This window comes from Streptomyces sp. ISL-1, from assembly GCF_018614585.1.
Classification (GTDB): Bacteria; Actinomycetota; Actinomycetes; order Streptomycetales; family Streptomycetaceae; genus Streptomyces; species Streptomyces maoxianensis.
The window spans coordinates 1-56,008 of record NZ_JAGGOI010000064.1 but is presented as its reverse complement, the minus strand read 5'-3'; the positions used below and the strand labels follow the sequence as shown (position 1 = coordinate 56,008).

Annotated in this window: 51 protein-coding genes, 2 pseudogenes and 1 riboswitch (1 of these 54 cut by a window edge); of the genes and pseudogenes, 18 read left to right on the top strand and 35 right to left on the bottom strand. The window is 70.9% G+C overall.

Annotated elements, in window-relative coordinates; translation table 11 throughout:
- Positions 1 to 592 carry the 5' portion of a GntR family transcriptional regulator gene (locus J7E87_RS33295; RefSeq protein ID WP_308313185.1) on the bottom strand. The gene continues 137 nt to the left of window position 1, outside the view, so only the first 592 of its 729 coding nucleotides appear in the window; the start codon lies at positions 590 to 592; its stop codon lies off the left edge, out of view.
- Positions 593 to 759: 167 nt separating this feature from the next.
- On the opposite strand from J7E87_RS33295, the gene J7E87_RS33290 reads away from it, so the two are divergent.
- The 5 genes from J7E87_RS33290 to J7E87_RS33270 all read left to right on the top strand — a co-directional run bounded on the left by J7E87_RS33290 (position 760) and on the right by J7E87_RS33270 (position 5,231).
- Positions 760 to 2,037 carry an MFS transporter gene (locus tag J7E87_RS33290; protein ID WP_215098385.1) on the top strand — a complete coding sequence of 426 codons (1,278 nt, stop codon included), beginning with the start codon at positions 760 to 762 and terminating at the stop codon, positions 2,035 to 2,037.
- Positions 2,038 to 2,126: 89 nt separating this feature from the next.
- The gene (locus tag J7E87_RS33285) at positions 2,127 to 2,918 is read left to right on the top strand and encodes a putative hydro-lyase (protein WP_251018374.1); all 792 of its coding nucleotides are present in this window, start codon (positions 2,127 to 2,129) and stop codon (positions 2,916 to 2,918) included.
- Positions 2,919 to 2,941: 23 nt separating this feature from the next.
- On the top strand, positions 2,942 to 3,706 hold the full coding sequence (locus J7E87_RS33280; protein ID WP_215098384.1) for a LamB/YcsF family protein: 765 nt from the start codon (positions 2,942 to 2,944) through the stop codon (positions 3,704 to 3,706).
- A complete protein-coding gene (gene pxpB / locus J7E87_RS33275; protein ID WP_215098383.1) occupies positions 3,703 to 4,332 on the top strand; it encodes a 5-oxoprolinase subunit PxpB in 630 nt (209 codons plus the stop codon). Before J7E87_RS33280 ends, pxpB begins: the two co-directional genes overlap by 4 nt.
- Positions 4,329 to 5,231 (top strand): biotin-dependent carboxyltransferase family protein, encoded by a 903-nt coding sequence (locus tag J7E87_RS33270; protein WP_215098382.1) that lies wholly within the window; start codon positions 4,329 to 4,331, stop codon positions 5,229 to 5,231. Before pxpB ends, J7E87_RS33270 begins: the two co-directional genes overlap by 4 nt.
- Here J7E87_RS33270 and J7E87_RS33265 read toward each other — a convergent pair.
- From J7E87_RS33265 to J7E87_RS33240, 6 genes are all read right to left on the bottom strand, one after another.
- The gene (locus tag J7E87_RS33265; RefSeq protein WP_215098381.1) at positions 5,210 to 8,806 is read right to left on the bottom strand and encodes a hydantoinase B/oxoprolinase family protein; all 3,597 of its coding nucleotides are present in this window, start codon (positions 8,804 to 8,806) and stop codon (positions 5,210 to 5,212) included. The two genes, J7E87_RS33270 and J7E87_RS33265, sit on opposite strands and share 22 nt — an antisense overlap.
- Positions 8,803 to 9,765, bottom strand: coding sequence for an SGNH/GDSL hydrolase family protein (locus J7E87_RS33260; RefSeq protein ID WP_215098393.1), 963 nt, complete (start codon positions 9,763 to 9,765; stop codon positions 8,803 to 8,805). Before J7E87_RS33260 ends, J7E87_RS33265 begins: the two co-directional genes overlap by 4 nt.
- A gap of 635 nt (positions 9,766 to 10,400) precedes the next feature.
- Positions 10,401 to 11,561 carry a glycosyltransferase gene (locus J7E87_RS33255; protein WP_215098380.1) on the bottom strand — a complete coding sequence of 387 codons (1,161 nt, stop codon included), beginning with the start codon at positions 11,559 to 11,561 and terminating at the stop codon, positions 10,401 to 10,403.
- A complete protein-coding gene (locus J7E87_RS33250; RefSeq protein ID WP_215098379.1) occupies positions 11,558 to 12,682 on the bottom strand; it encodes a glycosyltransferase family 1 protein in 1,125 nt (374 codons plus the stop codon). The genes J7E87_RS33255 and J7E87_RS33250 overlap by 4 nt, the downstream gene beginning before the upstream one ends.
- 105 nt (positions 12,683 to 12,787) lie before the next feature.
- Positions 12,788 to 14,206, bottom strand: a complete 1,419-nt coding sequence (locus tag J7E87_RS33245; protein ID WP_215098378.1) for a HEAT repeat domain-containing protein — start codon at positions 14,204 to 14,206, stop codon at positions 12,788 to 12,790.
- A 245-nt stretch (positions 14,207 to 14,451) separates the two neighbouring features.
- Entirely contained in the window at positions 14,452 to 14,844 is a 393-nt protein-coding gene (locus J7E87_RS33240; protein WP_215098377.1) for an ankyrin repeat domain-containing protein, read from the bottom strand.
- 298 nt (positions 14,845 to 15,142) lie between these two features.
- Here J7E87_RS33240 and J7E87_RS33235 point away from each other — a divergent pair, with 298 nt between their 5' ends.
- A complete protein-coding gene (locus J7E87_RS33235; protein ID WP_215098376.1) occupies positions 15,143 to 15,337 on the top strand; it encodes a hypothetical protein in 195 nt (64 codons plus the stop codon).
- 54 nt (positions 15,338 to 15,391) lie between these two features.
- Positions 15,392 to 16,975, top strand: coding sequence for a hypothetical protein (locus tag J7E87_RS33230; protein ID WP_215098375.1), 1,584 nt, complete (start codon positions 15,392 to 15,394; stop codon positions 16,973 to 16,975).
- A 13-nt stretch (positions 16,976 to 16,988) separates the two neighbouring features.
- On the opposite strand, the gene J7E87_RS33225 is transcribed toward J7E87_RS33230, so the two are convergent.
- Positions 16,989 to 18,485, bottom strand: coding sequence for a PLP-dependent aminotransferase family protein (locus J7E87_RS33225; protein WP_215098374.1), 1,497 nt, complete (start codon positions 18,483 to 18,485; stop codon positions 16,989 to 16,991).
- Between the two features lie 101 nt (positions 18,486 to 18,586).
- Here J7E87_RS33225 and J7E87_RS33220 point away from each other — a divergent pair, with 101 nt between their 5' ends.
- The 4 genes from J7E87_RS33220 (at position 18,587) to J7E87_RS33205 (ending at position 22,030) form a co-directional block, all read left to right on the top strand.
- Positions 18,587 to 19,243: a hypothetical protein gene (locus J7E87_RS33220; RefSeq protein WP_215098373.1), complete on the top strand. Its 657-nt coding sequence runs from the start codon at positions 18,587 to 18,589 to the stop codon at positions 19,241 to 19,243.
- Positions 19,240 to 20,004 carry a glycerophosphodiester phosphodiesterase family protein gene (locus J7E87_RS33215; protein ID WP_215098372.1) on the top strand — a complete coding sequence of 255 codons (765 nt, stop codon included), beginning with the start codon at positions 19,240 to 19,242 and terminating at the stop codon, positions 20,002 to 20,004. Before J7E87_RS33220 ends, J7E87_RS33215 begins: the two co-directional genes overlap by 4 nt.
- A gap of 41 nt (positions 20,005 to 20,045) precedes the next feature.
- Positions 20,046 to 21,389, top strand: a complete 1,344-nt coding sequence (locus J7E87_RS33210) for an MFS transporter (RefSeq protein ID WP_215098371.1) — start codon at positions 20,046 to 20,048, stop codon at positions 21,387 to 21,389.
- Between the two features lie 266 nt (positions 21,390 to 21,655).
- Positions 21,656 to 22,030: an RNA polymerase-binding protein RbpA gene (locus tag J7E87_RS33205; protein ID WP_215098369.1), complete on the top strand. Its 375-nt coding sequence runs from the start codon at positions 21,656 to 21,658 to the stop codon at positions 22,028 to 22,030.
- A gap of 117 nt (positions 22,031 to 22,147) precedes the next feature.
- Here J7E87_RS33205 and fxsA read toward each other — a convergent pair whose 3' ends face one another.
- The 4 genes from fxsA to J7E87_RS33185 all read right to left on the bottom strand — a co-directional run bounded on the left by fxsA (position 22,148) and on the right by J7E87_RS33185 (position 26,393).
- Positions 22,148 to 22,753 (bottom strand): FxsA family membrane protein, encoded by a 606-nt coding sequence (fxsA, locus tag J7E87_RS33200; protein ID WP_215098368.1) that lies wholly within the window; start codon positions 22,751 to 22,753, stop codon positions 22,148 to 22,150.
- A 244-nt stretch (positions 22,754 to 22,997) separates the two neighbouring features.
- Positions 22,998 to 23,789, bottom strand: coding sequence for a polyprenol monophosphomannose synthase (locus J7E87_RS33195; protein ID WP_215098366.1), 792 nt, complete (start codon positions 23,787 to 23,789; stop codon positions 22,998 to 23,000).
- Positions 23,790 to 24,302: 513 nt separating this feature from the next.
- A complete protein-coding gene (locus tag J7E87_RS33190) occupies positions 24,303 to 25,943 on the bottom strand; it encodes an amidohydrolase (protein WP_215098364.1) in 1,641 nt (546 codons plus the stop codon).
- A gap of 9 nt (positions 25,944 to 25,952) precedes the next feature.
- A complete protein-coding gene (locus tag J7E87_RS33185) occupies positions 25,953 to 26,393 on the bottom strand; it encodes an Lrp/AsnC family transcriptional regulator (RefSeq protein WP_215098363.1) in 441 nt (146 codons plus the stop codon).
- 204 nt (positions 26,394 to 26,597) lie between these two features.
- On the opposite strand from J7E87_RS33185, the gene J7E87_RS33180 reads away from it, so the two are divergent.
- Positions 26,598 to 26,996 carry a hypothetical protein gene (locus J7E87_RS33180; RefSeq protein ID WP_215098362.1) on the top strand — a complete coding sequence of 133 codons (399 nt, stop codon included), beginning with the start codon at positions 26,598 to 26,600 and terminating at the stop codon, positions 26,994 to 26,996.
- 561 nt (positions 26,997 to 27,557) lie between these two features.
- Here J7E87_RS33180 and J7E87_RS33175 read toward each other — a convergent pair.
- Positions 27,558 to 28,730: an acyl-CoA dehydrogenase family protein gene (locus tag J7E87_RS33175; RefSeq protein ID WP_215098361.1), complete on the bottom strand. Its 1,173-nt coding sequence runs from the start codon at positions 28,728 to 28,730 to the stop codon at positions 27,558 to 27,560.
- 344 nt (positions 28,731 to 29,074) lie between these two features.
- Between J7E87_RS33175 and J7E87_RS33170 the strand changes: the two genes are divergently transcribed.
- Complete coding sequence (locus tag J7E87_RS33170) at positions 29,075 to 30,340, top strand: glycoside hydrolase family 18 protein (RefSeq protein WP_215098354.1); 1,266 nt, start codon at positions 29,075 to 29,077, stop codon at positions 30,338 to 30,340.
- Between the two features lie 51 nt (positions 30,341 to 30,391).
- On the opposite strand, the gene J7E87_RS33165 is transcribed toward J7E87_RS33170, so the two are convergent.
- From J7E87_RS33165 to J7E87_RS33155, 3 genes are all read right to left on the bottom strand, one after another.
- Positions 30,392 to 31,066, bottom strand: a complete 675-nt coding sequence (locus tag J7E87_RS33165; protein WP_215098352.1) for a TetR/AcrR family transcriptional regulator — start codon at positions 31,064 to 31,066, stop codon at positions 30,392 to 30,394.
- Positions 31,067 to 31,118: 52 nt separating this feature from the next.
- A complete protein-coding gene (locus tag J7E87_RS33160; RefSeq protein ID WP_215098351.1) occupies positions 31,119 to 31,268 on the bottom strand; it encodes an SCO1431 family membrane protein in 150 nt (49 codons plus the stop codon).
- A gap of 119 nt (positions 31,269 to 31,387) precedes the next feature.
- Positions 31,388 to 32,776: a peptidase C39 family protein gene (locus J7E87_RS33155; protein WP_215098349.1), complete on the bottom strand. Its 1,389-nt coding sequence runs from the start codon at positions 32,774 to 32,776 to the stop codon at positions 31,388 to 31,390.
- 184 nt (positions 32,777 to 32,960) lie between these two features.
- Here J7E87_RS33155 and J7E87_RS33150 point away from each other — a divergent pair, with 184 nt between their 5' ends.
- Both J7E87_RS33150 and J7E87_RS33145 read left to right on the top strand, forming a co-directional pair.
- Positions 32,961 to 33,593, top strand: coding sequence for a uridine kinase (locus tag J7E87_RS33150; protein ID WP_215098348.1), 633 nt, complete (start codon positions 32,961 to 32,963; stop codon positions 33,591 to 33,593).
- A 387-nt stretch (positions 33,594 to 33,980) separates the two neighbouring features.
- Positions 33,981 to 35,882, top strand: a complete 1,902-nt coding sequence (locus J7E87_RS33145) for an AAA family ATPase (protein ID WP_215098392.1) — start codon at positions 33,981 to 33,983, stop codon at positions 35,880 to 35,882.
- Positions 35,883 to 35,903: 21 nt separating this feature from the next.
- On the opposite strand, the gene J7E87_RS33140 is transcribed toward J7E87_RS33145, so the two are convergent.
- From J7E87_RS33140 to ribD, 10 genes are all read right to left on the bottom strand, one after another.
- Entirely contained in the window at positions 35,904 to 36,995 is a 1,092-nt protein-coding gene (locus J7E87_RS33140; protein ID WP_215098347.1) for a hemolysin family protein, read from the bottom strand.
- Positions 36,992 to 38,332, bottom strand: coding sequence for a hemolysin family protein (locus J7E87_RS33135; RefSeq protein ID WP_215098346.1), 1,341 nt, complete (start codon positions 38,330 to 38,332; stop codon positions 36,992 to 36,994). The genes J7E87_RS33140 and J7E87_RS33135 overlap by 4 nt, the downstream gene beginning before the upstream one ends.
- A gap of 283 nt (positions 38,333 to 38,615) precedes the next feature.
- Entirely contained in the window at positions 38,616 to 39,074 is a 459-nt protein-coding gene (locus tag J7E87_RS33130; RefSeq protein ID WP_215098344.1) for a PH domain-containing protein, read from the bottom strand.
- Positions 39,075 to 39,089: 15 nt separating this feature from the next.
- A complete protein-coding gene (gene hisG / locus J7E87_RS33125) occupies positions 39,090 to 39,938 on the bottom strand; it encodes an ATP phosphoribosyltransferase (protein WP_215098343.1) in 849 nt (282 codons plus the stop codon).
- Positions 39,939 to 39,981: 43 nt separating this feature from the next.
- Positions 39,982 to 40,254 carry a phosphoribosyl-ATP diphosphatase gene (locus J7E87_RS33120; RefSeq protein WP_142215995.1) on the bottom strand — a complete coding sequence of 91 codons (273 nt, stop codon included), beginning with the start codon at positions 40,252 to 40,254 and terminating at the stop codon, positions 39,982 to 39,984.
- 35 nt (positions 40,255 to 40,289) lie between these two features.
- The gene (gene ribH / locus J7E87_RS33115; protein WP_215098341.1) at positions 40,290 to 40,775 is read right to left on the bottom strand and encodes a 6,7-dimethyl-8-ribityllumazine synthase; all 486 of its coding nucleotides are present in this window, start codon (positions 40,773 to 40,775) and stop codon (positions 40,290 to 40,292) included.
- Between the two features lie 24 nt (positions 40,776 to 40,799).
- Positions 40,800 to 42,089 carry a bifunctional 3,4-dihydroxy-2-butanone-4-phosphate synthase/GTP cyclohydrolase II gene (locus J7E87_RS33110; protein WP_215098340.1) on the bottom strand — a complete coding sequence of 430 codons (1,290 nt, stop codon included), beginning with the start codon at positions 42,087 to 42,089 and terminating at the stop codon, positions 40,800 to 40,802.
- On the bottom strand, positions 42,086 to 42,739 hold the full coding sequence (locus J7E87_RS33105; RefSeq protein WP_215098339.1) for a nicotinamide mononucleotide transporter family protein: 654 nt from the start codon (positions 42,737 to 42,739) through the stop codon (positions 42,086 to 42,088). The genes J7E87_RS33110 and J7E87_RS33105 overlap by 4 nt, the downstream gene beginning before the upstream one ends.
- Positions 42,736 to 43,344 (bottom strand): riboflavin synthase, encoded by a 609-nt coding sequence (locus tag J7E87_RS33100; RefSeq protein WP_215098337.1) that lies wholly within the window; start codon positions 43,342 to 43,344, stop codon positions 42,736 to 42,738. The genes J7E87_RS33105 and J7E87_RS33100 overlap by 4 nt, the downstream gene beginning before the upstream one ends.
- Positions 43,345 to 44,427, bottom strand: a complete 1,083-nt coding sequence (ribD, locus tag J7E87_RS33095) for a bifunctional diaminohydroxyphosphoribosylaminopyrimidine deaminase/5-amino-6-(5-phosphoribosylamino)uracil reductase RibD (RefSeq protein WP_215098335.1) — start codon at positions 44,425 to 44,427, stop codon at positions 43,345 to 43,347.
- Positions 44,428 to 44,581: 154 nt separating this feature from the next.
- Positions 44,582 to 44,712, bottom strand: a riboswitch (FMN riboswitch).
- A 262-nt stretch (positions 44,713 to 44,974) separates the two neighbouring features.
- Here ribD and J7E87_RS33090 point away from each other — a divergent pair.
- Positions 44,975 to 45,721: an SDR family oxidoreductase gene (locus tag J7E87_RS33090; RefSeq protein WP_215098333.1), complete on the top strand. Its 747-nt coding sequence runs from the start codon at positions 44,975 to 44,977 to the stop codon at positions 45,719 to 45,721.
- Between the two features lie 133 nt (positions 45,722 to 45,854).
- Here J7E87_RS33090 and J7E87_RS33085 read toward each other — a convergent pair whose 3' ends face one another.
- A complete protein-coding gene (locus J7E87_RS33085; RefSeq protein WP_215098326.1) occupies positions 45,855 to 47,018 on the bottom strand; it encodes an ROK family transcriptional regulator in 1,164 nt (387 codons plus the stop codon).
- Between the two features lie 90 nt (positions 47,019 to 47,108).
- Between J7E87_RS33085 and J7E87_RS33080 the strand changes: the two genes are divergently transcribed.
- The gene (locus J7E87_RS33080) at positions 47,109 to 48,347 is read left to right on the top strand and encodes an MFS transporter (RefSeq protein WP_215098325.1); all 1,239 of its coding nucleotides are present in this window, start codon (positions 47,109 to 47,111) and stop codon (positions 48,345 to 48,347) included.
- 14 nt (positions 48,348 to 48,361) lie between these two features.
- Here the strand turns inward: J7E87_RS33080 and J7E87_RS35710 are convergent.
- Positions 48,362 to 48,780: pseudogene (locus J7E87_RS35710) on the bottom strand (alginate lyase family protein); the annotation flags it as partial.
- 109 nt (positions 48,781 to 48,889) lie between these two features.
- Between J7E87_RS35710 and J7E87_RS33070 the strand changes: the two are divergent.
- On the top strand, positions 48,890 to 49,567 hold the full coding sequence (locus tag J7E87_RS33070; protein ID WP_215098322.1) for a DUF5995 family protein: 678 nt from the start codon (positions 48,890 to 48,892) through the stop codon (positions 49,565 to 49,567).
- A gap of 80 nt (positions 49,568 to 49,647) precedes the next feature.
- Here J7E87_RS33070 and J7E87_RS33065 read toward each other — a convergent pair whose 3' ends face one another.
- The 7 genes and pseudogenes from J7E87_RS33065 to J7E87_RS33035 form a co-directional block, all read right to left on the bottom strand.
- A complete protein-coding gene (locus tag J7E87_RS33065) occupies positions 49,648 to 51,369 on the bottom strand; it encodes an NAD(P)/FAD-dependent oxidoreductase (protein ID WP_215098321.1) in 1,722 nt (573 codons plus the stop codon).
- 69 nt (positions 51,370 to 51,438) lie between these two features.
- Complete coding sequence (locus tag J7E87_RS33060) at positions 51,439 to 52,320, bottom strand: carbon-nitrogen hydrolase family protein (protein WP_215098319.1); 882 nt, start codon at positions 52,318 to 52,320, stop codon at positions 51,439 to 51,441.
- 387 nt (positions 52,321 to 52,707) lie between these two features.
- Entirely contained in the window at positions 52,708 to 53,163 is a 456-nt protein-coding gene (locus J7E87_RS33055; RefSeq protein ID WP_215098317.1) for an Lrp/AsnC family transcriptional regulator, read from the bottom strand.
- Between the two features lie 10 nt (positions 53,164 to 53,173).
- Positions 53,174 to 54,637, bottom strand: a complete 1,464-nt coding sequence (locus tag J7E87_RS33050) for an amino acid permease (RefSeq protein WP_308313178.1) — start codon at positions 54,635 to 54,637, stop codon at positions 53,174 to 53,176.
- A 250-nt stretch (positions 54,638 to 54,887) separates the two neighbouring features.
- Positions 54,888 to 55,256 (bottom strand): DUF742 domain-containing protein, encoded by a 369-nt coding sequence (locus J7E87_RS33045; protein WP_215098315.1) that lies wholly within the window; start codon positions 55,254 to 55,256, stop codon positions 54,888 to 54,890.
- A gap of 3 nt (positions 55,257 to 55,259) precedes the next feature.
- Positions 55,260 to 55,697, bottom strand: a complete 438-nt coding sequence (locus J7E87_RS33040; protein ID WP_215098314.1) for a roadblock/LC7 domain-containing protein — start codon at positions 55,695 to 55,697, stop codon at positions 55,260 to 55,262.
- Positions 55,690 to 56,008: pseudogene (locus J7E87_RS33035) on the bottom strand (hypothetical protein); the annotation flags it as partial. The gene J7E87_RS33040 and the pseudogene J7E87_RS33035, both read right to left, overlap by 8 nt.

Genomic DNA, 56,008 nt, shown 5'->3' with positions numbered 1-56,008 from the left:
CTTCCAGAATCGCCCGGTTACGTACGAGATAGGGCTGGTGCAGCCGCCGCGGGTCGTCCACCACATGGAATGCCAGCCGCAGCTCGGCCAGCACGCTGCGCATCAGCTCATCCGTGCGGGCGCTGCCGGCCAGGGCGACGAGTTCGCGGTGGAAGTGAATGTTGGCCGTGGAGACGCCCTTCCAGTCACGCTCGCGCTCCGACCGCTCGCCGCCCGCCACGGCCGCGTCCAGTTGCTCCAGCGCGTACGGCGGCTCTCCGAGCCCGTGCACGACGGCGCATTCGACCAACTGCCGGGTGCGGTAGATGTCCACGACGTCCTGAACGGCGAGCATCCGCACGAACACCCCGCGGTTGAGCTCGTGTACGAGCAGCCGTTCGTGTGTCAACAGCCGGAACGCCTCCCGCAGAGTGTTGCGCGAGACGCCGAGCGCCCTGCCGATGCTGTCCTCCGACAGGCGTTCCCCCGGCGGGAAGTAGCCCTCCGCGATGCGGGTGCGCAGGATGTCCGCGACTCGTTCCGCAGTGCTGGTGCGGCCCAACAGCGGGCGGTCGTCCGCCAGTCCGCCGATCTCGGGCTCCGTCGTCCCCACAACGCCCTCTCTCCCTCGCCGGCCGCTCTCGCCGACGCGCGAACTCCATCGTAGAAGCCAGAAGCAAGAAAGACCCGACATGACTCTTGTCGGATCGTTCAACAATCCCCTAGCTTGGCGTCACCGCACAGTCTCGACAGCACCCCTCCCCCCTCTGCGAGGTGCAGATGAGTACGACCCAGGCACAGTCGAAGCAGGGCGAACTCCCCGAGGACACCGGCGCGTTCGCATGGCTGAAGGCGCTCGGTCCCCGCGGCCGCCGCGCCTTCGGCGGTGCGTTCGGCGGCTATGCCCTCGACTCCTACGACTACTTCACGCTGCCGCTCAGCATGGTGGCGATAGCCGCGTACTTCAGTCTCGACAACGGACAGACCGGACTTCTCACCACCGTCACCCTGGTCGTCTCCGCGGTGGGCGGCGCCGGCGCCGGCATCCTCGCCGACCGGATCGGCCGGGTGAAGGCGCTGATGCTCACGGTGATCACCTATGCGGTGTTCACCGTCCTGTGCGGCTTCGCCCCCAACTACGAGACGCTGCTTGTCTTCCGGGCCCTTCAGGGCCTGGGCTTCGGCGGCGAGTGGGCCGTCGGCGCGATCCTGGTCGCGGAGTACGCCAGTGCCAAGCACCGCGGCCGCACCCTCGGTGCCGTGCAGAGCGCGTGGGCGGCCGGCTGGGCGCTCGCCGTCATCGTCTACACCCTGGTCTTCCAGTTCCTCGACGCCGACACCGCCTGGCGCGTGATGTTCTGGACCGGTGCGCTGCCCGCCCTGCTGGTGATCTACGTACGGCGGAATGTCAGCGACGCGCCTGAGGCGGCCGCGCGTCGCACCGCGAGCACCGAACGCGGCTCCTTCCTCGCGATCTTCAAGAAGGACCTGCTGCGCACAACGTTCTTCGCGACGCTGCTCTCCACGGGCGTCCAGGGCGGCTACTACACGCTCGCGACCTGGGTGCCGACGTATCTCAAGACCGAGCGGGGGCTCACCGTCGTCGGCACCGGCGGCTATCTGACCTTCCTGATTTCCGGCGCCTTCATCGGCTACCTCACCGGGGGCTATCTGTCGGACCGGATCGGCCGGAAGAAGAACATCGTTCTCTTCGCCGTGCTGTCCGCGATCGGGATTCTCGCCTACACCAACATCCCCTCGGGGGCCAACGGTCTGCTGCTGGTCCTGGGCTTCCCGCTCGGCTTCTGCATGTCCGCGATCTTCAGCGGCTTCGGATCATTCCTCAGCGAGCTCTACCCGACCGCCGTTCGCGGCACCGGCCAGGGCTTCACATACAACTGCGGCCGTGGCGTGGGCGCGTTCCTGCCCACCCTCGTCGGCTTCCTGTCCGACAGCTGGGGAGTCGGCGGCGCGCTCGTCCTTGGTGCCGTCGGCTACGGGCTCGCAGTGGTGGCGCTGCTCGGCCTGCCCGAGACGCGTGGCAAGGAGCTGCTGTGAACCGGACGAAGGACGGGACGAAGGACGGGACGGAGTACCGGATGAAGGACGGGACGAGGAACCGGGCGGAGTACCGGCCAGGGACCCCCATGGCGCGCGTCGACGGGCACACCTGGACGCCCGGCGAGGCCCGCAAGCAGTTCCGTTCCGGGGTGACCGGGCCGACCGCCGGCCTGGCTCCCGGCCACACACAGGCGAACCTGATCTCGGTCCCCGCCGACTGGGCGTACGACATGCTGCTGTTCTGCCAGCGCAATCCGAAGCCCTGTCCGGTGCTCGACGTCACCGACGCCGGTTCCTGGTCGACGCCGCTCGCCCCCGACGCCGATCTGCGCACCGATCTCCCCCGCTACCGCGTGTGGGAGCACGGCGAACTCGTCGACGAGCCAACAGACGTCGTGGCGCACTGGCGCGACGACCTGGTGTCGTTCCTGCTCGGCTGCAGCTTCACCTTCGAGTGGGCGTTGTCCGAGGCCGGGGTTCCGATGCGCCATGTCGAGCAGGGCCGCAATGTCCCGATGTACGTGACCGATCGGCTCTGCCGCACCGCCGGCCGGCTGCACGGGCCCATAGTGGTGTCGATGCGCCCCGTGCCGCCCGAGCACCTCGACACGGCGATCAGTCACAGCGCCCTGATGCCGGCGATGCATGGCGGCCCTGTGCACAGCGGTGACCCGGCACAACTCGGCATCCAGGACCTCGGCCGTCCCGACTTCGGCGACCCGGTGGACGTCGAGCCGGGTGACGTGCCGGTGTTCTGGGCGTGCGGGGTCACGCCGCAGGCCGCCGTGACGGCCTCACGGCCGCCGTTCGCGATCACGCACGCGCCGGGGCAGATGTTCATCACGGACGCCCGCGACGAGCAGTACCGCGTGGCTTGAGGCGAAGCAGGAATGAGGAGCACATGACCTGGGCGTCGATCGATCTCAACGCCGACCTCGGCGAAGGCTTCGGCCGCTGGCGGCTGACCGACGACGAACAGTTGCTGTCTGTCGTCACCAGCGCCAATGTCGCCTGCGGCTTCCACGCCGGGGACGCGGTCACCATGCGTCGGGTCTGCGAGCTGGCGGCGGACCGCTCGGTGCGGATCGGCGCCCAGGTCTCGTATCGCGATCTGGCCGGCTTCGGACGGCGTTCCATGGACGTTCCACCCGACGAGCTGGCCGCCGAGATCGCCTATCAGATAGGGGCGTTGGAGATCTTCGCCCGGGCTGCCGGGTCACGTGTCTCGTACGTGAAACCGCACGGCGCTCTGTACAACCGGGTGGTCCACGACGAGGAGCAGGCGGCGGCCGTCGTCGAAGGCGTACTGCTGTCGGGCGAGCGGCTGCCGCTGCTCGGGCTGCCGGGATCGAAGCTGCACACCATGGCGGAGAAGGCCGGACTGCCCGTCGTCACCGAGGCGTTCGCGGACCGCGCGTACACCGCGGAGGGCACGCTCGTGCCGCGCGGGCAGGACGGCGCGGTGCTCAGCGACCCGGCCGCGGTCGTCGAGCGGTCCGTCAGCATGGCGCGGTTCGGGGTGATCACCTCGCGCTGCGGACGGTCGGTCGCGGTGCGCGCCCGCTCGCTCTGTCTGCACGGCGACACCGAGGGGGCCGTCACGCTCGCCCGTAGGGTGCGGCAGGAGCTGGAGACCGTCGGGGTCCGCGTGGAGGCCTTCGTATGAGGGCACTTCCGGTCGGCGACCGGGCCCTCCTCGTCGAGCTGACCGACGGGGACGAGGCCGGCGCGCTCCATGCCGAACTGCTGCGCCGGCGCGCCGCGGGCCTCCTTCCCGCGATCCGGGAGATCGTCCCCGCCGCTCGAACGGTGCTCCTGGACGGGCTCGACGGGCCTGAGCGGTTCGCCCGTGAGCTCGCTCAGTGGGACATTCCGGCGCTCCACGCGCGCGTGCAGGACGCGATCGAGGTTCCGGTGCGTTACGACGGGCCCGATCTGGCGGATGTCGCGGCCCTGTGGCAGGTGCCGGAGGAGGAGGTCGTACGGATCCATTCGGCCGCTGAATTCCGGGTCGCCTTCTGCGGGTTCTCGCCCGGTTTCGGCTATCTGACGGGGCTTCCGCAGCGGTACGCGGTCCCGCGCAGGGCCACCCCGCGCACCTCCGTCCCGGCCGGGTCGCTCGCCCTGGCCGGTCCGTACACCGGGGTGTATCCCCGCTCGTCCCCTGGTGGCTGGCAGCTGATCGGGACGACGGACACGGTGCTGTGGGATCCGGCGCGGGAGTCCGCCGCGCTGCTCTCACCGGGGACGCGGGTGCGCTTTGTGCCTGAGCGGGCCGGGATCCGCCGATGACCGACCGGGCCTTCGCCGTCGTACGGGCCGGGGCGCTGACCACTGTGCAGGATCTGGGGCGGCCCGGGCATGCCCATCTGGGGGTGCCGCGCTCCGGGGCGCTCGACCCGCAGTCGGCCGGTCTCGTCAACCGGCTGGTGGGCAACCCCCCGAGGGCGGCGGTTCTGGAGACCACGCTCAACGGCTGTGTCCTGCGGCCGCGTTGCGCGGTGACCGTCGCGGTGGGCGGCGCGCCGTGCTCCGTCACGGTCGACGGGCGGCCCGTGGCGTGGGGCGCGCCGGTACGGATTGCCGCCGGCTCGCTGCTGGAGGCGGGGCCGGCGGTGCGCGGCGTGCGCAGCTATGTGGCGTTCGCCGGCGGGATCGCGGTCGATCCGGCGCTCGGCAGCCGCTCCACCGATCTGCTCTCGGGGCTCGGCCCGCCGCCCCTCACGGACGGCTCGGTCCTGCCGCTCGGGAAGCCGGCCGGTCCGCCGGCCCGGCTGGACGGCGGCGTGCCGTGGCCCGCCCCGCCGGCGGAACTGGTGCTGCGGGTGCGTTTCGGGCCGCGCGCCGACTGGTTCACGGACGCGGCGCTGAACACCCTGACCCGGGCCGCGTACCGGGTCTCCTCCGCGAGCAACCGCATCGGGCTGCGTACCGAAGGGCCGTGCCTGGAACGCGCCCTGCCAGGCGAACTCCCCAGCGAGGGCATGGTGCTGGGGGCCGTCCAAGTGCCGCCGGACGGCTGCCCGGTGGTCTTTCTCGCCGACCACCCCACCACCGGCGGCTATCCGGTCCTCGCCGTGGTCGACGAGCGGGATCTCGCGGCGGCGGCACAGGCCGTGCCCGGCACGCCGGTGCGTTTCGTCCCGGTCCGCTCCGCCCGGTCCGCCGGCTACGACTCGGGCGTCCCGTAACCCCCGCCGCCGGGTGTGTGCATCACCAGCACATCGCCGGGGCCGACGTCCACCGAGTCCACGCCGTGCAGCTCGCTCACGCTTCCATCCGCCCGCTCCACGAGGTTCCTGCCGAGCGCGCCCGCCTCGCCGCCCGCCATGCCGTACGGCGCGACGCGGCGGTGCCCGGTGAGCAGCGCCACCGTCATCGGCTCCAGGAAGCGGATCTTGCGGACGACTCCGCAGCCGCCGTTCCAGCGCCCCCGGCCGCCGCTGCCCTCCCGTACGGCGAAAGCGTCGACCCGCACCGGGTAGCGCCACTCCAGCACTTCGGGGTCGGTGAGCCGTGAGTTGGTCATATGGGTCTGTACGGCGTCTGCGCCGTCGAAGCCGTCGCCCGCGCCGGAGCCGCTGGCCACCGTCTCGTAGTACTGGACTCGGTCATTGCCGAAGGTCAGGTTGTTCATCGTGCCCGAGCCCTCGGCCTGGACGCCGAGCGCGGCGTACAGCGCGCCCGTGACGGCCTGCGAGGTCTCCACATTGCCCGCGACGGTCGCCGCCGGGTGTACGGGCGCGAGCATCGAACCCTCCGGCACCCGCACCTCAAGTGGCTCCAGGCAGCCGCTGTTGAGCGGAATGTCGTCGGCAACGAGCGTCCGGAACACGTACAGCACCGCCGCCATCACCACGGACTTGGGAGCGTTGAAGTTGCCGGGCTGCTGCGGCGAGGTGCCGGCGAAGTCGATGACGGCGCTGCGCGCGTCACGGTCCACGCTCAGCGACACCTGGATGACCGCCCCTCCGTCGGTCTCGTAGCGATACGAGCCGTCGCTCAGTCCGGCGACGATGCGGCGCACAGACTCCTCGGCGTTGTCCCGTACATGCTGCATATAGGCCTGGACGACATCGAGTCCGAACTGGTCAACCATCCGGCGCAGTTCGGCGATCCCTTTCTCGTTGGCGGCGATCTGGGCGCGCAGGTCGGCGAGGTTGGTGTCGGGCGCGCGGGACGGGTGGGGGGCGGTCGTCAGCAGCTCCCGCGTCTCGGCCTCGCGCAGCTGCCCGTCCCGTACGAGCAGCCAGTTGTCGAAGAGCACACCCTCCTCGTCCACGGTGCGGCTGAAGGCTGGCATGGAGCCGGGGGTGATGCCGCCGATCTCGGCGTGATGGCCGCGCGAGGCCACCAGGAAGCGCAGCTCATCGTCCTCGAACACGGGCGTCACGACCGTGACATCGGGGAGGTGGGTGCCGCCGTGGTACGGGTCGTTGATCGCGTACACGTCGCCCGGCCGCATCACGCCCTCGTTGCGGCGCAGCACCTCCTTGATGGACTCGCCCATCGAGCCGAGATGTACGGGAATGTGGGGCGCGTTGGCGATCAGATTGCCGTCCGCGTCGAAAAGTGCGCAGGAGAAGTCGAGCCGCTCCTTGATGTTGACGGAGTGGGCGGTGTTCTCCAGGCGTACGCCCATCTGCTCGGCGATGGCCATGAAGAGATTGTTGAAGACCTCCAGGAGGACGGGGTCGACATCGGTGCCGACGGCGACCCGGCCCGGGCGGGGCCGCACGCGCGTCAGCAGCAGATGCCCGCTCTCGTCGGCGGCCGCGCGCCAGCCGGGATCGACCACGGTGGTGGCGTCGGCCTCGGCGATGATCGCGGGCCCCTCCACGGCGTCGCCGGGGCGCAGGTCCGCCCGCCGGTACAGGGGCGTTTCACGCCGCTCACCGTCGACGAACATCCGCACCACGGCGCGGGGAGTGAACTCCCCTTCGCCCGCGGTCTCGTCCACGATGTACGCCCCGTGCTCCCCCGCCGTCCCCACCGCTTCGACGGAGACCGCCTCCATGACGAGCGGCTTGTCCATGGTGAACGCGTAGCGCGCACGGTGGGTCGTTTCGAATGCCTCCTTCATGGCTCTGACGCTGTCCAGCGGCACGGGCAGACTGGCGTCCGTGCCCGCGTAGCGGAGCAGCACGCGCGCGTGCGTGCTGATCGCGGCGTCGGGGACAGCGTCGGCGCGCAGTTCGGCGCGGGTTCGGACGGCGAGTTCGTCGCAGAGTGTGCGTACGCGTCCGAGGGCGGCCTCGTCCAGTTCGGCCTCGACCGACTGCTCGCGCATGGCGGTGGCGTCGGCGAGCCCGATGCCGTACGCGGAGAGCACCCCGGCCAGCGGCGGCACGAGGACGGTGTTGACGCCGAGGGCGTCGGCGACGGCGCAGGCGTGCTGGCCGCCCGCGCCGCCGAAGGATGTGAGGGCGTAGCGGGTGATGTCGTGTCCGCGCTGAACGGAGATCTTCTTGACAGCGTTCGCCATATTGAGGACGGCGATCTCCAGGAAACCGGCCGCGACCTCCTCGGGGGTGCGGTTCGTGCCGCTCTCCTTGGCTACCTCCCCGGCCAGTTCGGTGAAGCGTTCGCGCACGGTGTCGGCGTCCAGCGGCTGATCGCCGTCCGGGCCGAAGACCGTGGGGAAGTGGCCGGGCTGGATGCGGCCGAGCATCACATTGGCGTCGGTGACGGTGAGGGGGCCGCCGCGGCGGTAACAGGCGGGGCCGGGCACCGCGCCGGCGGAGTCGGGTCCCACGCGGTAGCGGCGGCCGTCGAAGTGGAGGACGGAGCCGCCGCCGGCCGCGACGGTGTGGATGTTCATCATGGGAGCGCGCATCCGTACGCCCGCGACCTGGGTGCCGAGCTCGCGCTCGAACTCGCCCGCGTAGTGCGACACATCGGTGGATGTGCCGCCCATGTCGAAGCCGATGACCCGGCCGAATCCCGCCTGTTCGGCGGTCCGGGCCATGCCGACCACACCGCCGGCCGGGCCGGAAAGCACAGCGTCCTTGCCGCGGAAGTGGGCGGCCTCGCGCAGTCCGCCGTTGGACTGCATGAACATCAGGCGGATGCCGTCGAGCTCGGCCGCGACCTCGTCGACGTAGCGTCGCAGGATCGGCGAGAGGTAGGCGTCGACGACGGTGGTGTCGCCGCGCGGCACCAGTTTGATCAGTGGGCTGACCTCGTGGGAGCAGCTGACCTGTGTGAAGCCGAGCGCGCGGGCCTCGTCGGCGATGCTCGTCTCGTGGGCGGGGTGACGGTAGCCGTGCAGCAGCACGACGGCGGCGGCGTGGAAGCCGTCGGCGCGGGCGGCCTTCAACTCCTCCGTGACAGCGGCCAGGTCGAGCGGGCGGATTCTCTCGCCGTGGGCGTCGACGCGTTCAGGGACCTCGATGACACGCTCGTACACCGCCTCCGGGAGCAGGATCCGGCGGTCGAAGAGCCTGGGCCGGTTCTGGTACGCGATGCGCAACGCGTCCCGGAATCCCTCGGTGATGACGAGGACGGTCGGCTCGCCGCGCCGCTCGAGGAGGGCGTTGGTGGCGACGGTCGTGCCCATCTTCACGCTGTCGACGCGGTCGGCCGGGACGGGTTCGTCCTGCCCCAGGCCGAGGAGCAGCCGGATCCCGGCGACGGCCGCGTCCCGGTACCGCTCCGGGTTGTGCGAGAGCAGTTTCCGGGTCACGAGCCGTCCGTCGGGGCGTCTGCCCACGACGTCGGTGAAGGTGCCGCCACGGTCGATCCAGAACTCCCAGCGCCCGCTCATTCCCCCATTCTGGCAAGGGGACCGTCCAGTGACACGGCGGCCAGCGCCGCGGAGAGCGCGTGTTCGGCGCTCAGGTCCAGGCGCGCGCTGGTGCCGCGGGCCCAGTGGCGAACCTCCGCGCCCGCCAACCGCATCAGCTGCGGCAGCAGGTCGGTGCAGCGGCGCGCCACCCACGCGGTGCCGGCCGTGGCGAGCCACAGCACGGACGCGGTCCGGCTCGGCGGGGACTGCTCGGGTTCGCCGCCGGGCGCGGTGCCGTGGGCGAGTCCGCGCTCGGCCAGCAGCTCGTGGAAGCGCCGGGCGATCATCCGGTGCCCGCGCTCGCCCGGATGCAGCCGGTCGGCGCTCCACATGGACCGGTCGGCGACCCAGGCGGCGTCGGCGGTATGCAGATGTACGGCGCCGTAGCGGTCGGACAGCGCGTGCACGACGGCGTTGACCGCCCGCTGACGCCTGGCGAGCGGGCGGGCCAGCGGCACGGGAAGCCCGAGCATGCTGCCGGGGTCGGGCAGACAAGCGGTCAGCAGCACGGTGCCGCGGGCCACCAGCTGCTTGCACACGGCATCGAGCTGGCGGGCCATGTCCTCGATGTCGAAGGTGCGGCGCAGGGTGTCGTTGACCCCGACCAGTACGGCGGCGATGTCGGCTTCGAACGCCAGCGCCTCGGGGGTCTGCCGCTCGGCGACGTCCCGGGTGAGCGCCCCGCTCACGGCGAGATTCCGGAATACGGCTGGCGCGTCGCCGCACCCGATCCCGGAGGCGAGCAGAGCGGCCCATCCGCGCCAGTGGTCACCGACGCGGTCGCCGACGCCTTCGGTGAGGGAGTCACCGAGAGCGACGAACCGGGGGGAGCGCGAGGGCGTTCGGCGGACGGCCCCGGCACCGGGCGCGCGGTGGCTGACGGCCGGGGGCCCGGCGGCGGCCGTGGGGGCGCAGGCGTCCACGGGGGCGCCGGTCATTGCGGCCGGGGCCACAACCGCAGCAGAGGCGGCGTACGCATCCACCGAAGCGCCGTCCCCAACCGCCGGGAGCACAACCGCGGCCCCGGCGACGCAAGCGTCCACCGAAGCGCCGGTCGTTGCGGCCGGGGCCACGATCACAGCCGAGGCGGCGTACGCATCCACCGAAGCGCCGTCCCCAACCGCCGGGGTCGCAACGGCAGCCGTGGAGACGCCAGCGTCCACCGAAGCGCCGGTCGCGGCGGCCGCAGCCGCAGCCGCCGCCATGGCGGCGTACACATCCACCGGAGCGCCGTCCCCAACCGCCGGAGGCACGACCGCAGCCGTGGCAACATACGCGTCCACCAGGGCGCCGTCCCCAACCGCCGGGACGCTCCCGGCGCCGCGTTGACCGACTTCCGCCGGCCCGTCGGCGGGCGCAACGCCCTTGTCGCCGACGAACCCGGAGACGTACGCCTCCGCAGGGTCGCTGTGCCTCGTCGGCGGCAGCGCCGGGGCACTTACGCCACTGGCGCGTCGGTGGTCGGCGTGAAGACCGTCGACACGCACCTTCGCCCCATGCCGACAGGCGTCCGCGCCCCCCTCCGGGCCCTCCGAGCCCGGCTCCTCCACCAGCGTGGCGCCCCTGCCCGCGGTCACGCCGTCACCCCTTCTCCGTGTGCGTGCTCGCGCACCGGCGGGGCCTCGTGCGCCGCCAGGAACGCCTCCACCGACCGTTGCCAGTCGAAGAGTTCGGCCCGCGCCCTGGCCGCCTCGCGGCGGTCTTCCTCCGGGCGGGCGAGCAGATTCTGTACCGCGTCGGCGAAGTCCTTCGGGGTGTCGAGGGCGGCCGCTCCCGCGTCGCCCACCACCTCCGGCAGCGCCGATGAGGCGCTCGCCACCACCGGCGTGCCGCAGGCCAGCGCCTCCAGGGCCGAGAGCCCGAAGGTCTCCGCGGGGCCCGGCGCCAGACAGAGGTCAGCCGCCGCCTGGAGGTCGGCCACCATCTCGCGGTCCCCGACATAGCCGAGGAAGACCGCGGGCAGCCGCTCCGTCTTGGCCCTGCGGGTCAGCGCGGCCCGCAGCGGGCCGTCGCCCGCGACCACCAGGGAGGCCCGCACACCGCGTCTCCGCAGCTCGGCGAGGGCGTCCAGGGCCATGCCCGGGCGCTTCTCGACCGAGAGCCGGGAGCAGAGCAAAAGCAGCACCTCGGCCCCGGCGGCGTACTTCGCGCGCAGAACCTTGCTGCGTCGTCCCGGCCTGCAGCCGACCAGATCGACCCCGAGGGGCGCGCGCACCACATTGTGCGCACCGATTCGGACGAACTCCCGCTCGGCCCACTCCGTCGTGCACACGATCCGCGAATACGCCCACGCGGTGTGGCGGTTGAGCCGGTCCGCGGTCCGGGCCGCGAGCGACTCCGAGAGCCCCCACGTCCTCAGCACCCCGTCGGCCGTCTCGTGCGAGACCATCACCGAGGGGATCCGGTGGCGCCGGGCCCACTCGCCCGTCCACCGCAGGGTGGTGCGGTCGGAGACCTCGATCCGGTCGGGCTCGATGCTCTCCAGGACGTCGCGCAGCCGACGCCGGCCCGCCAGCACCCGGTAGCCGCCGGTGCCCGGCAGCTCGGGCCCCGGCAGGGTGATCACCCGTCCCTGCGGGGTGAGCAGGTCGCTCGCCACGTCGCCCGGCACGATCAGCACGGGCTCGTGGCCGGCGGCCAGATAGCCCTTGCCGAGCTCTCGCAGCGCGGTGCGCAGGCCACCCGAGGCCGGGGTGACGAAATTCGCGAGCCGCACGATCCGCAGCGCGCTCATGCCGCCACCGCCGTACGCGCGCCGAGCACCTCGGCGTAGTGGTCGAGGAGCAGGTCCCCGATCACCGCCCAGGTCCTGCCCTCGACGGCGGCCCGCCCGGCCAGCCCGTACGCGGCACGAAGCTCGGGGCTCCCCGCCAGCGTCGCGACCGCGCTCTGCACCGCGCCCACGTCCCGCGGCTCGACCAGCAGCCCGGTACGCCCGTGGTCGACCAGGTCGAGCGGTCCGCCCGCGGCCGGGGCGATGACCGGCACCCCGCTGGCCATGGCCTCCTGCACGGTCTGGCAGAAGGTCTCGTAGGGACCGGTGTGTGCGAAGACATCGAGCGAGGCGAAGATCCGGGCGAGGTCGTCGCCGGTCCTTCGGCCGAGGAAGACCGCCCCGGGCAGTGCGGTACGCAGCGACGGCTCGCTCGGCCCGTCGCCGACGACCACGACCCGTACGCCGGGCATCCCGCAGGCCCCGGCGAGGAGCTCGACATGCTTCTCGGGGGCGAGCCGGCCGACGTAGCCGACGATCAGCTCACCGTTCGGAGCGAGCTCACGGCGCAGTTTCTCGTCCCGCAGCACCGGCCGAAAACGTGCGGTGTCCACGCCGCGCGGCCACAGCCGCACCCGCTCCACGCCGTGCTCCTCCAGATCGCGCAGGGCGGCGCTGGAGGGCGCGAGGGTGCGGTCCGCGGCGCTGTGCACGGTGCGGATGCGCCGCCACGCGGCCCCTTCACCGGCGCCCACGTACGTACGGGCATAGCCCGCGAGGTCGGTCTGGTAGACGGCGACGGCCGGAAGTCCCAGCCGCGCCGCCACCGCCATGCCGCGCACGCCGAGCACGAACGGGCTGGCCAGATGGACGAGCTCGGCCCGGTGGGCGGCGATCGCGGCCGCCACCCGGCGGCTGGGGAGCGCCACCCGTACTTGCGGATATCCGGGCAGCGGCAGAGAGGGAACGCGCACCACGGGGCAGGGCGCGCTCCGGTCGGAGCTGTCGGCCCCGGCGACCGCCGGGGCTATGACGAGCGGATCGTGACCGCGCGCGGCGAGATGCCGGGCGGTCTGCAGGGCGCAGTGCGCCACACCATTGACGTCTGGCGGAAAGGATTCGGTGACGATGACGACACGCATACTCGTGTTGTCGTCTGGCCCGGGGTGGCTGTACCAACGTGGATCTTTACCCCTGGCTAACGTCCCGTGAGCGTTTGTGGCTGGGGGCGTTTCGCGTCCCGAATGTCACACGGCGGGCATATCCGGGCCGATTCTGCTGCGTACGGCGGTTTGCACCTCTGCCTCCTCGGCCGGATCCATGGCCAGGCGGCGCAATCGCTCGGCAACGCGCACATCGCCGGTCTCGGCGTACAGCGCGCCGACTTCCCGCGTGGTCTCCTCGCAGTCCCACAGGCATTCGACGGCGAATCCGGTGGCGAAGGAGGCGTCGGTGGCAGCCAGCGCGCGGGCCGCGCGGCCGCGCAGCTGCGAGGACGCGGTCTCCCGGTACACATGGCGCAGTACGGGTGCGGCGCAGCCGATGCCGAGGCGTCCGGCCCCGTCGACGAGCCTCCACAGCAGGGGTGCGTCGGGCCCGTCGGCCCGTACGGTCTCGCGCAGCGCGCCGAGGACCAGCTTGTCGTCCTTGGCGCCGCCCCGGCAGGCCAGTACGCCCGCCGCGGACGCGCCCAGCGCGTCGGGCCGGTGCACCCAGCCACGGGCCCGGTCGACGGCCTCGTCACCGCACGTCCGCTCGAACGCGGAGACGGCGGCGTCGGCGACGGTGCGGGAGCCGCCCGCCACAGCCGCTTCGATCAGGTCGAGGACGACGGGGTCGCGTGACTCGGCGAGATAGTGAAGGGCGGCGCAGCGCGCGCCGTCGGATCCTTCGCGGGCGGCCGTGACGATCGCGGGCCGGTCCTCGGGTCCCGCGACGGCCGACAGACAGCGGGCCGCGGGCACATGGAGGGCGCTGCCGCGCTCGACTCCCTGGTCGGCCCAGTCGAAGACGGCCTGGACGCTCCAGCCGGGCCGGGGCCCGGTGGGTCGCATCTGGCGCTGCCAGCGGTCGAAGGAACCGGCTTCCCGGGCCGCGCGCACGCGGGCGCCGATCGCCTCGCGCCGGTCCTCGGCCCACAGCCGCCACGGCCGCGGTTCGAAGGCGTCCCGTACCGCGACGGCCAGTTCGGCGTCTCCCTCCGGGGTCGCCGGGAAGCGGGCGAGGACCGGCGCGGCGAGCGCGCTCAGGCCGTTGTCGTCGTCGCGCAGGGCGAGCTCGTCCAGCGCCCAGGCCCAGTTGGCGCCGCCGGCGGCGTACCGCCGCAGAAGCGCGAGGGCATCGTCCCTGCCGTACGAGGCGAGGTGCCCGAGCACGGCGAGCGCGAGGCCGGTCCTGGCCTCATCGGTGTCGATGCAGTCGTAGGGGTCGCACAGGTGCCGCTCGATCTCCTCGAGCCCGCCGTGCAGATCCAGGTAGAGGCGTGCGTAGTACAGGGAGCGGTTCTCAACCTGCCAGTCGTGGCGGGCATCGTTCAGTACGCAGTGGTTGAGAGCCGCGAGCGCTTCTGCGCGCGGCGCGGCGAGCGCGTGCAGCGTGCCGTCACCGCGGCCCCTCTGCAGCAGGCCGAGCAGCGTGCCGCTCGGCGCTATGACTGGATCGAACATGGGAAAAGCCTCACATCAAGCTGTCGACGCAACCGGGGAGTGGGGATGCCTAGGCCGCGCAGCAACATGTAGGGCCGCCCGTCGTCTTCCGCTTGGTGTAGACCATCTTCCTCTGCCTCTCGTCGGTGGCCCCAGGGGAACTCCCGGGTGAAAGTCCGGGGTAGGGCCCGACGTCATGATGACCCACCCATTTCGCCACCGCGACCACATTTACGGCGTCCCTCCCAGCGGCCTCTCAACAGCCCTCAATGACTGCCGAACAGCTCCAAGAGCTCTGTCTTCCCAAACATCCGCGCGGTATCCATCGCGGACGGGGTGCCCGCCGCCGGGTCGGCTCCGCCGGCCAGGAGGACGCGGATGACGGCGTCCTCACCCTTGAAGACCGCGCCGGCGAGCGGCGTCTGGCCGCGGTCGTTGGCCCGGTCCGGCTCGGCGCCGCGGGCGAGGAGCGCCTCCACGGCGGGGGCGTGCCCGTGGTAAGCGGCGAGCATGACAAGGGTGTCGCCACGGTCGTTGGTGAGGTTGGCGGGGACGCCGGCGTCGATGTACGCGGCGAGGGTCTCGGTCTCTCCCCGGCGGGCCAGATCGAAGACCTTGGTCGCCAGTTCGATCACCTCGGGATCCGGGGCTTCACTCATCGGACTGACCGCCTTTCACTGCGTTGACCTGGGGGTGCACGGCAAGAGCCGCCGTACGAGTGAATCGACAGGGTACTGCCCTGAGGTCGACGTGACGCGGCCCGGCCGCGGCGGGGAACAGCGTGGGGGAGGCACTGTGCCGTGCAACCGCGCAGCCTGCCCGCCGATCGGGGACGCGACGTCCGCCAGTGCAGTGAAATCTGTAGAAATTCACCTATTTGGACCTTTTATCACATGGATACTTCCTGTGATTCTGGAACAACTCATGGTGACTGTCCCCTCAACCAGGAGAACTCTCATGGTCCTCTCGATCTCAGGTGTGGTGCTGCTCGCGATCATCGTGTTCCTCTTCTTCAGGAAGGACGGGCTCAAGGCGTCCCACGCGATCGTCTGCTCGCTCTTCGGCTTCTTCGTCGCGGGCACCGCCATCGCCCCCAGCATCAAGGCCGGCAGCGCGAGCCTCGCCAGCCTCCTCGGCGGGATCAAGTTCTGACACCCGCAGCCCACCCAGCACCTACTGCACCTTCCGCACCTTCAGGAGACCGACGTGGCCCGGCGACCACTCCCCCGCATCCTCAGCAGCGGCAGCGCACAGATCGCCCGGAGCCGCCAGGTCGCGCGCACGGCCGCCGACAGCGCCACGGACGTCCTCCATCCGCTGATCGCGATCACTCGTGGTCTGCGGCAGCTGGCCGCGGTGGCCGGGCACAAGTGGGCGGCCACGCCCAAGGAACGGCGTGGCCCCACACTGTTCCTGGCCGCGGCCTGCTTCCTGGTGGTCGCGCTCATGCCGTACGGACCGCTGATCGCCCTGATCGCGGTGATGGCCGCGGCCGCCTGGAAGGGCCGGGTGCGTACGCCGGTGAAGACCGGGCCCGACGAGGCGGAGGCCGGGCGGCTCCGGGCGCTGTACGAGGCCCTCGTGCCGTACTTCTCCGTCGCCGAGGACCCGGCGCCGCTCTTCGCCCACGGCGGCGAGTGGGGCAAGGCCTTCAGCGACTACGAGTTCGACGACAACGGGCGGCTCACCCAGCTTCGGGTGACCTACCCCGCGTACTTCACCGACGGCGAGGCCGAGTCCCGGGCCCGGATCGAGCAGTTGTTGCACGCCAAGTCCGGGCGCGGCCGCGAGTATCTCTTCACCTGGGACGAGGAGGGCAACCAGCTCGTGATGAGCGTGCTGCCCGCCCTTCCCACCTCCATCGCCGCCCAGCGATTCATCACCGTGCCGGGCGAGAGCGTGCTGGGCTTCACCGACCACGGCGCGGTGCGGCGCACCGTGCCGGTCACCCAGGGCGAGGTGACCCGGGACGCGCCGCCCGTCGTCTGGCGCACCGGGCCGCGCTCGACGGAGCCGCATCTGCTTGCGGTCGGCGAGCCGGGCGGCGGCACGACGACCCTGCTTCGCTCGATCGCCCTCCAGTCGCTGCAGCACGGAGACGTACTGATCGTCGAGGGCAGCGGCACCGGAGAGTACGCGTGCCTGACGGGGCGCACCGGCGTGCTGGCCGTCGAATGCGGACTGGCCGGGGCGCTGGCGACCCTGGAGTGGGCCGCGCACGAGACCGAGCGCCGGCTGATCGCCGCGAACCGCGCCCGGCAGGCCGGGCATCCCGCGCCCGCCGACACCAAGCGGCCGTTGTGGATCCTGCTGGACCGGCCGAGCATCTTCGGCCACCTGGCGGCGGCCGACGGGGGCACCGATCCGCAGGAGCTGCTGCAGGTGCCGCTGCGGCACGGCAGGGCGGCGCAGGTGACGGTGGTCGTGGCCGAACAGTTCGACAGCGTGGACTCGCTCACCGAGACCGTGCGGACGCACACTCGCGCCCGGGTGGTGCTGGGGCCCGCCACCTTTGAGCAGATCGAGTCGGTGCTCGGGACGAAGCCGCACACCACGCCGACACCCGATGTCCCGCCGGGCCGTGGTTACGCACGGCTCGGTACCGGCCCGGTGCTGAGGCTTCAGGTGCCGGCGACCCCGGACCCGTACGACGAAGCCACCAGCGAGGCGCACCGGCAGGCCGTGCTGGAGCTGCTGCCGGAGTACCCGGACGGGACCGAGCCGGCCGCGGCGCTCTCGCCGGATCCCGCGCACGTTTCCGTGCCGGCGGCCGTCCCGGCCGAGGGCTGACCGGCCTCCGCCGTCAGGCGACGAACGTCCGCGGCGCCTCCGTACCGGTGGTCACTCCCGTCTCGACGAGCCGCGCGGCAGCCGCCAGTCGCGCTGCCGCCTCCTCCGCGACCGGACCGCCCACCGTGAACGGCAGCCGCACATAGCCCTCGAAGGCGCCGTCGACACCGAAGCGCGGCCCGGACGGCACCCGCACGCCCACCCGTTCACCGACCTCCGCGAGTCGCGATCCGGACAGCCCTCCCGTACGCACCCAGAGGGTCAGCCCGCCGCTCGGCACATCGAACTCCCAGTCGGGCAGCTCCCGGCGGACCGCCGCGACCAGCGCGTCGCGGTTCCCGCGCGCCTGGGCCCGGCGGATGGAGACTGCCTGCTCCCAACCCCCGGTCTGCATCAGCCAGTTGACGGCGAGCTGTTCCAGGACGGGCGTGCCCAGGTCGGCGTACGCGCGGGCCGCGACCAGCGAGCGGATCACGTCGGGCGCCGCGCGCACCCAGCCGATGCGCATGCCGGCCCAGAACGCCTTGCTGGCCGAGCCGACCGTGAGGACGGTGCTGCCCGCCGGGTCGAAGGCGCAGACCGGCCGCGGCATGTCGATGTCGTCCAGGTGCAGCTCGGACATGGTCTCGTCGACGACGAGGACGGTGCCCGCGGAGCGTGCGGCGTCGACGAGGCGGCGGCGCTGGTCCTCGTCGGCCAGCGCTCCGGTGGGGTTGTGGAAGTCGGCCACCACATACGCGAGCCTTGGTGCCGCGTCCCGCAGCACCTGCCGCCAGCGCGGCATGTCCCAGCCGGACAGCCCTTCGGCCATGGCCACCGGCACCAGCCGGGCGCCGGCCTCACGCATCAGCTGAAGGATGTTGGCGTAGGAGGGGGATTCGACGGCGATGCGCTCGCCGCGCCCGGCGAAGAGATGGCAGATGGCGTCGATCGCGCCCATCGCCCCGGTGGTGACCATGATCTGCTCGGGCATGGTGGGGATGCCGCCCGCGGTGTAGCGGTCGGCGAGCGTCTGGCGCAGCGCGGGCAGGCCGGCCGGGTAGTCGCCGTGGGTGTGCGCGTACGGCGGCAGTTCTTCGAGTGCGCCCTGGACGCTGCGGGTGAGCCAGGGTTCGGGTGCGGGCAGGGCGGCACAGCCGAGGTCGATCACCGAGCCGAGGGACTCGGGCGGCAGTGGTTCGAGTCCGCGAGCGGGCAGCGGGTTCCCGGCCGGCACGGCTGTCCAGCTGCCCGCTCCCCTGCGAGACTCCAGGAAGCCCTCGGCGCGCAGCGCCTCGTAGGCCGCGGCGACGGTGGTGCGGCTGACCGACAGCGACAGGGCGAGTTCGCGTTCGGCGGGCAGCCGGGCGGCGACGGGGACGCGGCCTTCGAGGACGAGCAGCCGGATGCCGTCGGCGAGTGCGCGGTAGGCGGGGGGCTTGCGGGTGCCGGGCCCGCCCGGGCGTGTCTGTTGCGAGGTGAGCTGCCGGGCAAGCTGAGCCGCACCCACCGCAGAGGTCCACTGCGTCATGAAAGTCAGTCCACCTTCCTCGAATTGGCCATGGTTGACGTTTGTTCCGTAGCCACAGAGTGTCACGCATCAGTCCACTACCACCAGAGGGGGGCGTCACTGTGTCCACGGTGTCGAGGCATCTCACCGGCAGACTGCTGCAGCTTTACATCGGTCTGACGCTGTACGGAGTGAGCTCGGCGCTCCTGGTGCGCGGGGGGCTCGGTCTTGAGCCGTGGGGGGTGCTGCATCAGGGCCTGGCCGAGCTGACGGGGCTGACGATCGGCGTCATGTCGATCATCGTCGGCGCGGCAGTGCTGCTGCTGTGGATTCCGATGAGGCAGCGGCCGGGGCTCGGCACGGTCTCCAACGTCTTTGTGATCGGCGTGGCGATGGACGGCACGCTCGCGCTGGTCCCGGACGCGCAGGGGCTCGGGGTGCAGATTCCGGTGCTGATCGGGGGCATCGTGCTCAACGGCGTCGCGACGGGTCTGTATATCTCGGCGCGGTTCGGCCCCGGTCCTCGTGATGGCCTGATGACGGGGCTGCATCGCGTCACCGGCCGCTCGATCCGACTGGTCCGTACGGCCATCGAGGTGGCCGTCGTGGCGACCGGTTTCGTGCTCGGCGGTTCGGTGGGGATCGGCACGGTCGCCTACGCCCTCGCCATCGGGCCACTGGCGCAGCTGTTCCTGCGCGTCTTCGCCATCTCCGAGGAGGACAGCGGCAGCACGGTCGTCGCCGGCGGGACACCGGAGCAGGCGATACTGCGTAAGTGACCCGCACACTCCACCCCTACCTGGACCATCCCTCCACCCTCGCCTTCGCCCATCGCGGCGGCGCGGCGGACGGGATCGAGAACACCGCGGCCGCCTTTTGGCGGGCCGCCGACCTCGGTTACCGCTACTTCGAGACCGATGTGCACACCACCGCGGACGGCAAGCTGGTCGCCTTCCACGACACGACGCTGGACCGGGTGACGGACGCGAGCGGCAAGATCGCGGCGCTGCCCTGGAGCGAGGTCCGGCAGGCCAGGGTGGGTGGCAAGGAACCGCTGGCGCTCTTCGAGGAACTGCTGGAGGAGTTCCCGGAAGCCCGCTGGAACGTGGACATGAAGGCGGAGCCCGCGCTGACCCCGCTGGTCGACCTGGTCCGCCGCGCGAGCGCGTGGGACCGGGTGTGCATCGGCTCGTTCTCGGAGGGCCGGGTGGCGCGGGCGATGCGGCTCGCGGGCCCGCGGCTGGCGACCTCGTACGGAGTGCGCGGCGTGATGGGGCTGCGGCTGCGCTCGTACGGAATTCCGGCGGCGCTGCGGATGGGCGCAGTGTGCGCGCAGGTCCCGGAGTCGCAGAACGGTATCCGGGTGGTGGACCGCCGCTTTGTGACGGCGGCGCACGAAAGGGGTCTGCAGGTCCATGTCTGGACGGTGAACGACGCTGATCGGATGGCAGCACTCCTGGACCTCGGAGTGGATGGCATCATGACCGATCATCTGGAGACGTTGCGCACGGTACTGACCGACCGGGGAGTCTGGGTCTGAACCCGCGCGTCTGCACCACGGGACGAGCGAGGGGGCGCGGGATGACGGACACCGCGGACCGGACGGCCGGGACGAATGATCGTCGGCGCGAGCAACACGGCTGGTATTTCTACGACTTCGCGTGCTCCGTCTACTCGACGAGTGTGCTGACCGTCTTCCTGGGGCCGTATCTGACGGCGGTGGCCAAGGCCGCTGCGGACGCCGAAGGCTTTGTGCATCCGCTGGGCATTCCGGTACGGGCGGGATCGGTCTTCGCCTACGCCGTGTCCGTCTCGGTGGTGGTCGCGGTGCTTCTGATGCCGCTGGCGGGTGCGGTGGCCGACCGTACGGGACGCAAGAAACCGTTGCTCGCGGTGGCCGCCTATGTAGGGGCGGCCGCGACGGCAGGGATGTTCTTCCTCGACGGCGAGCGGTATCTGCTGGGCGCCTTCCTCCTGATCGTCGCGAACGCGTCGCTTTCGGTGTCGATGGTGCTCTACAACGCCTATCTGCCGCAGATCGCGGAGCCGGACGAGCGCGATGCGGTTTCGTCGCGGGGCTGGGCCTTCGGCTATACCTCCGGCGCACTGGTGCTGGTGCTGAATCTGGTCGTCTACTCGGGCCATGATTCGTTCGGTCTCTCGGAGTCGGCGGCGGTACGGATCTGTCTGGCGTCGGCCGGCCTGTGGTGGGGCGCTTTCACGCTCGTGCCACTGCGGCGGCTGCGGGACCGGCGGGTGGCGCCGAGCGGCGAGGGCGCGGTCGGGTCCGGCTGGCGGCAGTTGACGACCACGCTGCGGGACATGCGCCGGTATCCGCTGACCCTGTCGTTCCTGCTGGCCTATCTGATCTACAACGACGGGGTCCAGACAGTGATCTCACAGGCGTCGATCTACGGCTCCGAGGAGCTGGGCCTCGACCAGACGACATTGATCATCGCGGTGCTGCTGGTGCAGGTGCTCGCGGTGGCGGGTGCGCTGGGGATGGGCCGACTGGCCAGAACCCACGGAGCCAAGCGGACGATCCTCGCCTCGCTCGCCGTCTGGACGCTGATTCTGGTGTCCGGGTACTTCCTTCCGGCCCGGGAACCGGTCTGGTTCTTCGCCCTGGCGGGCGCGATCGGGCTGGTTCTGGGCGGCAGCCAGGCGCTGTCGAGGTCGTTGTTCTCGCATCTGGTACCGCGCGGCAAGGAGGCCGAGTACTTCTCGGCGTACGAGATGAGCGACCGCGGCCTGAGCTGGCTGGGGCCGCTGGTGTTCGGCCTGGCGTACCAGCTGACCGGCAGTTATCGGGACGCGATCATCTCTTTGGTGGTCTTCTTCGCGCTCGGTTTCGTACTGCTGGCGCGGGTCCCGTTGCGGCGTGCGGTGGCCGCCGCGGGCAACCCCGTCCCGGAACGGATTTAGACGTTGAAGTGAAAGGCCGGTAGTGTACGCCTTTGGCCTGCCAGGCGGACCGTTACTGCGTGCTGAAGAAGTGAAATCACAGGGTGACACTTTCTGTCAGATGTGACAAACCGGTCAATGGTGGGTACCCCAAACCTTGGGAAAGCAGCGGCACGACGGGCGACGCATGACCCGGAACGGGAATCTTTACCGCCGACCGGACGTTGACCGGATGACGACGACAGCGACACCTGTCCTGTGGGCGACAAGCCCGGGAGGCACGATTCATGAGTGAGCGAGCTCTCCGCGGAACGCGACTCGTGGTGACCAGCTACGAGACGGACCGCGGCATCGATCTGGCCCCGCGCCAGGCGGTGGAGTACGCATGCGAGAACGGCCATCGATTCGATATGCCGTTCTCCGTAGAGGCGGACATTCCGCCGGAGTGGGAGTGCAAGGCGTGTGGCGCCCAGGCACTCCTGGTGAACGGCGACGGCCCCGAAGAGAAGAAGGGCAAGCCGGCGCGAACGCACTGGGACATGCTCATGGAGCGGCGCACCCGCGAGGAGCTGGAGGAAGTGCTGGCCGAGAGGCTGGCGGTCCTGCGTTCCGGTGCCATGAACATCGCTGTGCATCCGCGGGACAGCCGGAAGTCCGCCTGACCGCGTAACACCGCACGAACAGCCTCATAGAACACAAGAGCCGCGGGCCGTCTCACTCTCAGTGAGAGTGAGACTGCCCGCGGCTCTTGTCCTGTTCGCGGATCCCGTCAGATCCCGTCAGGGGGTCAGCGGAGGTCTGGGGCCCTCGTCCTCGTAACTCCGCGGCGGCGTTGCCTCGTGCCGGATGACCTCACCCTGCACGACCTTCCCGTCCGGCCGGTGAATGCGGGCCTGCTGGAAGGCGTCGCCGAGGCTGCCGGGCGCGGCAGCGCGCATACGGCTCTGCACGGACCGCTCCGCGTACCGTCCGAGCATCGAGCGTACGGGCGGCACCAGCAGCACCAGCCCGGCCACATCGGAGATCAGGCCGGGCAGCATGAGGAGCAACCCGCCGAGCATCAGGAATCCATTGCCAGTGCTGCCGCTGCCGGTCCCCGGGCTGCCTGCGCCGGCGGATGGACTCTGGCTCTGGCCGGTCTGCTGCTGCTGCTGCAAGGTCTCGGTGAGGCTGCGGAACGCGCGGCGGCCGGCCCGCTTGATCACGACGCCGCCGAGGACGGCGCCGCCGACGAGCAGGGCGAGCACCGCGAGTCCGCCGGCCGTGTCCGCGACGAGGGTCAGCAGCCAGATCTCCAGCACCAGCCAGGCGGCGACGCCGAGCGGGATGAGATTGCGGGCGCTCGAGCGCCTGGGGGCTGTCGGGGGCGGTGTGCCGGTCGTCATGGTCCCAGTGTGCCTGGACGCCCGCCGGAGCGGCGTAAGCGGGCGATCAAAAAGATCGCGGACGGCCCGGTGGCCGTCCGCGACGCGGGACGACGTGCATCTCAAGAGGACTTGCGGCCCCGGGAGGGCTCGCGGCGCCAGAGCGCTTGCGGTGTCGGGAGCCTTGCGCGGCTCGGGAGGACTTGCGGACTCGGGAGCCTTGCGCGGCCCGGGAGCGCTTGCGGTGTCGGGAGCGCTCAATGCCTCAGGAGTGCTTGCGGCCGAGCAGACGCTTCGCCCGGCCTCCGATTCCCCATGCGGTGACCCGCCACAGCGCCTCGACGACGATGTCACGGCTCATCTTGGAGTCCCCCACTTCGCGCTCGACGAAGGTGATGGGGACCTCCACGACGTGATAGCCGGCGGCGACGGCACGCCGTGCCAGGTCGACCTGGAAGCAGTAACCCTGGGAGGCCACTTCGGTCAGCCCGAGCCCCTGGAGGGTCTCGGCCCGGAAGGCGCGGTAGCCGCCGGTGACGTCCCGGATGGGAACGCCGAGGAGAAGACGCGAGTAGGTGCTGCCACCCCGCGAGAGAAACTCGCGGGACTTGGGCCAGTTGACCACGCGGCCGCCGGGAACCCAGCGTGAGCCGAGGACCAGGTCGGCACCCTTGAGCGCGGTCAGCAGCCGGGGCAGTTCCTCGGGCTGGTGCGAGCCGTCGGCGTCCATCTCCACGAGTACGCCGTAGCCGTGCTCGATTCCCCAGGCGAAGCCCGCGAGGTAGGCGGCGCCGAGCCCTTCCTTGCCCTTGCGGTGCAGCACATGCACCTGGTCGTCCTGGGCCGCGACTTCATCGGCGAATTTACCGGTGCCGTCGGGGCTGTTGTCGTCGGCGACCAGGACGTCCGCCTCGGGCACGGCCGCGCGCACCCGCGAGACGATCGGCTTGATGTTCTCGGCCTCGTTGTAGGTCGGAATGATCACCAAGGTTCTGCCGAGCGGGCCGTACCGCCGCCCCTGGGCTTCGCCACGGGTAACCCCAGCGCCGTCGTTCACTGCTGCCCCTTAAAGTCCGTGCACAGAGCCCCACCATAGCGAGCGCTCCGCGCGCGGCTGCGGCGGCACGGGCTGAGGTGTCGCAGGTCCGCCGGCGGCGCGAGAACAGCTGCGGATCGGGGCCCGGCGTCCTTCGGGCCGACCTGGGACCCGCTGGCTGCGGGTCGACCGAGAGCCGTTGTCTACTGAACGCCGGGCCCCACCCGGGTCGCACCTGCCGGCCGACTGGAACCTTCCCTCGCCCCCGAGGCGCGGGCGCTGAACCTGGCTCCCAGTGGCAGTGCGCCGGTGCGACACGCTGCCCCATGACCCAGCGGCGTTCGACGACTGCGTGGAGGTTTGCCGGCCGGACGTCCTGTGGTGGACTCGGCCGAACCTACCCGCCGGTGGGCGCTCCATGTCAACAGCCGTCTGATCTGCGAGGTTTGACCAAACCACCAGGTCAGCACGGAAGATCCGCAGGTCGCGGCGGAACGCGGCGAGTATCTGCCGCCGGCACGAAATATCCGCACGTCACTCGGACGGCCGCTCAAAGACGATTTGTCCGAAGACCACGGTCCGCAGGCAGATGGGGAGTTCGGCGCCGGGGCTCAGATCGGGCAGGCCCGGGGTGCCGGAACGGGGGTCCGTGGACCAGCGGGCGACCCGGTCGTCGGGAGCCTGAACGACGAGTTCCTCGGTGCGCCACACCGCGTAGTCGGCGGGCGCGCCGGGCACCAGAACACCGGCGTCGTCGCGGCCGACGGCGCGCCAGCCGCCGCGGGTGTGGGCGGTGAAGGCGGCGCGGGCGGAGATGCGGTGTTCGGGGGTGCGGTGGAAGGCGGCGGCCCGGACGGCGCCCCAGGGGTCGAGCGGGGTCACGGGGCTGTCGGAGCCGAAGGCGAGGGGCACTCCGGCGCGCAACAGTGCCGCGTACGGGTTGAGGGTGCGGGCCCGTTCGACGCCGAGGCGCTGCGCGTACATGCCGCTGTCGCCGCCCCAGGCCGCGTCGAAGGCGGGCTGCACGGAGGCGGTGAGACCGAACTCCGCCATGGCGGCGATGGTTTCGGGGGTGAGCATTTCGGCGTGTTCGACGCGGTGTCGGGCGGCGCGGACGCGGGCCAGGCCGATCATGTCTGCCGCGTCCCTGACGCCGTCGACGACCGCGGTGAGGGCGGCGTCGCCGATGGCGTGGAAACCGGCCTGCAGTCCCGCCTCGGTGCAGGCTGCGACATGGGCGGCGACGGCCGCGGTGTCGAGGTGGGCGGCGCCGGTGTGCGGGGCGTCGTCGTAGGGGGCGTGCAGGCAGGCGGTGTGCGAGCCGAGGGAGCCGTCGACGAAGAGGTCGCCGGCCGCGCCGATCGCGCCGAGTTCACGGATCCGCTGAGCGTCCTTCGCGCCTGCGACCTGTTCGGCCCAGTAGCCGACGACCCGCGGACCCGGCTCCGCCCCGGCAAGTGCCAGCAGGGATGTGAAGTCGTCCTCGTCGGAGATGTCGGGGCCGGCGCACTCGTGGACGCTGCCGATGCCCACAGAGGCGGCCCGCGCGAGCGCGGCGCGCTGGGCGGCCGCGCGATGGGCGGGGGTGATCGCGCCGTGGGCGGCGGAGCGCACGGCGTGGTGGGCGGCCGCGGTGAGCGGCGCGTCCGGGTGGTAGCCGGTCATGGCGCTGACGCCGGGGACGAGGTCGAGCAGGGCGGTGGTGACCACGGCCGAATGGACGTCGATCCGCGGCAGGTAGAGCGGGCGGCCGCCGGCCGCCTCGTCGAGTTCGGCCCGGGAGGGCCGGCGTCGCTCGGGCCAGCGCGAGGCGTCCCAGCCGTGCCCGAGAAGGACCTTGTCGCCAGGGTGCGCTGCGCTGTGCTCCCGTACGAGACCGAGGGCCTCGGCGAGCGTGCGCGCGCCGGACAGGTCGAGGCCGGTGAGCGCGAGGCCCGTCGCCGTGGTGTGCACATGTGCGTCCGTGAACGCCGGGGTGACCAGGGCCCCTTCGAGGTCGATCACTTCGTCGACGCCGCCCGCGAAGGCGTCGGCGGCGCCCTCGGAACCCACCCAGGCGACATGTCCTCTTTCGACGACCATCGCCGTGGCGAAGGGGTCGGCGGGGCTGTGGACCTCTCCACCGCGCAGCAGCACGGTGCGGTGTTCGCTCTGGGGGGCGGCGCTCTTACTCATGGGACCAGCCTAGATACGCGGCGGGCGTGCCTCGTACGGGGTGGAGAGCACGACCGTCGTACGGGTGGAGACCCCCGACAGCGAACGGATGCGGGTCAGCAGGTGCTCAAGGTCCAGCGGGGTCGAGACGCGCACCTTGAGGATGTAGTTCTCGTCGCCCGCGACACTGTGGCAGGCCTCGATCTCGGGCACGTCGGCAAGACGCTCCGAAATGTCGTCCGGCGCGCTCGGATCGAAGGGTTTGACCGAGATGAACGCGGTGATCGGCAGCCCGACCGCCTCGGGATCGACAACCGCGGCATAGCCGCGGATCACGCCCCGCTGCTCCAGACGGCGGACGCGCTGATGCACCGCCGATGTGGACAGGCCGGTGGCCTTGCCCAGGTCGGTGTAACTCATCCGTCCGTCCTTGACGAGCAATTCCACGATCTGACGATCCAGCTCCTCCATGCGGATCAACCTATTGCCCCAGGTCGCTTCCGGCACAGTCCGCTGCGGCGTGCGGGGGCACCTGCGGCGGGCATGTGACGAATGCCACAGGTTTGCCGCCCGCGTGGGTGGTGACCGCGCGGTTATCCGCCGGCCGCGTGGGGAATTGCTTGCTGTGGTCGAGGCCGCAAGTGCCTGGTCGGCCCACCCGAGGGGGGATTCTCCATGCAGAGTGTCAAGAACACCGGACGTACCGAACCGGAGCCCGTTGATTCGGCCGAACCGGCTGAGATCGATGAGCTCGACGCGTACGACACCTTTGAGATGTACCGGGTCATCTGCCCGGACTGCGTGCAGCCGATCGCGCTGCTGGCGGACGAGAACGTACTGCCGGAGCACGCGCTGTGCCCCACCCCGTGGAATCCGTTCGGGCTCACCGTGTGCGCCGGCACCGGCCGTCCCGCCTCGCAGGCGCGTCCCGCGGACGAGACCCTCGAGGTCCAGGAGCAGGACACCGCGCTGCTGTTGACGCTCCCCCAGGGGCTGGACTGGCGGACACAGCCCTTCTCGCACGTCGGGGGTCCGGGCTCGCGTCCGGTGCGGGTGCAGCGCCACGCCGCGTAGGCCCAGTAGCTTCCCTGTCCCTGCACCATGGCGGTGAGACCGGCGTGGTGCAGGATCACAAAAGCGGTTGGCCTGCCCTTGGGCACGGCTTGTCTCCTGGCCGCAGGCTAATTGACGGCACGTCAGGAAATCCGCGGGAGACCTGGGCCGGACCTCATGCTCGCGTCGTCGTCCACCAGGAGCGGCCAGGCCCGGGTAGGCCGCGAACTTCCGCTCGATTTGCCCCAGCGGTAACCCGGCACCGGCGCGGCGCGTTCCCCCAGGCATGACCCTGCTGTACTCCGCGACCAGTCACGGTCGGCGCCGGCTGGCGACACCGCCACCCGAAGAATCGGTTCCGCACCCGGCCGATCCGCCCATCTACCGGGAGCTGCTCGAGCTGTGGGCGAGCAAGGGAAGGACCCTGCCGGGGCGCCGCGACCCGGAGTGGAGCAGGCTCGCGGCGCCGCCGGCTTTCGCGTCACCGCGGCCCGCTTGGGGCTCGGCCGCGAAAACCACCCACCGGACGGCAACCACCAACACCCTCTGGCCCGCGGCTCCCGCGAATGCGGGTGAGGAGGTTCAGCGTGTCTCGGGTCCGGCCAGGTGACGCGCGATGACCATGCGCTGGATCTGGTTGGTGCCCTCGACGATCTGGAGCACCTTGGCCTCGCGCATATAGCGCTCGACCGGGAAGTCCAGGGTGTAGCCGTAGCCGCCGAGCACCTGGACCGCGTCGGTGGTGACGCTCATCGCCGCGTCGGTGCAGAACAGCTTGGCCATGGCGGCCTGCTGGGAGAACGGCCGTCCCGCATCGCGCAGCCTTGCGGCGGCGAGATAGAGCGCTCGCCCCGCCTCGATCCGGGTGGCCATGTCGGCGAGCATGAAGCGCAGCCCCTGGAAGTCGGCGATGGGCCGTCCGAACTGCCGGCGCCCGGTGGCGTACGAGACGGCCTCGTCCAGGGCCGCCTGCGCGACGCCGACCGCACAGGAGGCAATGCCGAGCCGGCCCGAGTCGAGGGCGGAGAGCGCGATCGCGAAGCCCTGGCCCTCATCGCCGATCCGGCGGGAGTCGGGCACACGTACGCCGTCGAAGTGGAGCTGGGCGGTCGGCGAGCCCTTCATGCCCATCTTCTTCTCGGGTGCGGCGGCGTTCAGGCCCGGCGTGTCGCCCGGGACCAGGAAGGCGGTGATGCCGCGGGCGCCCTCGCCGCCGGTCCGGGCCAGCACGGTGTAGAAGTCGGCGATCCCGCCGTGCGTGATCCAGGACTTGGTGCCGGTGATCACCCAGGTGTCTCCGTCGCGCACGGCCTTGGTGCGCAGCGATGCCGCGTCCGAGCCTGAGCCGGGCTCGGACAGGCAGTACGCGCCGAGCAGGCCGCCGCCGAGCATGGCGGGCAGATGCTCGCTCTGCTGCTCCTTGGTGCCGTAGCCGGCCAGTGCGTGGCAGGCGAGGGAGTGGACGCTGACGCCGAGGCCGACAGTGAGGCGGGCGGCTGCGAGCTCTTCGAGGACCTGGAGGTAGACCTCGTACGGCTGGTCTCCGCCGCCGTACTCGGAGTCGTACGGCAGGCCGAGCAGTCCGGACTCGGACAGGAGCGAGAAGACCTCGCGCGGGAAGTGGCCGGAATCCTCCTCCTCGGCCGCCATGGGGGCGATCTCCCGCTGGATGATCTCGCGTACCAGGGCGATCAGATCCCTGGACTCCTCGGTGGGCAGTTCACGTTCCACCGGCTGCGGGGCGCGGTCGGACATTGCGGCGCTCTCCTCCCTGTCGGGCGCTGCGGCGTCGCGCGCGAAGGGTGTGGGCGCGCCGCCGGACTTACTGCCAGGCCGATGCTGCCCTTCCGGATCACGAAAGTGGCTCGACGGCGGCTGTGGCGCGTTGAGTATGCCCGATCAGCGGACTTACGTCACGGGTGGGCATGGGCGGCTCAGCTGGCCCCGGCGCCGCGGCCCGCGATTGGTCCGAACCATTGACGCACTGGTCTAGTCCTTCTACCGTTCCCCCCAGCGCATGGCCGCGTTCATGCCAAAGAAGGCAGACGGCCGACAGCACATTTCCCCACTCGCTCTCCCTCCCCCCAAGAGGAGACCCGATGCCCGGACCACATCGTCCCCGCGCCCGCCTGAGGGCGCTCGTCGCCGCCGCGTGTACCGCCGCCCTCGGCGCGACCCTGCTCACCGGCGCCCACCTTGCCTCCGCCGGCGAGTCCGCCCCGGCCACGAAGACCGCGACGTCCACCGCCGCCCCGGCGGCGGCCGGGAACAAGGTGATCGGCTACTTCACCGAATGGGGCGTCTACGACCGCAATTACCACGTCAAGAACATCCAGACCTCCGGCTCCGCGAACAAGCTCACCCACATCAACTACGCCTTCGGAAACGTAACCGGTGGCAAATGCGCGATCGGTGACGCCTTCGCCGACTACGAGAAGACCTACACCGCCGCCCAGAGCGTGGACGGCGTCGCCGACACCTGGGACCAGCCATTGCGGGGCAGCTTCAACCAGTTGCGGAAGCTGAAGAAGCTCCACCCGAACCTCAAGATCCTCTGGTCCTTCGGCGGCTGGACCTGGTCCGGGGGCTTCGGCCAGGCCGCGGCCAACCCCGCCGCCTTCGCCCAGTCCTGCTACAACCTGGTCGAGGACCCGCGCTGGGCCGATGTCTTCGACGGCATCGACATCGACTGGGAGTACCCCAACGCCTGTGGCCTGAGCTGCGACACCAGCGGGCGCGATTCCTTCAAGAACCTGATGTCCGCGCTGCGTGCGAAGTTCGGCGGCTCCAGCCTGGTGACCGCGGCGATCACCGCGGACGCCTCGGCCGGCGGCAAGATCGACGCGGCGAACTACGCGGGCGCGGCGAAGTACGTCAACTGGTACAACCCGATGACGTACGACTTCTTCGGCGCCTGGGCGGCGCAGGGCCCCACGGCCCCGCACTCGCCGCTCACCTCCTACACCGGCATTCCGCAGCAGGGCTTCAACTCGGACGCCGCGATCAAGAAGCTCAAGAGCCTCGGCGTCCCCTCGTCGAAACTGCTGCTGGGGATCGGTTTCTACGGCCGGGGCTGGACGGGCGTGACGCAGAAGGCGCCCGGCGGCACGGCGAGTGGCCCCGCGCCCGGCAAGTACGAGCAGGGCATCGACGACTACAAGGAACTCAAGGGCAGGTGCCCGGCCAACGGGACCGTCGCCGGGACGGCGTACGCGCACTGCGGCAACCAGTGGTGGAGCTACGACACCCCCGCCACAATCGCGGGGAAGATGAACTACAAGAACCAGCAGGGCCTGGGCGGCACCTTCTTCTGGGAGCTCAGCGGTGACACCTCGAAGGGCGAGCTGATCAAGGCCATCAAGTAGCCCGCGGACACGATCGGGGCGGGCAGCCGGGTGCGGCTGCCCGCCTGCGCGTCAGGCCTCGACCGGGTCGGGCACGGCGCCGGCGAGCGCGGCCGGCAGGGACTCGGCCGGCGGTTCCGGGCACCCCGGCTCGAACTCCGCGATCGTATGGAGCGTGCCACGCAGCATCCGTATCAGCAGCGCGCACACGGTCTCGCGCGTCAGCTCCTGGTGGCCCAGCCAGTCGAGGGTGATCGCCTCGACGCTGCTGAGCCAGCCGAGCAGGGCGAGCCGGGCCAGCAAGGGGATGTCGCGCCTGGCGTACGCGCCTTCGGCGATGGTCGCGATCAGCTCCTGGCGCACCGCGTCCCGTATCGACTGCACCTGGGTGTCGAAGCCGACGCCGCCCGTGGCAATCGTGCGGAACGCCGCCTGATGGTGCTGGCCGAAGCGCAGATAGCCGTCGACCGTGCGGTACACGCGCTCGGCGCTCGGCAGATCGGTGTCGCCCGCGGCGCGCGAGACGAGGTCGGCCATGGAGTCCTCGATGATGGCGAGGTAGTAGCCGCGCTTGCTCTGGAAGTAGTAGTAGATCAGGCCCTTGGCGACTCCGGCGTGCTTGGCGATGTCGTCCATCGACAGCGCGTCGTAGGAAGTGTCGGCGAACAACTTCCGTCCGGTTGCGATGAGTTCACCGCGGCGTACCTGGGATCGTCCCGTCACGCCACGCTGTTGACCACTGTTCAAATCGGGGCCCAATTCTCCAACTGCCACAGAATTCTGCGCAGTATGGCAGACCTCAGATCAGGCCGAGCCGGGTGACGAACATGGCGAGGACGACGACGAGGGTCCAGCCGAGGATGTGCTCGAGGACGTTGGGGCCGTCGTCGGGGCCGCCGGTGCGGGTGCGGGTCTCGGCGAGGTCGGCGGTGGCAGCGGTCGAAGTCATGGTGCGTCTCGTTCAGTCGGCTGGCAGGTGCGTCCCCCCGGGTGACCCGATCCACAGTGCCAGCGATACCGGCCCGGGGGTAGAGACGTACGTCACTGCCCCCGGGGACGGTCGGCGCGTCAGCGGATGCCGAATGCCGCCAGAGCCCGGCGCTGGGCGGCCGTCGGGGCGGCGGGCCAGTACAGGTAGCAGACACCGCCTGTGCCGGAGACCACTTTGCCGGTCGCGTTGTAGCGCTTGGTGCGGAGCCAGATCGTCTCCCACTCCGCGCGCTTGTAGACGCGGCGCACGGCCTCGTTGCTGGGCGACGCCGGATCGTTGGCGATGACATCGCCGTCGGCCGTGAAGCCGACCACAGTCATCAGATGGCCGGAGGTGCCGTAGCCCGCACCGGTCAGCTCCTCCTTGAGGAAGGACTGGGACGTTATGGCCGGGATACCGGCCCGGATCAGGCTCTCCAGGTCGGTGAGCGAGGACAGCCGGGTGACGACCGCGCTCATGTCCGGGTAGGTGGCCGCGTAGGCGGCGTTGAAGGGCCAGTTTCCGCAGCCGTCGTACTGGTGGTCGAAGGTGAAACGGGCCGCGTGGCAGACCTGCGGATCGGCGAAGGCGGGGTTCACCCAGGACAGCTCGGCCGGGGTGGGCTTCCGGCCCCAGTACTCGATGATCATCTGTGATGAGGTGGGGCTGCACCACGCCTCACCACCGTTGTCGTACTCCGGGTACTGGCCGACGTGCGTGTTCTGCGAATAACGCGGCACGCGCAGCTCGCGCACGATCCCCGGCGTCGACGCGGGCACCGTGAAGCGGTCCGGGATGTCGGAGGCCATCGCGCCGAGCCGCCGGACGGTGGGCGTCAGTTTCGTGCCTGGCTTGCGGTAGAGGGTCAGCCGCAGCTGGTAGGAGTTCAGCCGCAGCCCGCTCGAAGCGTCATCGATGGAGAAGGTGTCGGTCCAGATGCTCGCCTTGCCGTCCGTCTGGTCGTCGAGGGAGGTACGCCGGATGTCGCCGTCGCCCGCCGCCCAGCGGCCCATCACGAACCAGGGCGTCGAGGTGGCGTCGGAGTAGTTGCCGCGCAGCTCGACCTGGAGCCAGGTGCCTGCCGGGGTGTGCGCGTTCCAGGAGGCGATGACCTCGGTCGCGGGCACCCGGGAGAGATGGACGGGCGAGGTCCAGGTGCCGTACTCCCAGGCGGTGGTCCGTCCGGTGTGCGGGTCGGTGTAGTCGGTGCGGCCGACGGGGCCGGCCAGGACCAGGCCGGGACGACTGCCCGCGACGGCCCGGGTGCCGGCCGCGGTGCCGAAGCGCCAGTCGGCGTACGAGGTCCAGAAGCGGTTGTCCACGGTCGGCGCGGGCGTGCGCCTCGCGGGCCCGGCGGACCCGGGCTTCGGATGCGTCCCGCCCGGCGCGGCGGCGGCCGGCATCGAGGACGAGGACAGCGCGCCCGCACCCGCCGCTGCCGCGATCGCGGCGCTCAGAACGGTTCTGCGTGAAGTAGGTCTGGCCATGGGACCCCCAAGTCAGGGTGCGCGACAGTGGGGGCAACTATTGCGGGTCCGGGCGGACTTCTGCCAGCGCCCGGAGCCGCGCCGCGCCACCAATATTGGTCTCGTCCACTGGTGGTCCCCCCGCACGCCGGGCGTAGGGGGAGTGACCCTGCGGCGGGGTTCGCCGTTCTCTTAGGCTTGCGGCATGGACGACCTCGACCGGCAGGCTGCGGCGCTGCGCACACTCCCGCCATCGTGCGGACCGGTGCGGCTGATCGGGATCGACGGCCATGCCGGATCGGGCAAGAGCACCTTCGCCGCCCGGCTCGCGGCGGCCGTAGGCGGCGATGTTCCGGTGCTCCAGCTGGACGATCTCGCTACCCACGAGGAGCTCTTCGGGTGGACGGACCGGATGCTGACCCAGGTGATCGATCCCCTCGCGCACGGCCGGACCGCGCACTACGACCCGTACGACTGGAATCTGCGCCGTTTCGGTCCGCCGCGCGCACTGGAAGCCGCTCCCGTCGTGCTGATCGAGGGGGTGGGAGCAGGGCGACGGGCGTTGCGCCCGTTTCTGGCGTGGCTGCTGTGGATGGAGCGGGACGCCGAAGAGTCCTGGCAGCGGGGCCGCCGACGCGACGGAAGCGGACTTTCCGCCTTCTGGGACGGCTGGACAGTGGCGGAGACACGCCATTTCGCCGCGGACCCCTCCCGTGTGCACGCCGATGCTCTGGTACGCGAGTTTCACGAGGGTTACGAGTGGCTCCCGGGGCCTTCTGCGACAGCGCGACCGAATCAATTCATTACGCAGGGTGACCGCTTTCCCCCGACATACTGAACAGTCGGAATTCCGCCTCAAGAGTGCCTCAACTCTGCTTGACCGACGGGGCGTACAGGTCTTACGTTCTCAATGTGCGGCTTTCCGGAGCCGCCGCAGACGCGAAGCCCCCGGTTGTTCCCCCGTGATCGGGGGCTTCGTTCTGCCCTCTCCCCCACATCGCAGGCGCGGCACCCCGCCCTCGCTCACCCAGGGTCACGGCCACCGGTCAGCTCGCCGCGCCCTACATCGCAACCCCTTTGCGCAGGTACGATGCACCTCGGTGGGGTCAATTCCCGTCCACGGCAAGGTGGTTCAGTGCGTTGCCCACGGTCGCCCGCCCGGCGCCGGGGGCCTGGGGGGTCGTTCCCCGGGAAACACACGACAGGTGCACTTGTGGGGGACCTGATGGACATCGGCACGCAGGCCGTACCGGCCCCGGCCGACCTCGCCTGGGTGCGCGGCGTGGACGCCTACACGATGGGTGCGTATCCGCAGGCGGAGGAGGAGTTCCGGACCGCCGTGCGGCTCGATCCCGGGATGGCCGACGGCTGGCTCGGACTCCATGCTCTGCGCGTCGACACCACGACCGCGCTGCTGCACATGTACCGCAGCCGCGAGCGCTTCGGCGAGCAGCGCGCCCGCCACCGCCGCACTCTCAACTCCTGGTACTGGCTGGGCTGGTGGGTCCAGCCAGTACTGGAGAGCCCGCGCGATCTGCTGCTCGCGCACGCCTCCCACTGGCTCGACGGCCGCCATGTGCCGGAGCTGGACCAGGCCCTCGCCGGGCTGCCACCGGTCGACGCAGACCCGCAGGTGCGCTTTCTGCACGCTTGCCGCGCGTATCTCGTCAAGGACTGGGAAGAGCTTGTACGCCACACCGCGCCGCTGATCAACGACCCGTTACTGGGCATCGAGGCCGGGCTGTTCGGCGGCATGGCACGCGTACGCCTGGAGATGTACGGGCAGGCCGAGCCGCTGCTCTCCGCCGCCCTGATGCGCTGTCGCAGCGAGCAGCCGCAGCGCAAGGAGCTGCGCTACTGGCTGGCGCGTGCGCACGAAGGCACCGGCCGCAGCGCCGCCGCCCTGCCGCTGTACCGGGCGGTGCACCGGATCGATCCGGCCTTCATGGACACCTCCGCCCGCCTCGCGGCGATCGCGGAGTACGACGGCATCGACGGGTACGACGATTCGTCCGGGTTCGCGGCCGTGTCCCTGGCGGGCTTCGGCCAGGACTCGGTTGACGCGCAGGCCGACGGCGACGGGCCGGTCGCGGCCGAGCCCCGGATCGGCGTCGATCCGCAGACCCAGCTCCCCGGCTCCGTGCCGAGCGTCCCGGCCGAGGTCATACGGCACAAGGCGGTGGTGCCGGCCCAGTCGGCGCCCCCGGCGTTCCCGGCGGGCCCCACCGATCCGGTGCTGCTCGGCGAGGCACTCGCCGAGCTGGAGCGGATGGTCGGACTGGAGCCGGTCAAGCGGCAGGTCAAGGCCCTGTCCGCGCAGCTGAAGATGGCCAGGCTGCGCGCCGGCCAGGGCCTTCCGGTCCAGCCGCCGAAACGGCACTTTGTCTTCTCGGGCCCCTCCGGCACGGGCAAGACCACTGTCGCCCGCATACTCGGCCGGGTCTTCTACGCGCTCGGGCTGCTCGGCGGCGACCATCTGGTGGAGGCCCAACGGTCCGACCTGGTGGGAGAGTTCCTGGGCCAGACGGCGGTGAAGGCCAATGAACTGATCGACTCGGCGCTCGGCGGCGTGCTGTTCGTGGACGAGGCGTACAGCCTCTCCAACACCGGCTACTCCAAGGGCGACGCGTACGGCGACGAGGCCCTCCAGGTCCTCCTCAAGCGCGCCGAGGACAACCGCGACCACCTGGTGGTCATCCTGGCCGGCTACCCGGAGGGCATGGACCGGCTGCTGGCCGCCAACCCCGGGCTCTCCTCCCGCTTCACCACACGGGTCGACTTCCCCTCGTACCGCCCTCTCGAACTGACCGCGATCGGCGAAGTGCTGGCCGCCGAGAACGGCGATGTGTGGGACGACGAGGTCCGCGAGGAGCTGCGCTCCATCAGCGGCCACGTGGTCGACCAGGGCTGGATCGACGAGCTCGGCAACGGCCGCTTTCTGCGCACCCTGTACGAGAAGAGCTGCGCCTACCGGGATCTGCGGCTGTCCGGATACCCGGGCACGCCCACCCGCGAGGACCTCTCCACACTGCGGCTGCCCGATCTGCTGCAGGCGTACGGCGAGGTCCTGTCGGGCCGCGGTCCGGTCGACCGCGGCCCGCAGGATCCTCCGCCGGGCCTGACCTGACGCCTGACCCGGCGCCTGGGCTCAGCCGGCCAGCGCGGTGTCCATGGCCGGGTGGGCCGTATGGGGCAGCCGGGGCACCGTCACCCGGTGGGACGGGTCACGGACCTCGCCGACCAGCATTTCCAGGACGTCCTCCAGCGCGACCAGTCCCAGCACCCGGCCGGCCCCGTCGGCGACCTGGGCGAGGTGGGTGGCCGCGCGGCGCATCACGGTGAGGGCGTCGTCCAGAGGGAGTTCGGCCCGCAGGGTCGCCATGGGACGCCAGATGTGCTGGGGCACGGCCCGTTCACCGTCCTCCAGATCCAGTACGTCCTTCACGTGGAGGTAGCCCATGAAGGGGCCCGCACCCGGCGCGCAGACCGGAAAGCGGGAGTAGCCGGTGCGTACGGTCAGCTCCTCGATCTGGCGCGGGGTGACCGACGGCGGGACCGTCACCAGCATGGAGCGGGCGATCAGCACATCGGTCACCGGGCGGCTGCCCAGCTCCAGGGCGTCCTCGAGCCGCTCCTGTTCGGCGGGCTCAAGGAGACCCGCCTGACCGGAGTCCTCGACGAGGCGGTTCAGCTGCTCGCTTGTGAAGACCGCTTCCACCTCGTCCTTCGGCTCGACGCCGAAGGCCCGCAGCACCAGCCGGGCACAGGCGCCGAGTCCGACCGTGACCGGGCGGCACAGCCGGGCGAAGCCCACCAGACCGGGGCTCAGCCAGAGCGAGGTCTTCTCGGGGGCGGCCATGGCGAGGTTCTTCGGGACCATCTCACCGATGACGAGGTGCAGGAAGACGACCACGGCCAGGGCTATGACATAGCCCAGCGGATGGACCAGCCCCTCGGGCACATGGGCCGCGTGGAAGACCGGTTCCAGCACATGCGCCACGGTCGGCTCGGCCACCGCGCCGAGTGTCAGGGAGCAGATGGTGATGCCGAACTGTGCGGCCGCCATCATCTGCGGCAGGTTCTCCAGACCGTGCAGCACCCGCCGGGCCCGCGCGGAACCTGCCGCGGCCAGCGGTTCGATCTGGCTGCGGCGTACGGAGACGAGCGCGAACTCGGCCCCGACGAAGAATCCGTTCGCCAGCACCAGCAGCAGCGCGAACAGGAGTTGGAGGACGCTCATCGCGCGGCCTCCGTCAGGGCCGGCACATCGGCCGTATGCACCAGGCGCACCCGTTCGGCGCGGTTGCGGTCCACCTGACGCACAGAGAGCCGCCAGCCGGGCAGTTCGGCCCGGTCACCGGGGGCGGGGATGCGCCCCAGCAGATCGGCGACGAGGCCGGCCACAGTCTCGTACGGACCGTCGGGCACATCGAGGCCTATCCGGCGCAGCGTGAGGACCCGGCAGCTGCCGTCGGCCTCCCAGGCGGGGCTGCCGTCCTCGGACGCCACGGGGGCGAGTTCCGGCCGCTCGTCGGCCTCGGCGTCGTGCTCGTCGCGGACCTCGCCGACGAGTTCCTCGATGATGTCCTCCAGGGTGACGACCCCGGCCGTGCCGCCGTACTCGTCGACCACCACGGCTATGGGCTGCTCGCTGCGCAGCCGCTCCAGAAGCTGCTGGACCGGAAGCGTCTCGGGCACCAGCAGCGGCGGTACGGCGACCCGGTCGACGCGGGTGCGCAGCCGCTCCCCGACCGGTACCGCGAGAGCGCCCTTGAGGTGCACCATCCCGACGATCTCGTCGATTCGCTCCCGGTAGACGGGAAAGCGCGAAAGGCCGGTGGCACGGGTGAGGTTGAGGACGTCCGCCGCGGTGGCGTCGGACCGCAGGGCGCTCATCTTCACCCGCGGGGTCATCACATTCTCTGCGGTGAGATGCCCGAGCGAGAGCGTCCGCACGAACAGGTCCGCAGTGTCCTGCTCCAGCGTGCCGGCCCGTGCCGAGTGGCGGGCCAGCGAGACCAGCTCGCCGGGGGTGCGGGCGGATGCCAGCTCCGCGGTCGGTTCGACGCCGAACAGCCGTACGAGACGGTTGGCGGCGGTGTTGAGCAGGGTGATGACCGGACGGAACACGCTCGAGAAGAGATGCTGCGGTCCGGCGACGAACCGCGCGACCTGCAACGGCCGGGAGACCGCCCAGTTCTTGGGTACGAGCTCGCCGATCACCATCTGGACGGCGGAGGCGAGCAGCATGCCGATCGCCACCGCGACCCCGGTCACAGCCCCTTCGGGCAGACCGGTCGCGGCCAGCGGCCCGTCGAGCAGCTGGGCCATGGCCGGTTCGGCGAGCATGCCGACGACGAGCGAGGTGATGGTGATGCCGAGCTGAGTGCCGGAGAGCTGGAACGACAGCTCCCGCAGTGCCTTGACGACACGGCGGGCGCGGCGGTCGCCCTCGGCGGCGGCGCGCTCGGCATCGGGCCGCTCCACGGTGACGAGGCCGAACTCGGCCGCCACGAAGAAGCCATTGGCGAGGATCAGGAGAAATGCTGCGGCGAGCAGCAAAAGGGGGGTGATCATGCCGCCGCCTCCTGGGAGGGGGCGGCGCAGGTACTACCGGACGATCCGTCCATTGCTGGAGGGAGTCACTCCTCGGGTCGCAGGTGCCCCGCGGGCCGCTGGCGGCCGTGTGGTGCGGGGAGGGGCGCGCTTGTCGCCACCGCCACCAGACTAATGGTTTTCAGCCGGAGCTCCCTGGGTTGGTCCCCCGGGAGAAAACAGCCCGCCTGGCGGCGGGCCTGGAGCCGCGCGTCGCCGGCGAACTGCAGGGCGTGGCCGCGATGGGGTTCGGGGGCGTCGCCGCTCAGTCCTCTTCCGCGCGGATGCCGCGGCTCTCCACGAGCGCCCGCAGCGCGCGGGCGTCGCTGATGGCCTGTGCCTTGGCGATGCCGGGCTGGATGCCGAGCACCGGCAGGCTGGTGCCGTCGCTGAGGTCCAGGAACACCCACGGGTCGCCGGGACGCAGATTCACCCGCAGGATCTCCGCCCACTCCAGCCGGCGCGTACGAGTGAGGTTGACAACAGTGACGCCGTCCTCGTCGGCGACGGCCTTGGGCCGGCTCAGCAGGGCCAGTACGCCGAAGAAGACCAGCGCGGTGAAGACGAAGCTGCTCCGCTCCCCCGCGCTCAGCTTCTCCAGCAGCAGCGCGACCGCGGTGATCACGGCGAACATCACCGCGCCCACGGTCAGCAGAACGATCCGGGTACGGGTCGGCCTGAACGTGACCGGGAGCGCGGGGATTTGGGGCGCGGGGGCAGACATGGTGTCGGGCATCCTTCAGAGGCGGCAGGCGTGGATGGCCGTGGTGAGGATCGCCCGCGCGCCGAGGTCGTACAGATCGTCCATGATCCGCTGCGCCTCCTTGGCGGCGACCATGGAACGGACGGCGACCCAGCCCTCGTGGTGCAGCGGGGAGATGGTCGGCGACTCCAGGCCCGGGGTGAGGGCGACGGCCTGCTCCAGGTGCTCGACTCGGCAGTCGTAGTCCATCATCACGTAGCTGCGGGCGACCAGCACGCCTTGGAGGCGGCGCAGGAACTGCTGCACCTTGGGGTCGTCGGCCGGCGATCCCGTCCGGCGGATGACGACCGCCTCGGACTTCATGATCGGCTCGCCGATGACCTCCAGGCCGGCGTTGCGCAGACTGGTGCCGGTCTCCACGACGTCCGCGATGACCTCGGCCACGCCCAGCTGGATCGCCGTCTCCACCGCGCCGTCGAGGTGGACGACGGCGGCGTCGATGCCCTCGTCGGCGAGGTGCTTGGCGACGATGCCCTCGTAGGAGGTGGCGATCGTCATTCCGCCGAAGTCGCCGACTCCGGTGGCGGTGCCGGGCTTGGTGGCGTAGTGGAAGGTGGAGCGGGCGAAGCCGAGCTGGAGGATCTCCTCGGCGTTGGCGCCGGAGTCCAGCAGCAGATCGCGGCCGGTGATGCCGATGTCGAGCTTGCCGGAGCTGACGTAGATCGCGATGTCGCGCGGGCGGAGGTAGAAGAACTCGACGTCGTTCTCGGGGTCGACGAGGACGAGCTCCTTGGACTCCTTGCGCTGCAGGTAGCCGGCCTCATGGAGCATCGCCGACGCAGGTCCGGACAGTGAACCCTTGTTGGGGACGGCGATGCGCAGCATGAGTGGGGCTTCCTTTGTTCGTACGTACGTGGTGGAGCTGTGCTCAGAGGTGGGCGTAGACGTCGTCGAGGGAGATCCCGCGCGCGACCATCATCACCTGGACGTGGTACAGCAGCTGCGAGATCTCCTCGGCGGCGGCTTCCTTGCCCTCGTACTCGGCGGCCATCCAGACCTCGGCGGCCTCCTCGACGACCTTCTTGCCGATGGCATGCACACCCTTGTCCACCAGTTCGGCGGTGCGGGATGTGGCAGGGTCGCCGTTCTTCGCCTTGAGCTGCAGCTCGGCGAAGAGCTCTTCGAAGGTTTTGTTCGCCATGATGGTCCCCAGGGTAAGGGGTGTGCCCGCAGTACTCAGCGCCAGGGCTCGCTGACGGTGCGCAGTGTGGCGGCGGTGGCCAGTGCGGCGGTGACCGCCTCGTGTCCCTTGTCCTCGTTGGATCCTTCGAGACCGGCCCGGTCCAGCGCCTGCTGCTCGGTGTCGCAGGTCAGCACGCCGAAGCCGATTGGAACGCCGGTGTCGATGGAGACCTGGGTGAGGCCCTGGGTGACGCCCTGGCACACGTACTCGAAGTGCGGCGTGCCGCCGCGGATGACGACGCCGAGCGCGACGATCGCGTCGTATCCGCGGCCCGCGAGCACCTTGGCGACCACCGGCAGCTCGAAACTGCCGGGGACACGCAGCAGCGTCGGCTCGTCGATGCCCAGCTCGTGCAGTGCGCGCAGAGCGCCGTCGACGAGGCCGTCCATGACCTTCTCGTGCCACTGGGCCGCGATCACCGCCACCCGCAGGTCGCCGCAGTTGCGTACGGACAGTTCGGGTGCACCCTTGCCGCTCATGTTTCTCCCTTGCCGCTTTCTGACTTACTGGTTGCCGCAGGCCGACACGCTGGTGGCGTCGAGCCAGGGCAGGTCGTGTCCCATCCGGTCCCGCTTGGTGCGCAGATACCGGAGATTGTGCTCGCCCGCCTGGACGGGCATCGGCTCGCGGCCGTGGACCGTGAGGCCGTGCCGGACGAGCGCGCTGATCTTCTCGGGGTTGTTGGTCATCAGCCGCAGGCTGCGTACGCCGAGGTCCTCGAGGATCTGCGCGCCCGCCGCGTAGTCGCGGGCGTCGGCGGGCAGGCCGAGCTCCAGGTTGGCGTCGAGGGTGTCGCGGCCGCGCTCCTGCAGTTCGTACGCGCGCAGCTTGGACAGCAGGCCGATGCCGCGGCCCTCGTGGCCGCGCAGATAGACCACGACTCCGCGGCCGGCCTCGGTGATGTGCTGCATGGAGGCCTGCAGCTGGGGGCCGCAGTCGCAGCGCAGCGAGTGGAAGATGTCGCCGGTCAGGCACTCGGAGTGGACGCGTACGAGGACGTCCTCGCCGTCGCCGATCTCGCCGTGAACGAGCGCGACATGCTCGATGCCGTCGACGGTGGAGCGGTAGCCGTAGGCGGTGAACTGCCCGAAGGCGGTGGGCAGATTGACCTCGGCCTCGCGCTTGACGGTCGGCTCCGAGGAACGGCGGTAGGCGATCAGGTCCTCGATGGAGATGATCGTCAGGCCGTGCTTGCGGGCGAACGGGATCAGCTCGGGCAGCCGCAGCATCACGCCGTCCTCGCCCGCGATCTCGACGATGGCGCCGGCCGGGCGCAGGCCGGCGAGCCGGGCGAGGTCCACGGCGGCCTCGGTGTGGCCGTTGCGCACCAGCACCCCGCCGGGCTTGGCGCGGAGCGGGAAGACATGACCGGGGCGTACGAAGTCGGAGGCCACGGCCGCGCCGCCGGCCAGCAGCCGGAGGGTGGTGGCTCGGTCGGCCGCGGAGATGCCGGTGGTGACGCCGAACGCGGGCCCCGCGTCGACGGAGACGGTGAAGGCCGTCCGCATCGACTCGGTGTTGTGCTCGACCATCTGCGGCAGGTCGAGCCGCTCCAGCTCCTCGCCCTCCATGGGGGCGCAGATCAGGCCGCGGCACTCGCTCATCATGAAGGCGATGATCTCGGGCGTGGCCTTCTCGGCGGCGATGACGAGGTCGCCCTCGTTCTCGCGGTCCTCGTCGTCGACGACCACGACGGGCCGTCCCGCCGCGATGTCAATGATGGCCTGCTCGACCGGGTCGAGGGCAAAGTCCTCGACGTTGTCGGTGGAGTACCAGGTGGGCAGTGCGCTCATGCCGCTGCTCCTTCCAGGGAGGGCTTGGCGCTCGCTCGCGAGCGCAGCCACCAGTCGCGCATGCCCCACAGGACGAGCGCGCCGTAAATGATGTAGACGAAACCGGAGAAGGCGAAGCCGTTGGCGAAGTTGAGGGGAACGCCGACGAGGTCGACGAGCAGCCAAGCGAACCAGAACTCGACCATGCCCCGAGCCTGTGCGTACATGGCGACCAGAGTGCCGACGAAGATGTACGCGTCGGGCCACGGGTCCCAGGACAGCGACGGGTACAGGGTGAAAAGACCGCCGACGGCCACAGTGCCGACGACCGCACCGGCGGCGAGGACGCCGCGCTCGCGCCAGGTGGCGAAGCGGACGGCGATCGAGCCGTCCTGGGCCTGCTGCCGGCCGCGGGTCCACTGCCACCAGCCCCACGCCGCGACGACCATGACCACCACCTGCTTGCCGGCGCTGCCGGTCAGATGCGCGGAGGCGAACGCGACGAGAAGGATGACGCCGGACACGAACTGGACGGGCCAGGTCCATATCGAGCGCCGCCAGCCGAGCGCGAGGGCGATCAGGCCGACGACGTTGCCGATCATGTCGGACCACCTGATGTGCTGGCCGAAGGCCGTGAAGGCCTCGCTGCCCAGCCAGTCGACGGCGCTCACCGCGCGCTCTCCTTGCCGTCCGTGCCGAGCAGCCGCTCGACGTACTTGGCGATGACGTCGACCTCGAGGTTGACCGGGTCGCCGGGCTGCTTGATGCCGAGCGTGGTCAGGGCGAGGGTCGTGGGGATGAGGCTGATGGTGAAGTAGTCGGGGCCCGCGTCGACCACGGTGAGGCTGACGCCGTCGACGGTGATCGAGCCCTTCTCGACGACATAGCGGGTGAGATCGGCGGGGAGTGAGACCTTTACGATCTCCCAGTTCTCCGACGGCTTGCGCTCGAGGACGGTACCGACGTTGTCGACATGCCCCTGCACGATGTGCCCGCCGAGCCGGTCCCCGAGGGCCATCGGCCGCTCCAGGTTGACGCGGGAGCCTTCCTCGAGCGCCCCGAGGCTGGAGCGGTTCAGCGTCTCGGCCATCACGTCGGCGGTGAATTCACCGTCCCCGAAGTCGACGACCGTGAGGCAGACGCCGTTGACGGCGATGGAGTCGCCGTGCTTCGCGCCTTCGGTGACGAGGGGGCCGCGCAGTCGGAAGCGGGAGGAGTCACCGAGGTTTTCGACGGCGGTGACCTCACCCAGCTCTTCAACGATTCCGGTGAACACTCAGCGCTCCTTCGGGGTGGCGGGGACGGCGGTGATGCGCAGATCGGGGCCGATGCGCACCGTCTCGCGCAGGTCGAGGCGCAATGCCTCGCTGATCGTGGAAATTCCTGCATCGGCGAGGGCGGCGGGGCCCGCGCCGAGGAGTACGGGGGCGATGTAGCCGACGACCTTGTCGACGGCGCCCGCGGAGACGAAGGCTCCGGCGAGGGTCGGGCCGCCTTCGAGGAGTACGGAGCGGATGCCGCGCTGGTGCAGGGCGTCCAGCAGGGCCGTTACGGAGAGGCCGCTGCCGGCCCTCGGCAGCCGTACGACATCGGGGAGTTGGGTCTCGGCGTCCTCGGCGACCGCGACGAGAGTGGGCGCGGCGTCGTCGAGGACGCGGGCGCCGGGCCGCACGGCGGTGCCTTCGGTGTCCATGACCACGCGCAGCGGCTGTACGGCGTCGTCGATGCCGCGTACCGCGAGGTGCGGGTCATCGGCGCGCATCGTGCCCGAACCGACGATCACCGCGTCGGCCTCGGCGCGCAGCCGGTGGACGTCGGCGCGGGACTCGGGCGAGGTGATCCAGCGGCTGGTGCGGTCCCGTGCGGCGATGCGGCCGTCCAGGGTGGCCGCGTACTTCCACAGGACGTAGGGGCGGCCGAGGCGTACGGAGGTGAGCCAGGCGATGTTGCCCGCTTCGGCCTCGTCGGCGAGCAGGCCCTGCTCGACCTGTACCCCGGCCGCGCGCAGGGAGTCCGCGCCGCCGGTGGCCTGCGGGGTCGGGTCGCCGACCGCGTACACGACCCGGCTGATTCCGGCCTCGATCAGCGCCTGGGCGCAGGGGCCGGTGCGGCCGGTGTGGTTGCAGGGTTCGAGGGAGACGTACGCGGTGCCGCCGCGGGCCCGGTCAGCTGCGTCGCGCAGGGCGTGGATCTCGGCGTGCGGACCGCCGGCGCGCCGGTGGTAACCGGCGCCGACGGGCTGCCGGGAGGCATCGAGGATGACGCACCCGACGACCGGGTTGGGGCTGGTGGAGCCGAGTCCGCGGGCGGCGAGCTCGATCGCTCGGCGCATGGCGTCTGAGTCGGCTGCGGTGGCCACCGGGTCCTCCTGCCTTTTCGGGCACGGACTCCGGGGCCTGTCGATGACGACAGAGAGCGGGACGACAATTCACGGGGACGCCGGGACCGAGCACACCGATCGCCGACGGACGGCGATCAGCCACTACGGCCGGCATGCCGGAAAGGGCCGCCCGCCGCGCACTGCCTCCCATCCGGACTTTCACCGTCGGTCCAGGAATTTCACCTGGTCAACCGGCCGCTGGATGCGGACGGGTCGCGGACTGTAACCGCCGGTTCGGAATTACACCGACCCCGGAGTGCGCTGCTGCTGATACAGGGCAAGTCTGCCACGCCTGCTCGTGAGCCATGCGAGTGAACGGCTGTGGGCTGGCTCACAAGCCCGGCCCGCAAGGTCTGTGCGGGCTGCCTCCAGCAGACCTATTGACGCTTTGGTCTAGTCCTTTTAGTGTCGGCGGCACCCTTATTGTCGGCGGCACCTCCGCCGAGCGTGGGGTGTGGACCGCCCGGCGGCGGAGACCGGCCCTTGCCGCCGTCGGGCTTCGCACGGCTCTGGCAGGCTGATGCCCATGACCTCGATCTTGGTAACGGGCGGTACGGGAACACTGGGCAGTCTGGTCAGCGACCGGCTGCGCGAGCGCGGACACGAGGTGCGGGTGCTGAGCCGCCACGCGAAGCCGTACGCCGTCGATCTGCGGGACGGCGCGGGGCTGGACGCCGCGGTCGAGGGAGTGGACGCGATCGTCCACTGCGCGACCGCACCCCGCGGCGGTGACGACCGAGCGGCCGCACATCTACTCGCCGCGGCGCGCAGGGCCTCGGTGCCTCATCTGGTGTACATCTCGATCGTCGGCGTGGACCGGGTGCCGCTCGGCTACTACGGCGTCAAGCGCACGGTCGAGCGGATGATCGAAGAGGCCGGGGAGTCGGGTCCGGGCTGGACGGTGCTGCGGACGACCCAGTTCCACGATCTGGTGCTGCGCCTGCTGGCCGCCACGGCACGGCTGCCGGTGCTGCCGCTGCCCTCGGGGGTGAGCGTGCAGCCGATCGACACGGCTGAAGTCGCCGACAGGCTGGCCGAGTTGGCCATCGGCCCGCCCGCGGGACGGGTTGACGACATGGGCGGCCCTCAGGTCCGCCCGCTGGCGGATCTGGCGCGCGCCTACCTGCACGCCACCGGGCGGCGTCGGCCGATCGTGCCGGTGCGGCTGGCCGGGAAGGCGTACGCGGGCTTCCGCAGGGGTGCGCATCTGACGCCAGAGCGGGCGGTCGGGAAGGTCACCTTTGAGGAGTTCCTGGCCCAGCGGCTGGGCTGACGGGCAGGCGCTCGGCTTTCCGGGGTGGGCCTCCGGCGTTCGGCGTTCGGCCTTGGGCATTCGGTCTTCGGCATTCGGCCTTCCGGAGTGGTCCTTCAACCGTCCGCCTTCGGCGTCTGACCTTCAGCCCCGTTCAGCCGGCGAACAGCTCGTCCTGCGCCGCCTCGCGCGCGGTGATCAGGGCTCCGCTCAGGACTGCGGCGCCGCCCAGCTTTCCGGCGCGTACCTCCGTACGCAGCGGGGACAGCGCGGCCAGCCGGGCTTCGACCCTGGCGGCCAACTCCGCGCCGCCCGCGTGCCCCACCTCACCGCCCAGGACCACACAGCCCGGGTCGAGTACGGCGGCCACCGCGGCCACGCCGAGGGAGAGCCGGTGGGCGAGGTCGTCGAGGAAGCCGCCGTGCCCGGATGCCACGGCCTCGCGTACGAGCGCCGCGGCAGCGGGATCCTGGGGCCGGTCCGCCTCGATGCCGTGCCTGGCGGCCAGCGCGCAGATCGCGGCGGAACCGGCCAGCGAGTGGAATCCGCCCTCGCAGTCGACCGCGGACGGTGTGCCCTTCGTGCCGGGCACCGGCAGGAACCCGATCTCCCCCGCGCCGCCCGATGCGCCCCGGCGGAGCCTGCCGTCCAGGAAGAGGGCGGCACCCACGCCGTGGCCGAGCCACAGGAAGACGAACGTGTCGCGGTCGGCGGCCGCACCGAGGCGTTTCTCCGCGACGGCCGCCAGATTGGTCTCGTTCTCGACGACGACCCGGGCCGGCAGCCGTTCCTGGAGGTCGGCGACGAGGCTGCGGTGCCAGGCGGGCAGGCCGGTGGTGTCGCGCAGTTCGCCGCTTGCCGGGTCGATCAGGCCGGGCGCACCGATGCCGACGCTGTGCAGCCTGGCCGCGCCTGCCTCCTTGGCCGTGCGCTCCAGCAGCGCGGCCGCCTGCTCGACGGCGGGTTCGGTACCGGTGTCGCCGTCGATCGGAAGAGAGGCCTCGGCGAGGGTGACGCCGAGCAGATCGGCGACGACGACGGTGACGCTCCGGGTCCGTACGTCGAGAGCGGCGAGGTGCGCCCGGTCGGCGATGATCCCGTACACCCGGGCATTGGGGCCGCGGCGCTCCGAGCCGGCCTCGCCGACGACCTGGATCAGGCCGGATCCCTGCAGCCGCTCCACCAGGTCGGCGACGGTGGGACGGGAGAGTCCGGTCATGGTCTTCAGCTGCCCTGCCGTCAACGGGCCCTCCTGCTGGAGCAGTTGAAGCGCCAGCCGGTCGTTGATGGCCCGGGCGGTACTCGGGGATGCGGGCATGCCGGGATCCTTCCAGATCGCTGCCGGCGCTATTTATCAGGCAGGGTTCCTGATAGTTTACGCACGACGTCGGCCGGGAGGGGCATCGGCATGGTGAACGAAGTGGTCCTCGGGCAAGGGCAGTTGAAGCGGGCGCGGTACGCCGTCGCCGCGGTCTTCTGTGTGCACGGCGCGGTCACCGGCAGCTTCGCCACCCGTATCCCCTGGATTCAGGACCATGCAGCTGTCAGCGCCGGCCAGCTCGGGCTGGCGCTCGCCTTCCCCGCGCTCGGCGCATCGGTGGCGATGCCGCTGGCCGGGGCGGTCAGCCACCGCTTCGGCGCGCGCAACGCCCTGCGCGGGCTGATCGCCCTGTGGACCCTCTCGCTGGTCGTGCCGTCCTTCGCCCCGAATCTCCTCACGCTGTGCGGGGCGCTCTTCGTGTTCGGGGCCTCGGCGGGGATGTCGGACGTGGCGATGAACGCCCTGGGCGTCGAGGTCGAGAACCGTATGGACCGCTCGATCATGTCCGGGCTGCACGGCATGTGGAGCGCCGGCGCACTGATCGGCTCGGCGGGCGGCACGCTCGCCGCGCATCTGGGCAGCGACGCGAGGTTGCACCACGCGCTCGCGGCCGCGACGCTGACCGCGCTCGGGCTGGTCGCGTGCCAGGGCGTACTGGATCTGCGCAGCGCGCCCGATGAGGAGCCGCCGCCGAGGTTCGCGCTGCCGCCCAGGTCTGCGCTGGTCATCGGGGCTATCGGGTTCTGCGCGGTGTTCGCGGAGGGCGCGAGTCTGGACTGGTCCGCGGTGTATCTGCGGGATGTGATGGACACATCGGCCGGTCTCGCTGCGGCGTCGACCACGGCTTTCGCGCTGACGATGGCGGTGGCGCGGTTCGCCGGCGACCGGATCGTGGACCGCTTCGGAGCGGTGCGGACAGTGCGGGTGGGCGGTGTGCTGGCGACCGCGGGCGGGCTGCTGGTGGTCGTGGCGCCGCATCCGGCCGCGGCGATGGCGGGCTTCGCCTTCATCGGGCTCGGTGTCGCCGTCGTCGTCCCGCTGGCCTTCGCCGCGGCGGGGCGCAGCGGCCCCAACCCCAGCCAGGCGATCGCGGGCGTCGCGACCATCACTTACACCTCGGGGCTGATCGCCCCGTCGGCGATCGGCGCGGTCGCCGACGCGACGAGCCTGGTGGTCTCCTTCGGTCTGGTGACAGCGCTCGCGTTCGGCCTGGTTCTGGGGGCGGGAGTGCTGCGGTCGGCGGGGCGGGAGAGTGCGAAGTCCGGTGCGCTTCCCGAGGCCGGGGCTCCGGCCCGGACCCTTCTCCTCAAACGCCGCAGGGGCTGAGTTCCAGCCGCTCGGCCCGCGATCGAGTCGCACTGTTCGGCCGCGGGCCGCAGCGCCCACAAGTCCCCGCCCGGCGGCGCCCCCAGCCGCGACACCGCCGCCTTGGCCTTGCGGTCGCCGGCGTCCGCGGCGGCGTGCACGACCGCTCGCCGCGTGCCGGTAGAACTCGAGCTCGGGGTGCGGCCGGCGGGCAGCCCCGGTCGCGCCGGGCAGCAGATGGCCGACCGCCTTGAACAGGCTCTGGCCGTCCGGTCCTTCGTACGACCACAGGCCGACGCCGACATGCTTGCCGATGTCGGCGAGCCGGGTGTACGCGACCAGTCGAAGTTCGAGTAGTGCCGGCTACGGGTCCGGGCGAGCTCGTGGGGCGGCTGCCGTCGGCCGCTGTCTGCGGGTCGATCCGCAGACAGCGGGCGGCGCGGACGACCTTGCGGACCGCGCGTCAGTCTCCCCGAGACCGATGCCCATTCGCCGGTCCCCCGTTCCGGTTAAGCCCCGGCCCGGCACCACGTCGCCGAGCCCATGGCTGGGACGCTGCCTCCATGACGCAGACGGAGCAGGCCCGGGTCGACACCGTGGTGGAGCGGATGCACTCCTTCCGCTCCCGCTGGCCGGCCGCGGACGGGGTGGCCGTCTTCAACCGCGTCTATCTGGCCGTGACGGAGGAGATCAACCGGCGCATCGACGGCGGCGAGTTCCCCGACAGGCGCGCCGCCGTCACGCTGGACGTCCTTTTTGCCCGGCGCTATCTGATGGCCGTGGACGCGGTTGCCGCGGGCCGGCGCCCGCCGGCCTGCTGGCGGCCGCTGTTCCAGTACCGGCGCCATCCCGGCGTACGACCGCTGCAGTTCGCCCTCGCCGGCATCAATGCGCACATCGGGCACGATCTGGCGCTCGCGGTGGTGGACGCCTGTCGCGCGCTCGGGTGCGAACCGGCCGATCTGGAGGGCGAGTTCGACCGCGTGGGCGACATCCTCACCCTGCTGGAGGAGCGCATCCGCGAGGATCTGATGCCGGGCCCCGACCTGCTGGAGATCGCCGATCCGCTCACGCATCTGCTCGGCTCCTGGAGTCTGGACCGGGCCCGCGAGGGCGCCTGGTCGGCGGCGCGGCTGCTGTGGAGCATGAGGGAACTCCCGGACCTGGCCGAGGAGTTCACCGAGCGGCTGGACTCCGGAGTCGGACTCGTCGGGCGCTTCCTGCTCACTCCCTGGCCCTGACCCCGTTCGACTCACCGTTTGATGACCGTCCGGGGTCGGCCGGATCGCGGCCGGCCCCGGACGGAAGCTCAGTCCCGGACTCAGTCCTCCGGCAGCTCGACCGGAGCGATCTCGTCGTAGAGGTCACCCGGCCCCGGGTTGCCCGGGTCGGTCGTACCGCCGAAGTGGGTCATCACGCCCCACACCGCGTTCAGCGCGGTCTGCACGGCGCCCTCGGCCCAGCCCGCGGTCCAGGAGATGTCGTCGCCCGCCAGGAAGATGCCGCGCTTGTCCGCGGGCAGCCGGTCCTGCATGAAGTGGGTGAACAGCCGCCGCTGGTAGCGGTAGTGGCCGGGCAGGTTCGCCTTGAACGCGCCCATGAAGTAGGGCTCGTTCTCCCAGGACACGGTCACCGGGTTGCCGATGATGTGGCTGCGGATGTCGACCTTCGGGTAGATCTCGCCGAGCGACTTGAGCATGACCTCCATCCGCTCGTTCGCGGACAGCGGCAGCCACTTGAGGCTGTCGTCGCACCAGGTGTACGAGAGGCAGATGACGGCGGGCTTGTCGGGCTCGTTGCCCAGCAGATAGGTGCCGCGGGTCATCCGGTCGGTGAGCGTCATCGACATGACGTCGCGACCGGTCGGATTCCCCCTGTCGTCGACGGCCTTGTCCAGCCAGAAGGGCCGGTCCACCGGAACGAAGAGCTTGGACGACTCCATGTAGTGGGTCCGCTCCATCGCCGTCCAGTGGTCGATGGGGAAGAGCGAGTCGTCGCAGGCGATCTTGGACAGCAGCATCCAGGACTGCGCTGTGAAGATGGCGGCCCGGTACGTACGGATGTCGCCGGAGGCGTCGGTGACGGTGATCCGGTTGCCCGCGGTGCGGCGCAGCCGGGTCACGGCCGGGCGCGGGTCGCCCTCGTGGAGGGACCGCAGGGACGTGCCCTGCGCCCAGTGCACGATCTTCTCGGGCTCGCGCTCCCACAGCCGCAGCGGCAGCTGCTGGCTGCCTTCGACGATGCCGCGGTGGTGGTCGTCGGCCTCGGAGTAGACGACGCGCAGGATCTCCAGGATGGAGTTGGGGAAGTCGGTGTCCCAGCCGCCCGTGCCGAAGCCGACCTGGCCGAAGATCTCGCGGTGCCGGAAGGACTTGAAGGCCTCGGACTCGCACAGGAAGCCGTAGAAGGTCTGGTTGTCGAGCTTCTCCACCAGCTTCGCCCAGATCTCGCGGATGCGCGGCACATCGCGCTCGCGCATGGCGCGGTTCATGTCGGAGAAGTCGGCGCCCTCTTCCAGACAGGCGTTCCAGGCGTCCATCACATCGCGGTAGACCTGCGGCAGATCGGCGATGGTCTCGGCGTAGTGCGACTCGCCCTTGAGGTCGACGACGGTCGACGGGGTGCCGGCGGCCAGGGGGTTGGGGAAGGGCTGCGTGGTCAGGTCCACCAGGTCGATGTAGTGCTGCAGCGCGGTGGAGGAGGGCGGGAAGCGCATCGCGCCCATCTCGGCGCTCAGCTCCCCTTCTTCACCTGCGGCGGAGCAGCCGTCGAAGCCGACGGTGCGCAGCCGGCCGCCGATCCGGTCCGCCTCGTAGACGACCGGCTTGAGGCCCATCTTCATCAGCTCGTACGCGGCGACAAGGCCGGAGAGCCCGCCGCCGATCACCGCGACCTCGGTGCCGTGCTCGGTGGCCGGTATCTGGCCGAGGCCGGCCGGGTGGGCGAGGAAGTCGTCGTACGCGTACGGGAAGTCCGGACCGAACATGGTGATCGGCGGCTGCGCTTCGGTGTGCTGGACAGCGGTGGGCACCGTGGACGTCATGGGGTGCGGACTCCTTGCACGGAAAGTTGAGCGTTGAGCGGGGAGGGGGAGGAGGTCGGACGAGTGGGGTCAGACGAGTGAGGCGTACAGGCCGGGCCGGCGACCGCGCAGATACGGATTGGCCTCGCGCGAAGCGCTCAGAAGGGCTGGGTCCACCTCGCCGACGATCAGTTCCTCGCCGCGTCCGGCGCGGGCGCGGGTCGCTCCGTCGGGGCCGGCGAGACAGCTGAGGCCGACGAACTCGAACTCGCCCTCCGGGCCTGTCCTGTTCACGTACGCGATGTACATCTGGCTCTCGAAGGCCCGCACCGGGACGAGGGACTCGGCGACGAACTGGAAGGGGTGCATCTGGGCGGTGGGCACCACCAGCAGATCGGTGCCGGCCAGCGCGTGCGCCCGGACGTTCTCCGGGAACTCCACGTCGTAGCAGATCAGCATGCCGATCCGGATCCCGCCGAGCTCCGCCTGGACAACGGGCTCTTCGCCCGGAGTGAACCACTGCTGCTCGAAGCAGCCGAAGAGGTGAGTCTTGCGGTAGTTCGCGAGGCGCTCGCCGTCGGGGCCGATCAGCTGCGCGGAGTTGAAGATCCTTCCCCTGGGGGCACCTCCCAGCGGTAGCTGGGGGACTTCGGCCGGCCGGACTCCCGTCTCGCTTGGCTCGTCCTCGCGCTCGGGGTGGCTCTCGCGCTCGGGGTATCCGTAGACGACGGCGATGCCGTGCCGTGCGGCGATCTCGGCGACGGACCGCGCACCGGGGCCATCGGCGGCCTCGGCCAGCAGCGGCACATCGTCGCCGATCGCGTACCCGGTCAGGAACATCTCGGGGCAGACCAGCAGCCCAGCGCCGGCGCCGGCGGCGCGGCCCGCGGCCTCGTCCAGGATCTTCAGGTTCTCGGCGACCGAGCCCGGTCGGCCGGAACTCTGAAGCAGGGCGGTGCGCAACGGCGGCATGGCTGACCTCAGGCGGTATGCGGGGGTGAGGAAGACATTTAAGACAGTACGGTCCGGCCATCCGCCCGGACAAGGCGCGACCGTTGCGCGTCGATGGTCGATCCATTGCGCAATCGACGGCACTCGCGGCGATTCATTGCGCGCCCACCCTCCGTCCGCCGTCCATTGCTCCCCAAGCCTGCGGTCGCAGTCCGGCAGGCCCTCCCCCGCCGAGGACCGGCCCGGCTACAGCTTGGCCTCCAAGGGCAGCCCCGTGCAGCCCCGTGGAGACTGAGGAGCTGCCCAAGTGCGTGGGCCCGGCGCCGTCCGAGAAGATCAGAGGTGGGACGGGCGACTTCGGGGTGCTGCGCTGGAACCCCACGCTCCGACCTTCCCGGATTCCGCGGCTCAGGCAGGCGCGCCGGAAGAGAACCGCCGCAGCAGCGGGGAGAGCACCAGCACCGATTTGGTGCGCTCCACGAACGGTTCGCCCGCGATCCGCTCCAGCACACGCTCGAAGTGACGCATGTCGGAGGCGAAGACCTGGGCGATCGCGTCCGCGTCCCCGGTGATGGTGGAGGCGGACACGACTTCCGGATACCGCTCCAGGCCACGGCGGATGTCGTTGGGCGAGGTGTTGTGGCGACAGTAGATCTCGACGAAACCCTCGGTTTCCCAGCCGAGCGCCGCCGGATCCACTCGTACGGTGAAGCCCGTGATGGCGCCTGCGGCGCGCAGCCTGTCCACCCGCCGCTTGACGGCGGGGGCGGACAGGCCCACCTCGGAGCCGATGTCCGCGTAGGAGCGCCGGGCATCCTCGGCGAGGGCGTGGACGATGCGTTCGTCGAGATCGTTCAGTCGCACTGCGGGCGGATCACTTCTCTGCGGTGGCCAGTCGGGAACGGCGCAAGCCGTAACCGAAGTAGAACACGACGCCGACGATCATCCAGCCTCCGAACACCGCCCAGGTGACGCCAGGAAGGCTGAACATCATGTAGAGGCAGAACAGCAGGCCCAGGATCGGGGTCGCGGGGAACAGCGCCACGCGGAAGGTGCGTGCCATGTCGGGCCGGGTGTACCTGAGGATCACGACGGCAACATTGACCAGCCCGAACGCGAAGAGCGTTCCGATGCTGGTGGCATTGGCCAGCTCGCCCAGCGGGATGGTCGCGGCGAGCACGCCGCAGAAGAGCGAGACGATCACCGTGTTGGCGCGCGGGGACCCGGTGCGGGCGTCGACCTTGGCGAAGACCTTGGGGACCAGACCGTCACGGGCCATGGCGAACAGGATGCGGGTCTGACCGTAGAGGACGGCGAAGACGACGCTGGCGATGGCCACGACCGCACCGGCGGCGAGGACTACGCTCCAGAAGCTGTGGCCGGTGACGTCCTTCATGATCTGTGCCAGGGCAGCCTCGGTGCCCTCGAAGTCCTGCCAGGGCATGGCGCCGACGGCGACCAGGGCGACGAGGCAGTACAGCGCGGTGACGATGAGCAGCGAGAGCATGATCGCTCGCGGCAGGTCACGCTTCGGGTTCGTGGCCTCCTCGCCGGCCGTGGAGGCGGCGTCGAAGCCGATGTACGAGAAGAACAGGGTGGCCGCGGCGGCGCTGATCCCGGTCACGCCGAGCGGGGCGAGCGGGGTGTAGTTGCCGGCCTTGATGCCCATGAAGCCGATCGCGCAGAAGATCACCAGGGTGACGATCTTGACGGCCACCATGATCGTGTTGACCCGGGCGCTCTCCTTGGCGCCGCGCATCAGGAACACCATGGCGAGCAGGATGACGACCAGGGCCGGGAGGTTGATGAAGCCGCCCTCCCCGAGCGGCGCGGACACCGACTCGGGGATGGTTGTGCCGAGCGTGCCGTCGAGCAGCTCGTTGAGGTATTCGCCCCAGCCGACGGCCACGGCCGCGACCGAGACGCCGTACTCCAGAATCAGACACCAGCCGCAGATCCAGGCGACGATCTCGCCCATGGTGGCGTACGAGTACGAGTACGAAGAGCCCGAGACCGGGATGGAGCCGGCCAGCTCGGCGTAGGAGAGCGCAGAGAACAGCGCGGTCAGACCGGCTATGACGAACGAGATCGCTACGGCCGGGCCGGCCAGCGGCGTGGCATCGCCCAGCACCACGAAGATGCCGGTGCCGAGCGTGGCGCCGATGCTGATCATGGTCAGCTGCCACATGGAGAGCGAGCGGCGGAGCATGCCGCCCTCGCCCTGGCCGCCCTCGGCGACCAGGCGCTCGACGGGCTTGCGCCGCATCAGCCGGGTGCCGAGACCGGGGGTCTTGGCGGGCGATGGATCGGTCGCGGGTGGGGCGCCGTGGTCCAGCACTGCGGGGGCTCCTTCGTGGCTGCGGGTCGGCGACGGGGTGATCGGCAGCGGCCCGCGGGGCATGACGGATGAGCCCGCGCATGAGGGGACGGACCGCCGAGCAGGCGATCACCGCCACTCTCCTGGTACGGGGCTTGAGCCTATGAGCCCTGCTCAGGCGGCGTAATGCATCGTTGTTGCGTATCAGCGGACGATCATTGCGCGATGACGGGCGTCACGGGGAAACATTGCGCCGCGGTGAACGACAGGCTCACAGCTCCCGCAGGCGCTTCACGATTTCGCTCAGCAGCTCGGGGTCGTCGAGGCCCGCCTGGGTGACCGGGGCGGAGACGCGGACGAGTCCGGCTTCGACCAGATCGACGAGCAGGACGCGTACGACTGTCAGCGGCAGGTCAGCGTCGGCGGCGATCTCCGCCAACGGACGCGGCTCGCGGCGTACCAGCTCGAGCAGCGAGCAGCGAGCATGGTCGAGCCGCGGCTCGGGATCCACCGGGTCGATGGCCGCGACCTGCGACATCAAGTCGATGGTGTGCTCGGAGGCGGGACGGGTCCGGCCCCGGGTGACGGTGTACGGCCGTACCAGGGGACCGGTCTCGTCCTCGTACCAGTGGTCGCTCACGGTTCAGGCGTCGGTGGCCTCGGCGGCGGAGCGGGTGGGGACGGCCAGGTGACGGCCCACTCGCTCGACCAGCAGCGCCATTTCATGGGCCAGCTGTCCGACGTCGGTCTCGATGTCGGAGAGCACGGCGAGCCGGCTGCCGTCGCCGGCGGGGGTGATGAAGAGGAACGCGTTGTCGAGCATGACCATGGTCTGTCGCACGCTCCCGGCCCCGAAACGGTTGCCCGCTTCCTTGGCGAGGCTGTGGAAGCCCGCGCAGACCGCGGAGAGATGCTCGATGTCCCTCCTGACCATGCCACGCGACGCGCTGCTGACCAGGCCGTCGGCCGTCAGCAGCACCGCCTGGCGGACGTGGTCGGTCCTGGCCAGCAGATCGTCCAGCAGCCAGCCGACTCCCGGCTGATCGCCGGCGCTCTGGTCACCACTGTTCTCGTCAGCCATCGTCGTCCGTCCCTTCCTCTGTCCTGCTGGGGCGCGGCGCGGCGCTCGGCGACACAGGGCCGACGGCATCGCCCTTCCGGCCGCGGTCCAGGCCGCGCTGGAAGGCTCCGAAGATCGAGCGCATCTCTTCGGCGGAGACATCGCGCTCGGGGCCATCGGCCGTGGTGGGGTGCGCCTCGCGGAGGGGGGCGGCGAGCGAGGCCTGGCGTACGCGCGTGGGCAGCGCGTGGGTCGCGGGCGCGTCCTCGGCGGACGGCGCACCCTCGGCGGACGGCTCGGCCCGGGCGGACGGCTCGGCCCGGGCGGACGGC

Coding starts and splice junctions, on each gene's coding strand:
- J7E87_RS33150 (WP_215098348.1), top strand. CDS start 32,961: ATGGACGACCTCGACCGGCAGGCTGCGGCGCTGCGCACACTCCCGCCA.
- J7E87_RS33145 (WP_215098392.1), top strand. CDS start 33,981: ATGGACATCGGCACGCAGGCCGTACCGGCCCCGGCCGACCTCGCCTGG.
- J7E87_RS33290 (WP_215098385.1), top strand. CDS start 760: ATGAGTACGACCCAGGCACAGTCGAAGCAGGGCGAACTCCCCGAGGAC.
- J7E87_RS33255 (WP_215098380.1), bottom strand. CDS start 11,561: ATGAGCGCGCTGCGGATCGTGCGGCTCGCGAATTTCGTCACCCCGGCC.
- J7E87_RS33110 (WP_215098340.1), bottom strand. CDS start 42,089: ATGAGCGCACTGCCCACCTGGTACTCCACCGACAACGTCGAGGACTTT.
- J7E87_RS33285 (WP_251018374.1), top strand. CDS start 2,127: ATGGCGCGCGTCGACGGGCACACCTGGACGCCCGGCGAGGCCCGCAAG.
- J7E87_RS33135 (WP_215098346.1), bottom strand. CDS start 38,332: ATGATCACCCCCCTTTTGCTGCTCGCCGCAGCATTTCTCCTGATCCTC.
- J7E87_RS33235 (WP_215098376.1), top strand. CDS start 15,143: ATGGTCCTCTCGATCTCAGGTGTGGTGCTGCTCGCGATCATCGTGTTC.
- J7E87_RS33170 (WP_215098354.1), top strand. CDS start 29,075: ATGCCCGGACCACATCGTCCCCGCGCCCGCCTGAGGGCGCTCGTCGCC.
- J7E87_RS33185 (WP_215098363.1), bottom strand. CDS start 26,393: ATGGAGGAGCTGGATCGTCAGATCGTGGAATTGCTCGTCAAGGACGGA.
- hisG (WP_215098343.1), bottom strand. CDS start 39,938: ATGCTGCGCATCGCCGTCCCCAACAAGGGTTCACTGTCCGGACCTGCG.
- J7E87_RS33070 (WP_215098322.1), top strand. CDS start 48,890: ATGACGCAGACGGAGCAGGCCCGGGTCGACACCGTGGTGGAGCGGATG.
- J7E87_RS33175 (WP_215098361.1), bottom strand. CDS start 28,730: ATGTCCGACCGCGCCCCGCAGCCGGTGGAACGTGAACTGCCCACCGAG.
- J7E87_RS33225 (WP_215098374.1), bottom strand. CDS start 18,485: ATGACGCAGTGGACCTCTGCGGTGGGTGCGGCTCAGCTTGCCCGGCAG.
- J7E87_RS33240 (WP_215098377.1), bottom strand. CDS start 14,844: ATGAGTGAAGCCCCGGATCCCGAGGTGATCGAACTGGCGACCAAGGTC.
- J7E87_RS33060 (WP_215098319.1), bottom strand. CDS start 52,320: ATGCCGCCGTTGCGCACCGCCCTGCTTCAGAGTTCCGGCCGACCGGGC.
- J7E87_RS33210 (WP_215098371.1), top strand. CDS start 20,046: ATGACGGACACCGCGGACCGGACGGCCGGGACGAATGATCGTCGGCGC.
- J7E87_RS33140 (WP_215098347.1), bottom strand. CDS start 36,995: ATGAGCGTCCTCCAACTCCTGTTCGCGCTGCTGCTGGTGCTGGCGAAC.
- J7E87_RS33160 (WP_215098351.1), bottom strand. CDS start 31,268: ATGACTTCGACCGCTGCCACCGCCGACCTCGCCGAGACCCGCACCCGC.
- J7E87_RS33040 (WP_215098314.1), bottom strand. CDS start 55,697: ATGGCTGACGAGAACAGTGGTGACCAGAGCGCCGGCGATCAGCCGGGA.
- J7E87_RS33190 (WP_215098364.1), bottom strand. CDS start 25,943: ATGAGTAAGAGCGCCGCCCCCCAGAGCGAACACCGCACCGTGCTGCTG.
- J7E87_RS33120 (WP_142215995.1), bottom strand. CDS start 40,254: ATGGCGAACAAAACCTTCGAAGAGCTCTTCGCCGAGCTGCAGCTCAAG.
- J7E87_RS33260 (WP_215098393.1), bottom strand. CDS start 9,765: ATGACCGGCGCCCCCGTGGACGCCTGCGCCCCCACGGCCGCCGCCGGG.
- J7E87_RS33130 (WP_215098344.1), bottom strand. CDS start 39,074: ATGTCTGCCCCCGCGCCCCAAATCCCCGCGCTCCCGGTCACGTTCAGG.
- J7E87_RS33090 (WP_215098333.1), top strand. CDS start 44,975: ATGACCTCGATCTTGGTAACGGGCGGTACGGGAACACTGGGCAGTCTG.
- J7E87_RS33065 (WP_215098321.1), bottom strand. CDS start 51,369: ATGACGTCCACGGTGCCCACCGCTGTCCAGCACACCGAAGCGCAGCCG.
- J7E87_RS33180 (WP_215098362.1), top strand. CDS start 26,598: ATGCAGAGTGTCAAGAACACCGGACGTACCGAACCGGAGCCCGTTGAT.
- J7E87_RS33265 (WP_215098381.1), bottom strand. CDS start 8,806: ATGAGCGGGCGCTGGGAGTTCTGGATCGACCGTGGCGGCACCTTCACC.
- J7E87_RS33205 (WP_215098369.1), top strand. CDS start 21,656: ATGAGTGAGCGAGCTCTCCGCGGAACGCGACTCGTGGTGACCAGCTAC.
- pxpB (WP_215098383.1), top strand. CDS start 3,703: ATGAGGGCACTTCCGGTCGGCGACCGGGCCCTCCTCGTCGAGCTGACC.
- J7E87_RS33245 (WP_215098378.1), bottom strand. CDS start 14,206: ATGTTCGATCCAGTCATAGCGCCGAGCGGCACGCTGCTCGGCCTGCTG.
- J7E87_RS33155 (WP_215098349.1), bottom strand. CDS start 32,776: ATGGCCAGACCTACTTCACGCAGAACCGTTCTGAGCGCCGCGATCGCG.
- J7E87_RS33085 (WP_215098326.1), bottom strand. CDS start 47,018: ATGCCCGCATCCCCGAGTACCGCCCGGGCCATCAACGACCGGCTGGCG.
- J7E87_RS33280 (WP_215098384.1), top strand. CDS start 2,942: ATGACCTGGGCGTCGATCGATCTCAACGCCGACCTCGGCGAAGGCTTC.
- fxsA (WP_215098368.1), bottom strand. CDS start 22,753: ATGACGACCGGCACACCGCCCCCGACAGCCCCCAGGCGCTCGAGCGCC.
- J7E87_RS33270 (WP_215098382.1), top strand. CDS start 4,329: ATGACCGACCGGGCCTTCGCCGTCGTACGGGCCGGGGCGCTGACCACT.
- J7E87_RS33250 (WP_215098379.1), bottom strand. CDS start 12,682: ATGCGTGTCGTCATCGTCACCGAATCCTTTCCGCCAGACGTCAATGGT.
- ribH (WP_215098341.1), bottom strand. CDS start 40,775: ATGAGCGGCAAGGGTGCACCCGAACTGTCCGTACGCAACTGCGGCGAC.
- J7E87_RS33080 (WP_215098325.1), top strand. CDS start 47,109: ATGGTGAACGAAGTGGTCCTCGGGCAAGGGCAGTTGAAGCGGGCGCGG.